This is a genomic window from Streptacidiphilus anmyonensis (assembly GCF_000787855.1).
GTDB lineage: Bacteria > Actinomycetota > Actinomycetes > Streptomycetales > Streptomycetaceae > Streptacidiphilus > Streptacidiphilus anmyonensis.
The window spans coordinates 380,903-438,573 of the sequence record NZ_BBPQ01000002.1 but is presented as its reverse complement, the minus strand read 5'-3'; the positions used below and the strand labels follow the sequence as shown (position 1 = coordinate 438,573).

The window sequence follows — 57,671 nt, the reverse complement described above, 5'->3', positions numbered from 1 at the left end:
GAGGCCGGACGGCGCGGCGAGAACGGGCGGCTTGGCGACACCGGACAGCGTGCCGAGACCGGGCAGCGCGGCGACTCGGGGCAGCCCGGCGCGGCTGGACCGCATGCCGAGGCCGGACCGTGTGCCGAAGCCGGGCGGCGCGGCGCGGCCGGGCGGCGCGGCGGAGTCGGACAACGCGCCGAGCACGGCTCGGGCGGCTCAGGCACTTCGGGCGGCGCGGGCCAGGTGTGGAGCGGCTGGGGGCCGGGGGAGGCGGAAGCGGGGACGGCGCTGCTCAACTGCCTGCTGCGGGAGCTGACCGAGCCGCCGGCCGGCGGTGCGCCGGGGCGTCGGCTCGGCGGGACGGGGCGGACCCTGACCGTGGGTGCGGGCCGGTGGCCCGGGCCGCCGGTGGCCGTCGACGGGGTGGCGATCGGCGGATTCGACGCGCTGGTGGCCCTGGTCGAGGAGGAGCTGCGGGCCCGTACGGGCGTGGACAACGCGACACTCGGGGCGGAGATCCGCGACAGCCGCGACGTCGTCGCCGCGTTGCTCGCCGCGCGCGCGGCCGCCGCGGTGCGGGACGAGAAGCCCGTCGAGGACCTGTACCTGCGCTCCGAACAGGCGCTGCTCGCCGGGCACCGGTACCACCCGGCGCCGAAGACGCGCGGCGGCGGCGTGCCGGAGAGCTGGCTGCCGTACGCGGCGGAGGCCGGGGCCCGCTACCCGCTCACACTGCTCGGCGTGCGCGAGGACCTGCTCGGCGGGGAGGGCGCGACCGGGGCGATCGACGCCCTGTGGGGCGACGCCGCGCCGCCCGGATACCGCGTGCTGCCCGCGCACCCGTGGCAGCTGGCGTTGCTGCGCTCGCACCCGACCCTCGCGCCGGACGCGCTGACCGCGTTCGCCGACGGCCGGTTGCGGATCCTCGGCCGCACCGAGGAGCTCGCGTTCGCGACGTCCTCACTGCGCACCGTCTACCTGCCGGACGCGGACCTCTCGCTCAAGTTCAGCCTGGAGGTGCGGATCACCAATGACATCCGCCGCCTGTGGCTGCGTGATCTGCGCTGGCTTCAGCCGCTCGACGAGGTGCTCGCGGCGCTGCCGACCGCCGCCCACCTGCTGTCCGACCAGGGCTACCGCACGCTGGCCGGACACGGTGGGGAGTGCTGGGAGGCGTACGCGGTGCTGCAGCGCGAGGGCTTCGCGCACCGCGTGCGCCCGGGACTGACGCCGCTGCTGGCGGCGGGTCTGAGCGAGGGCTTCGCGGGCAGCCCGTTGGACGGCCTGACGGATGATCAGGCCTTCGCCTGGTGGCGGCGTTACGTCGAACTCCTGGCGCCGCCCGCGCTGGAGGCGCTGCGGGACCACGGCGTGGTGCTGGAGTGCCACCTGCAGAACGTGCTGGTCGCCGTGGACGGCGACGGCCTGCCGGGCCAGGTCCTCTTCCGCGACCACGAGGGCGTGAAGCTCACCACCGACCGCCACGAGGCCCTGCTCGCACGCTTCGGACCGGACGTCCCCACACCGGGCGTCAGCCCGGCCAAGGGCCGTGACCGGCTGCTGTACTGCCTGGTCGTCAACAACCTGTGGGAGATCGCCGGCGCGATCACCGAACGCCACCCCGCGCTCGCCGCGGAGCTGTGGCCGGCCGCCCGCCGCCTCCTGGCGGACCACGGCGACCTGCTCTCCGTCCCCCACATCCCCGGCAAGACCAACCTGCTGCTGCGCTGGCTCGACGCGGACGGCGGCGACTCGACCTACACCCCACTGCCCAACCCCCTGGCGGGGTAGGTGGCGGCGCTGGTGCGGGAGTTCGGCACCCGCGGCCTGCCGCCGCGGCCTGCTGCCGCGGCTGGAGTCCGCGCCGGACGCCGCGCCCGCCAGCGCATCGACGTTACGGGCGGCCGGGTCCGGGACGGAGGCCGAGCACGAGTACCTGGTCTGCACGCCGCACAGCCTCCTGCCGGTCCCGGGCGACTCGGCTGTGCCTCTCTCGGCCGGTGCGAGCGAGCCCGGAGCCGGGGTTCGGGGGTAGGGGTTTGCCTACCTGAGCTGTAGGTTCCGGTCCATCGCGCCCGGGGGGCGTCCGCCGCAGCATGGTCGGTGTGGGGGCCGCGGCGGGCGGTCCGGGAGTCGAGAGGGGGTGGTGGTGATGCCGCCGGTGCTGGTGGACCGGGAGCCCTGGGTGCTGTTCGTGGTCGTGGCGTTGACCGCGGTCTGCGGCGGGGTGGCCGTCCGGGCGCAGGGGACCAGGGACCGCGGTGAGCGTTCGGCGCGCGCGGAGCGGTTCGGGCGGGCTGTCGGGCGGATCGGGTGGCCCGTGGCGCCCGTGCTGGTCGGGACGGGGGCGTACGCGGCCGTCCAGGCGCTGCTGGTGGACCTGCACAGCGGCGGGGGTTCCGGCACGGTGGTCACCGTGGCGGGCTTGGCCCCGTCCGGCCTGCTCGGGTCGATGCTGCTGCTCACGGGGCTGCTGCTGACGGGACTGCTGCTGACGGGATCGCTGTTCACCGCGCTGCCGCCGCTCACGCCCCCCTGGAGCCGTCACCGTTGGGTCCTGCCGACGATCGCGGTGGTGACCGCCGAACTGCTGATCGGCGTCAATCCGTTCCAGACGCCGCACGGCAGGCCGCTGGGGGACCACCTCGTCGGCGGCGTCGTCGGCCTGGTGCTCGCCCTCGGGGCGTGGGCGGGGCTGCGACGGCTGGCGGAGGCGGAGGCGGTGCGGGCCGTGCCCTGGTCGCTGCTGTTGCCGGGCGTCGTCGCGACGACGGGCGACGTGCTGGGCCTCGATCTGTGGGTGCCCGCGCAGCCCGGGACGGGGGTCCTGCTCTCCGTGGCCGGCCTTGTCGTCGGTGTCGTCGCACTGGTCGGGGCAGGGGTCGTCGTGGTGCGGCGGCCGAGGACCGCGGCCGACGCGGCGGCTCTCGGCCTGGTGGGGATCGGGGCGTACGGCACCGTGCAGGGTGCGTTCGGGCGGACGCTGGTCGTGGTGGGGACGTTCGGGGAGCCGCGCGGGCCGGCGCCGGTGGTGCCGGACGGGTTCGGCCACAACGCGGCGGTGCTGGGCGGGATCCAGGGCGCGCTGCTGCTCGCCCTCGGGCTCTGGCTGCTGCCCCGCACGGTGCTGCCGGACGCGCGGCGGCTCTGGGGTCGGGAACCCGACCCGGCGCTGACCGAGCGGGTGCGGGAGCTGACCACGACCCGGGCGGAGGCCGTCAGCTCGGCGGCGGCGGAGCTGCGTCGGATCGAACGCGACCTGCACGACGGCGCGCAGGGGCGGCTGGTGGCGATCGGGATCAACCTGCGGGCCGCCGAGGACATGGTGGCGAGCAGCCCGCAGGAAGCCACTGCGCTGATCGCGGAGGCACGTCAGGCCTCCGCCGCCGCCCTGGAGGAGTTGCGCGGCCTGGTCCGGGGGATCTGTCCGCCGGTGCTGGCCGACCGCGGTCTGGGCGAGGCGATCCGGGCGCTGGCCATGGACCTGCCGCTGCCCTGCGCGACGGAGATCGACCTGCCGGGCGGACGGCTGGACGCGCCGGTGGAGTCGGCGGTCTACTTCGCGGTCGCCGAGGTGGTGACCAACGCCGTCCGGCACGCGGACGCCCGCGCCGTGCGGATCCGGACGGCCGTCACGGACGGGATGCTGCGCGTCGAGGTGACCGACGACGGTGTGGGCGGCGCGGATCCGGCGGCCGGCAGCGGGCTGGCCGGTGTGGAGCGGCGGCTGGCGGCCTTCGATGGGATTCTGGCGGTCAGCAGCCCGCCCGGGGGACCGACGATCGTGGTGATGGAGGTGCCGTGCCCGTAGGACCTGTCCGGTTGGTCGTCGCGGAGGATCTCTACCTGTTGCGCGAGGGCCTCGTCCGGCTCCTCAAGGCACGCGGGTTCGACGTCGCGGCGGCCACCGACAGTGCGCCGGGCCTGCTCGCCGCGCTGCTGGAGCACCGGCCGGACCTCGCGGTCGTGGACATCCGACTGCCGCCGACCAACACCGACGACGGGCTGCGCGCGGCGCTCGCGGCTCGTGAGCAGCTCCCCGGCCTGCCGATCCTGCTGCTGTCGCAGTACGTCGAGCCGGTGTACGCGCAGGAGTTGCTCGCCGACCAGGCGGGCGGGGTCGGCTATCTGCTCAAGGACCGGGTGTTCAGCGACGATCAGTTCGTCGACGCCATCCGCGCGGTCGCGGCGGGCGGCACGGTGATGGACCCGCAGGTGGTGACGAAGCTGCTGGTGCGGCGCAGCCGCAGCGAACCGCTCGCCCGCCTCTCCGAACGCGAGCGCCAGGTGCTGGAGCTGATGGCCGAGGGGCGGTCCAACAGCGCCATCGCGAGCCGGCTGTTCGTCAGCGAGAAGGCGGTCTCCAAGCACAGCACCAGCATCTTCACCAAGCTGGAGCTCGCGCCCTCCGACGACGACAACCGTCGGGTGCTGGCGGTGCTGGCCTACCTGATGGCGACGCCGAAGCAGGGCTGAGACACGAAGCAGGGCTGAGGGAGGCACGAGGCAGGGCCGAGGGACGCGTGAGGGCGGCCGGGCTTCAAGGCCCGGCCGCCCTCCTCGCTCACCTTCGGGTCACGCCGTGGTGGCGACCGCCGCGATGTCCTTGGCCAGCGGGACGCCGGAGCCGTCGCGGCGCGGGTCGCGGGCCGGGAGCTCGGCGGGGGAGCCGTTGGCGGTGGCGGCGCGGGCGGGGGTGGCGCCGACCCAGGCGAAGACGAGCTTGTCCTCGCCCTTGAGGAAGCGCTGGCAGCGGACGCCGCCGGTGGCGCGGCCCTTGCGCGGGTACTGCTCGAACGGGGTGGCCTTGGCCGTGGCCTGGCCCATGCCGTCGAGCGCGTCCGAGGAGCCCGCGACGGTGACGACGAGGGCGTCCTGCGCCGGGTCCACCGCCGTGAAGGAGATCACCTTCGCGCCGTCGGCGAGCTTGACGCCCGCCATGCCTCCGGCCGGGCGGCCCTGCGGGCGGACCTGGCCGGCCGGGTAGCGCAGCAGTTGGGCGTCGGAGGCGACGAAGACCAGGTCCTCCTCGCCCGTGCGCAGTTCGACCGCGCCGACGATCCGGTCGCCGTCCTTGAGGGCGATGATCTCGAACTCGTCCTTGTTGTCCGGCCAGTCCGGCACGACCCGCTTGACCACGCCCTGCTCGGTGCCGAGTGCCAGGCCGGGGGAGGACTCGTCGAGCGTCGTCAGCGCGAGGACCGACTCGCCCGCCTCCAGCTTCAGGAACTCGGCGACCTTCGCGCCGCCGGCCAGGGCCGGGGTGTGCGCGCTCGGCGGCAGCTGCGGCAGGTCGATGACCGCGAGCCGGAGCACCCGCCCGGCGTCGGTGACGACGCCGATGTGGCCGCGGGCGGTGGCCGGGACCGCCGAGACGATCACGTCGTGCCGGGCGCGCTTGCCGTCGCCCGCGTCGCCGTCACCGTCTCCGTCCGGGACCTGGGTCCCGGCGTCGGCGGTGCGGGCCAGCAGGCCCGTCGAGGAGAGCAGCACGCGGCACGGGTCGTCGGCGACCTCCAGCGGGACCGCGACGGTGGCGACCGAACCGGCCTCCAGCAGCACGGTGCGCCGCTCGGTGCCGAACTTCTTGGCCACGGCCGCGAGTTCGTCGGAGACGACCTTGCGCAGCACGGTGTCCGAATCGAGGATCTCGGTCAGCGCCGCGATCTCGGCGTTGAGCTTCTCCTGCTCCGCCTCCAGCTCGATCCGGTCGAAGCGGGTCAGGCGGCGCAGCGGGGTGTCCAGGATGTACGCGGTCTGCGTCTCGGACAGGCTGAACCGCTCGATCAGGCGCTCCTTGGCCTGCGCCGAGTTGTCGCTCGATCGGATGATCGCGATGACCTCGTCGATGTCGACGAGCGCGACGAGCAGACCCTCGACCAGGTGCAGCCGGTCCTGGCGCTTGCGGCGGCGGAAGTCGCTGCGCCGGCGGACCACCTCGAAGCGGTGGTCGACGTAGACCTCGAGCAGCTCCTTCAGGCCCAGCGTCAGCGGCTGGCCGTCGACCAGGGCGACGTTGTTGATGCCGAAGGTCTCCTCCATCGGCGTCAGCTTGTAGAGCTGCTCCAGCAGCGCCTCGGGCACGAAGCCGTTCTTGACCTCGATGACCAGGCGCAGGCCGTGGGCACGGTCCGTCAGGTCCTTGACGTCGGCGATGCCCTGGATCTTCTTGGCGCCCACCAGATCCTTGATCTTGGCGATCACCTTCTCCGGGCCGACCGTGAACGGCAGTTCGGTGACGACCAGGCCCTTGCGGCGCGGGGTGACGTCCTCGACGGACACCTTGGCGCGGATCTTGAAGGTGCCGCGACCGCTCTCGTAGGCGTCGCGGATGCCGTCCAGGCCGACGACCAGGCCGCCGGTCGGCAGGTCGGGGCCGGGGATGTAGCGCATCAGGGTGTCGAGGTCGGCGCCCGGGTGCTTGATCAGGTGGCGGGCGGCGGCGACGACCTCGGAGAGGTTGTGCGGCGGCATGTTGGTGGCCATGCCGACGGCGATCCCGGAGACGCCGTTGACCAGCAGGTTCGGGAAGGCGGAGGGGAGGACCTCCGGCTCCTGCTCGCTGCCGTCGTAGTTGGGCCGGAAGTCGACGGTCTCCTCGTCGATCGTCTCGACCATGGCCATCGCGGCCTCGGTGAGCCGGGCCTCGGTGTACCGCATGGCGGCCGGCGGGTCGTCGTTGCCGAGCGAGCCAAAGTTGCCGTGGCCGTCGATCAGCGGCAGCCGCATGGAGAACGGCTGGGCCATGCGCACGAGCGTGTCGTAGATGGCGGTGTCGCCGTGCGGGTGCAGGCGGCCCATCACCTCGCCGACGACGCGGGCGCTTTTGACGTGGCCGCGGTCGGGCCGCAGGCCCATCTCGTTGGCCTGGTAGAGGACACGCCGGTGCACGGGCTTGAGGCCGTCCCTGGCGTCGGGGAGCGCCCGGGAGTAGATCACCGAGTAGGCGTACTCCAGGTAGGAGCTCTGCATCTCGTCCACCACGTCGATGTCGAGGATGCGCTCCTCGAAATCCTCGGGCGGAGGGGTCTGCGAACTGCGGCGGGCCATCGCGGCGGCGCTCCCTAGGACGGTATGCACGCCTCCGGTCGGACCGGTCGGTGGGCATGGGTGGGCATGGTCGGGGACCATTCTGGACCAGCGCGCTGACAAACCCGGCCACCGCGTCCCCTGCCGGTGCAGCACAATGGGGTTTTCCGGGGTTCACGTCCCGGCTGATACGAATCTCGATCATGCGGTACACCGGAAGGATCGACGCGGATGGCCCAAGGATTCACCATCAGTGAGCACACTCTGGCCAACGGGCTGCGGGTGGTGCTCTCCGAGGACCACCTCACCCCGGTCGCCGCCGTCTGTCTCTGGTACGACGTCGGCTCCCGGCACGAGGTGGCCGGACGCACCGGTCTCGCCCACCTCTTCGAGCACCTGATGTTCCAGGGCTCCGGGCAGGTCAAGGGCAACGGCCACTTCGAGCTGGTGCAGGGGGCCGGCGGGTCGCTGAACGGCACCACCAGCTTCGAGCGCACCAACTACTTCGAGACCATGCCCGCGCACCAGTTGGAGCTGGCGCTGTGGCTCGAGGCCGACCGGATGGGCAGCCTGCTGGAGGCGCTCGACCAGGAGAGTCTGGACAACCAGCGCGCGGTCGTGAAGAACGAGCGCCGCCAGCGCTACGACAACGTGCCCTACGGCACCGCGTTCGAGCGGCTGACCGCGATGGCCTTCCCGGACGGCCACCCCTACCACCACACGCCCATCGGTTCGATGGAGGACCTGGACGCCGCCACCCTCGGCGACGCGCAGGACTTCTTCCGGACCTACTACGCGCCCAACAACGCGGTGCTGGCCGTGGTCGGCGACATCGACCCGGAGCAGACCCTGGCCTGGGTGCAGAAGTACTTCGGCTCCATCCCGGCGCACGACGGCAAGCGCCCGCCGCGCGACGGCACCACCGTGGTGCGCTCCTCGGACGCGTCGCTGCGCGAGCACGTCGTGGCCGAGGTGCCCTCGCGCGCGGTGATGCAGGCGTACCTGCTGCCGCTGGACGGCACCCGCGAGTCGGACGCGGCCGACCTGGCGCTGACGATCCTCGGCTCGGGCGAGTCCTCCCGCCTCTACAACCGCCTGGTCCGGCACGACCGTCTGGCCGTGACGGCCGGTTTCGGCCTGCTGCGTCTCGCGGGCGCGCCGTCGCTCGGCTGGCTCGACGCGAAGACCTCCGGTGAGGCGACGGTCGAGGCCGTCGAGGCCGCGATCGACCAGGAGCTGGCCCGTTTCGCGGCCGAGGGCCCGACGGCGGAGGAACTCGAGCGCGCGCAGGCGCAGATCGAGCGCGAGTGGCTGGACCGGCTCGACACCGTCAGCGGCCGCGCGGACGAACTGTGCCGCTACGCCGTCCTGTTCGGCGACCCGAAGCTCGCCGACACGGCGCTCTCGCGGGTGCTGGACGTGACGGCCGAGGAGATCCAGGCCGTCGCGCAGAAGTACCTGACGCCGGACAACCGCGCGGTGCTGACCTACGAGCCCACCGCTGCCTCCGCTGCCGACGAAGCCGCCGACGAGACCGCCGACGAGACCGCCGCCCAGGACGAGCAGGACGAGGAGGTGCAGGCATGACCATCGCCTCCACCATGACCTTCCACCCGCGCCCCGAGCCGGGGCAGCCCACTCCGTGGAACTTCCCGGCGCCGACGCGCAGCACGCTGCCGAACGGCCTGACGGTGCTGCGCTGCGACCGTCCGGGCCAGGCGCTGGTCGCGGCCGAGCTGGTGCTGGACGTGCCGCTCGCGGCGGAGCCGCGCGAGCAGGAGGGCGTCTCCACGATCCTGGCGCGTGCCTTCTCCGAGGGCACCGAGTCGCTGACGGCCGAGGAGTTCGCCGCCGAGCTGGAGCGGGCCGGCGCGAACCTGGACGCGCACGCGGACCACACGGTGCTGCGGCTGTCGCTGGAGGTCCCGGCCTCCCGGCTGGAGCGCGGGCTCGCGCTGATGGCGGACGCGGTGCGCGCGCCGGCCTTCCCGGAGCACGAGATCGAGCGGCTGGTCGCCAACCGTCTCGACGAGATCGTCCACGAGCAGGCCAACCCGGCCCGCCGGGCCGCGCTCGCCTTCTACGGCGAGTTGTTCGACCAGTCCGACCGCCTGTCGCGTCCGCGCTCGGGCGGCGCCGAGACGGTCGAGGCCATCGACCGTGACGCGGTGACGGCGTTCTACGCCGCGCACGTGCGCCCGGCGACGGCGACGCTGGTCGTCGTCGGCGACTTCTCCGAGGTCGACTTCGACGCCGTGCTGGCCGCCACGATCGGCCGCTGGACCGGCACCCCGGGCGCGCACGTGCCCGCCGCGCCGGTGCGCGGCGACGACACCGGCCGGGTCGTCATCGTCGACCGACCGGGTTCGGTGCAGACCCAGCTGCTGATCGGCCGGATCGGCCCGGACCGCCACGACGACGCGTGGGCGGCGCAGATCCTCGGCACGTACTGCCTGGGCGGCACCCTCACCTCGCGCCTGGACAAGGTCCTGCGGGAGGAGAAGGGCTACACCTACGGCGTCCGCGCGTTCGCCCAGCCGCTGCGCTCGGGCGCGGACGGCCAGGGCCGGGCGCTGCTGGCCATCTCGGGCTCGGTGGACACCGAGTCGACGGCTCCGGCGCTCGCGGACACCTGGCAGATCCTGCGGACGCTGGCGGCCGAGGGCCTGACCGACGAGGAGCGCGACGTCGCGGTGCAGAACCTGGTCGGCGTGGCCCCGCTGCGCTACGAGACCGCGTCCGCGGTCTGCGCCACCCTGGCCGACCAGGTGGAGCAGGAGCTGCCGGACAACTACCAGGCCGAGGTGTACCGGCAGTTGGCCGAGACCGCCACGGCGGCGGCGACCGACGCGGTGGTGGCGGCGTTCCCGCCGGAGCGGCTGGTGGCGGTGCTGGTCGGCGACGCCTCGGTGATCGCGGCGCCGCTGAAGGACCTGGGGATCGGCGAGGTCACGGTCGTTCCCGCCTGACCCTTCCATCCCTTCTGTAGCGCTCAGGGGCGCGGGGTTTCCCGCGCCCCTGAGTCGTGTCCGGCCCCTGATGAAAAATGTGACGCAGGTCACACTCATGGGAGGGATTTCCGGGGAGTGATTCCCCGTTTAGGTGTTTGAATGGAAAGCGGGGACAGGTTCCCCGCTTCCCGGCCCAGCACATCGGAGAAAGGAGTCGCCGTGGTCCAGGCAGTCGAGACCGAGAAGCCCGCGGGGCTCCGCCGGCGTGCCGACGCGGCCCGGAACCGGGCCCGCATCCTCGACGCCGCGCAGGACGCGTTCATCGAGTACGGCGCGGACGTGCCGCTCGACGAGATCGCCAAGCGCGCCGGGATCGGCAACGCCACCGTCTACCGGCACTTCCCGGACCGTCGCGCGCTGGTGCGCGGCGTCGTCCTGGAGGTCATGGAACGAGCCATCAGCGTGGCCGAGCAGGCCTACGCGGAGGAGAGCGATCCGTTCGAGGCGCTCAGCCGCCTCGTGCACGACGCCGTCAACTGGAAGATCGGCGCCCTGTGCCCGATGCTCTCCGAGTGGACGGACCTGGACGAGGCCGAGGTCTTCTCGACCAAGGAACGCCTGGACGGCGTCGTCCAGACCATCGTCAGCGCTGCCCAGGCGGCCGGGACCCTGCGTGACGACATCGGCAGCAACGACGTCCTGATGGCGGTCGCGCAGCTGGTGCGGCCGTTCCCCGGCGCCACCTACGACAGCCTTCAGCCTTTCGTCCACCGCCACCTGCAGCTGCTGCTCGACGGCCTCCGGGCGCCCGCCCGGACGCCCCTGCCCGGCAGCCCGCAGACGCTGGAGGACGTCCGCCGCGAGTGCATCCTCGCGGCCGCCCGACGCGAGTGCCGGTCGTGACGCCTTCGTGACGCCGCAGCTCCGCTGAGCTCACCGGGCCCGAAGTCCGGTCTCTCAACCCTTACTTCACCAGGTCGACGCCGACCCGCCGATCTCCCGGTCACATTCGTACGTCAACGTTTCACGTCCCGCATACCGAAGTTCGCTCACCGACGACGGCAGCCCTGCCGCGCACCTACGGGGATACCCTCATGTCTGCTTCCGCACCCGCCAAGCCACTTGACCAGGCCCAGCCCGATCCAAGGCGCTGGAAGGCGCTCATCTTCATCGCCATCGCCCAGCTGATGGTCGTCCTCGACGCCACCGTCGTGAACATCGCACTGCCGCACGCCCAGGCGGACCTGCACATCTCCGACGCCAACCGCCAGTGGGTGATCACCGCCTACAGCCTGGCCTTCGGCGGTCTGCTGCTCTTCGGCGGCCGCGTGGCCGACCTGTGGGGGCGCAAGCGGGCCTTCATCGTCGGCCTGATCGGCTTCGCCCTGGCCTCCGCCGTCGGCGGCGCGGCCGTCAACTCGACCATGCTGCTCGGCGCGCGTGCGCTGCAGGGCGTCTTCGGCGCACTGCTGGCCCCGGCGGCCCTGTCGCTGCTGGCCGTCACCTTCACCGAGGCCAAGGAGCGCGCGACCGCGTTCGGCATCTTCGGCGCCATCGCCGGTGCGGGCGGCGCCGTCGGCCTGCTGCTCGGCGGCGCGCTGACCCAGTACGTCAACTGGCGCTGGGCGCTGTACGTCAACATCATCTTCGCGATCATCGCGGTGGCCGGCTCCCTGGTCTTCGTCCACGAGCGCGAGGGCGAGCGCAACCGCAACCGTCTCGACATCCCGGGCGTGCTGCTGGCCACCTCGGGCCTGGTCTCCCTCGTCTACGGCTTCACCAAGGCCGAGGAGTCCGGCTGGGGCGCCGGCATCACCATCGGCCTCTTCGTGGCCTCCGCGGTGCTGCTCGCGCTGTTCGTCCTGGTCGAGTCCCGCACCAAGGCCCCGCTGCTGCCGCTGCGCGTCGTGCTGAACCGCAACCGCGGTGGCGCCTACCTCGGCCTCGGTCTCGCCATCATCGGCATGTTCGGTCTGTTCCTGTTCATGACCTACTACCTGCAGGGCATCAAGCAGTACAGCCCGGTCATGACCGGCGTCGCCTTCCTGCCCATGGTCGTCGGCATGATCACCGGCTCCACGCAGATCGGCGCCCGCCTGATGAACCGCGTCCCGGCGCGCTGGCTGATGGGCCCCGGCCTGCTGCTGGCCTCGATGGGCATGCTGCTGCTCACGCAGATGCACGTGGACAGCAACTACTGGACGCTGATCCTGCCGGCCGAGCTCATGCTGGGCCTGGGCATGGGCACCTCGTTCATGCCGGCCATGAGCCTGTCGACCATCGGCGTCCAGCCGCAGGACGCGGGCGTGGCCTCCGCGATGATCAACACCTCGCAGCAGGTCGGCGGCTCCATCGGCACCGCCCTGCTCAACACCATCGCGGCGAGCGCGACGACCAGCTGGCTGGTCTCGCACCACTCCACCGACCCGCGCAACCCGCTCGCCGCGGTGCACGGCTACGACGTCGCCATCTGGTGGGCCGTGGGCATCATGCTCGTCGCCTCGGCGCTGGTCTTCGTCCTGGTCAACGCCGGCCGCCCGGAGCACCACACCGTCGCCGGCGCCAACGCCGAGTCCGAAGCGGCCGTCCCGGTCGTCATGCACTGACGCTCATCTGACGCATCGTCACCGCCGAAGCCCCCGATCCCTCCAGGGTCGGGGGCTTCGGCGTGTCCTGATCGAAAATCCGTTGCGGCGCCTCCTCGGCGCATGGGTAGATAGGCGCAGCGACCGGACGTGACAGGCCGGTCCCCGAGGTGGTGGAGAGGAGGCAGTCCCATGAGGGTCGAGAAGCAAGGCGTGTGCCACATCAGCACCGCCGCCTCCCCCAGGCGACGCCCCTCCACCGCCTGCGGCCTCCGCCGCTGATCTCCGCGCGACCGCGACGCCCTTCCGCGCCGGTCCGCCCCCACACTTGTAGCCTTGTTCCCAGGAGAACAATCCCATGTCGTACACCGAGATCCCGGGCATCAACGTGCCCATCCGCATGTGGACCGACCCCGCGACGGTCGAGGGCCAGGCCCTCCAGCAGCTGCGCAACATCTCCTCCCTCCCGTGGATCCACGGCCTCGCCGTCATGCCCGACGTCCACCTGGGCAAGGGCGCGACGGTCGGTTCCGTGATCGCCATGAAGGGCGCGGTCTGCCCGGCCGCGGTCGGCGTGGACATCGGCTGCGGGATGAGCGCGGTCAAGACCTCGCTCACCGCCCGCGACCTGCCCGATGACCTCAGCCGACTGCGCTCGAAGATCGAGCAGGCCATCCCCGTCGGTCGGGGCCTGCACGCCCACCCGGTCGCCCCGAGCCGGATCCACGGCTTCGCCACCGGCGGCTGGGACGACTTCTGGTCCCGCTTCGACGACCTCACCCCGGCGGTGAAGGCGCGCCGCGAGCGGGCGCTGCAGCAGATGGGCTCGCTGGGCTCGGGCAACCACTTCATCGAGGTCTGCCTCGACACGTCGGGCGCGGTGTGGCTGATGCTGCACTCGGGCTCGCGCAACATCGGCAAGGAGCTCGCCGAGCACCACATCGGCGTCGCCCGCTCGCTCCCGCACAACCAGAACCTGGTCGACCGCGATCTCGCGGTCTTCATCGCGGCGACCCCGCAGATGCAGGCCTACCGCGCCGACCTGTTCTGGGCGCAGGAGTACGCGAAGCGCAACCGCGCGGTGATGATGGCGCTGTTCCAGGACGCCGTCCGCAAGGAGTTCCGCAAGGCGAACGTCACCTTCGACCAGGTCATCTCCTGCCACCACAACTACGTGGCGGAGGAGACCTACGAGGGGGAGGACCTGCTGGTCACCCGCAAGGGCGCGATCCGCGCCGGCGCGGGCGACTACGGGATCATCCCGGGCTCCATGGGCACCGGCTCGTACATCGTCCGCGGTCTCGGCAACGAGGCGGCGTTCAACTCCGCGTCGCACGGCGCGGGACGCAAGATGTCCCGCTCGGCGGCGAAGCGCAAGTTCGGCGTCCGCGACCTGGTGGAGCAGACGCGGGGCGTGGAGTGCCGCAAGGACTCCGGCGTCGTGGACGAGATCCCGGGCGCGTACAAGCCGATCGAGAAGGTGATGGCCCAGCAGACCGACCTGGTGCAGGTCGTGGCCGAGCTCAAGCAGGTCGTCTGCGTCAAGGGTTGAGGCCGAACGTCACCCCCCGGGTCCTCCGTCACGGGGGACGGAGACCCGGGGCCGCTCGGGGGAGCGATGATGGGCGCTGATGAACAGCAACCGTGACACCGTCGTCGTCCCCATGACCGCCGAGCACGCGTCGGAGGTGCTGGCGATCTATCAGGCCGGGATCGACGAGGGTGATGCCACGTTCGAGACCCGGGCGCCGGCGTGGGAGGAGTTCGACCGGGCCAGGCTTGGCGGGCACCGGTTCGTGGTCGTCGACGGGGGCGGGCGCGTGCTCGGCTGGGTGGCCGTGAGCAGGGTCTCGGACCGGCGTGCCTACGCGGGCGTGGTCGAGCACTCCGTCTACGTCCGTCCGGATGCCCGTGGGCGCGGGGTGGCGCGGGCGTTGCTGGAGGCGTTGATCGCCTCGACCGAGGCGGCGGGGATCTGGACCGTGCAGTCCGGGATCTTCCCGGAGAACGCCGCCAGCCTCGCGCTCCACGAGCGTGCCGGGTTCCGGGTGATCGGGACCCGCGAGCGGGTGGGTCGCCAGCACGGCGTCTGGCGCGATGTCGTGCTGGTCGAGCGTCGCAGCCCCGTCGTCGACTGACGTCGGCTCACGACGACTCACATCGACTCGCGGGGGCGTCAAACGGCCTGTCTGCGTTAAGTGTTGGTGATGTTCGTGTGAAGTCGGCTGGGGCGCGCCCGCGGTGTGCCAGGCTCGCGTCAACTGGGTCTCGTACAAGTGGAAGAGACGCATCCTCATGTCGAGACTGCCGGGCGGACGCTCGGTCGGTTGCCTGTGTGGCCGATGATACGATCACCTCGCTTTGCGGAGCGGGCGGGTCCACCCTGCAGTGGCAGGGACGCGGAGACCGGCTGTCAGACGCCTGAAGAGAGTCTTATGACGGAATACATCGAGAACCCAGCGCTGTGGGCTCTTGTCGTGCTCCTGCTCATCGTGATCGCCGTCGTCGTCCGCCAGCGCAAGGCGGCCATGGCGTTGCGGCAGGAGATAGCGGGGCTCAGGGAGTACTACTCCGATCTGGAGCACCACTACATGCAGTCCGTCGCCTCGGCCCAGGAACAGGCCGAGGAAGCGACGAAGACCGTGCTGAAGTCGGCCATGCGCACCCTTCAGGGTCTGGCCGCCGAGCAGCAGCTGATCCTTTCGCGGCTGCAGACCAAGCACGGTGAGTCGGTCATCCTCCAGGACCTGCTGGAGATCGACCACACCAACTCCCAGTTCGGCCGCCGCGCCCAGTCCATCGCGGTGCTCTGCGACGGCTGGCTCGGCCGCCACCGCGACAACGCCTCGGTCTACGACGTGGTCCGCAGCGCGCAGGGACGCGTGCGGCACTTCCGACGCGTGGAGATCCTCTCCCAGGTGGACTTCGGCATCTCCAGCCGCGCCGTCGAGCCGGTGGCGCTGGCCCTGGCCGAGCTCCTCGACAACGCCACCAGCTACTCCAGCCCGGACACGGTCGTCGAGATCAACATCCGCACCGTGCCCAAGGGCGTGGCGATCGTCGTGGACGACGCCGGTGTCGGCATGAACGACGAGGAACGGGCCCGCGCGGAGCGGCTGCTGAGCAGCGACCGCGTCAAGAGCGTCGCGGGGCTCGGTAATCCGCCGCAGTTCGGTCTCGCCGTCATCGGCGTGCTGAGCGAGCGCTTCGGCTTCGAGGTGTCGGTGGACTCCTCCTCGCCCTACGGCGGCGTGCGGGCGGTGGTCCTGCTGCCGCACGAGTTGCTGACGTCCATGCCCGAGAAGAAGGCACCGGCTGCTCCCATGACGCGCTCCTCCGTGCCACCGCCGCAGCCGAACGGGCCCGAGCCCGTGCCGGCCTCCCCGACGACCACCGACGGACTGCCGCTGAGAAGGCGTAAGCGTCCGATGGCGATCGTGCCGGGCTCCGCGCCCACCCCGATCGCCTCGGCCCGGTCCGGCGCGGAGACCGCGGCGATCATGGGAGCGTTCCAGCGCGGCACCCGGTCGGGCCGGGCCGCCCGTGGGGACGACACGGACCAGTCGATCAGCACACGTGGGTCAAGCAGTGAAGGGCATGAGTTCTCGTGAACGAAGATCTGTCATGGATGCTCGACAGCGCCCTGGAGATTCCCGGGGCCCTGCACGCGGTCCTGATCTCGGCCGACGGGCTCCTCATGGCCCGTACCAAGGACTTCGACAAGGACGACGCGGACCGCGTCGCCGCCGCGATGAGCGGTGTGCAGTCGCTGAGCCGCTCGCTCGGCTTCTTCTGCGAGGACAGCAGCGGGCGCTGGCGCCAGACGCTGGTCGAGTTCGACGGCGGCTGGGTGTTCCTGATCTCCGCCGGTGAGGGCGCCTACCTCGGCGTCTCCGCCGAGGCGGACGTCGACATGCAGGACATCACCTTCCGGATGCAGCAGTTGGTCGGCCAGCTGGGCAAGGTGCTGGTCGCGCCGCCGCGCGAGAACCTCGGAGTGCGCTCATGAACGGGCCCGGCGACTTCGAGCTCGAAGCCACGGAGTTAGTGCGTCCGTACGTCATCACCAAGGGACGCGGGCTGCCCGACGACGACCAGCTCTCGCTGATCACCCTGGTGACGGCCGCGCCCGAGCAGGTGCAGCGGCCGCTGCGGCTGTCGCCGGAGGAACAGCGGCTGCTGGACCTCTGCTCCGCGGGCTACCTCTCGGTGGCCGAGATCGCGGGGCACACGCGGCTGCCGCTGGGCGTGGTGCGGATCATGCTGGCCGGACTCACCGAGGCCGGCTATCTGATCACCCGTCCGCCGGTGGCCCGTGCCCGCCTCGCCGACAAGGAGTTGCTGGAGGAGGTGCTCAGTGGTCTCCGGGCCAAGTTTGGGTGAACGACCGAGCCTGCAGTCGCGGGACTACGTCGCGGGCGGCGCCTCGCAGACGGCCGTCAAGATCCTCGTCGTCGGTCACTTCGCGGTGGGCAAGACCACGTTCATCGGCTCGATCTCCGAGATCGAGCCGTTGTCCACCGAGGAGACGATGACCCGGGCCGCGCAGGACGTGGACGACCTGAAGGGGGTCCGGGGGAAGACCACCACCACCGTGGCCATGGACTTCGGCCGGCTCACCATCAGCGACCGCGTCGTGCTCTACCTGTTCGGCACCCCCGGACAGGTGCGGTTCGTGCAGATGTGGGAGGACATGGCCCGGGGCGCCCTCGGCGCGCTGGTCCTGGTCGACCCGGAGCGGCTGGCCGACTCCTTCGCGGTGATCGACCTGATCGAGCAGTACGGTCTCGACTACGCGATCGCAGTCAACAACTTCGACGGCAACCCGGTGCGCGCCGAGGCCGCGCTGCGGGAGGCCCTCGACCTCCTCGACGACACCCCCGTCGTCACCTGCGACGCGCGCGACGAGCAGTCGTCGGCCGCCGCGCTGACCACGCTCGTCAGCTACCTGCTGGCCCGGGTCGGCTAGAGGTCGGCGACGCTCTCGCGCCCGCGCCGAAGGGGCCGTCCCCGGGAGGGACGGCCCCTTCTGGTTGCCCTGCACGGTGGCAGGCCTGCGCGGTGGCAGGCCGGTGCGGTGGCGGGTCAGTGCGGAGCGCGGGCTTCGGGCCGGTCCAGCAGCCGTGCCCGCCAGTCGCTGAGGCCCTGTGCCAGGTCGCCGTCGGCCGGGGCCAGGCGGGCCAGCCTCGGCAGGCAGCTGTCGATGTAGTACAGGTAGAGCGGCACGAGCTCGGCGTGCAGGAGCCCGGTCAGGTGCTCCGCCGGGTCCGGCTGCCCGTGGCGTGCGCGCGTCGCGGCACGGACGAGTTCCGCGGCCACCGGTGCGGGTTGCGCGAGGTGGTGGCGGATGGCGTCGTCGGTGGAGCCGCAGTCCGCGGCGGCGGCGGTGTAGAGGAACCTGAGGGGGAGCAGCACCGCCTTGGTGAAGCGCCTGGTGTCGGCCGCCAGCCGCGCGGGGTGGTGGAACTCGGCCACCACGGGGTCCGGCGCGAGCATCCGCAGGGCGAAGCGGACGCTGTCGGTCAGCAGCGTGGCCGCGCCCGGCTGCGCCACCTCCGGGCGCACGTCCCCGCCCAGCAGCAGCGCACCGCTGACCTTGAGGTCGAGCCGGTCGACGGCCGGGAACCTGCCGTCCTCCCGGTCCGCGCGCAGGGCCGGCAGGGAGCTCCAGAAGACCGACAGGCGCTGGTATGCGGCGTCCTTCCGGTGGAGCTCGTGGGTGACGCCGCGGACGGTCTCGTCGTCGTCCTGGCGGCGGTCCGTCAGGACGAGGGCGAGGTCGATGTCGCTGACGGCGGGCGCGAACCCCCCGTGGGCGAGGCTGCCGAGGGCGTAGGCCGCGACCAGACGGTCGCCGAGGGTCTGCTGGAACAGCCGGGCGCTGTGCTCGGCGACTCTGGCGGCGGATTCGGCGTCGACGGTCTCCTCGGGGCGTGCGCTCATGCCGGCACCGCGGTGTCGCGGAGCGCCAGTTCGGCGATCCGGTCGGAGACCATGGTGATGATCTGCCAGGCGCGGTCGAGGAGTTCGCTGACCTCGCCGAGCTCCCACTCCTGGCGTTCGGCGAGCAGGCGGTAGCCCATCTCGATGTGCTCCTCGTCCGCCTCGTCGTGCAGGGCGAAGTAGGCGTTGCCGGGGAAGGCCAGGGAGCCGGCGTTGCTGAAGGTGAGGCTGCCGGCCTCCAGCACGAGGTGGGCCAGCACGACCTTGTGCAGGCCGGGCAGGACGCGGAACTGGTCGACGAACCAGGCCGCTCCGGCTTCCACGACGGGGTCCCAGCCGGGTTTCCGGCCGGTGTCGTGGCTGTCCGCCAGGATCCCGTTGTGGCCGAGCTCCTCCTCCTGGTGCTCGACGGCCAGTTCCTTCAGCTGGGGGTCGGTCTCGAACTCCGCCCGGACGCTGATCATCCGCTGGAACGCGTCCGACCACGGCGCGACGTGCGCCATGACGGCGTCCCTGGTGGCCGCCGGCGTCGTGGGGTCCTCCAACAGAGTGATCAGGCTGCTGGCGCGGTATGTGCGGACGTGCTGCTCGTTCCTGTCGGCGACTTCCCGCAGGGGCGCAGGCATGGTGACGGTCATACGGATTCGACCTCCTGGAGGAACACACGGGACTGCCGCGGCACCGGACTCGGCTGGGCGGCGAGCGGGGGGTAGAGCGGAAACCTGAAGTAGACGGACACGTCGCCCTCCGAGCCGCGTGAGCGGTAGCTGACCAGCTCCTGGAGGCCCCGGATCCGGTTCAGGGGCTGTGGGGCCACGGCCTGGAGGAGGGCGTGGTGGCGTCGCGGGTCCAGGTCCTCGTGCGCCATCAGCGCGCCGATCCTGACCGCGGCCTCTGCGTCGGAGGCGGTGAGACTCGACACCCGGAAGTAGGTGGTCGACTCGTCGGCGCGGTTGGCGCCCGACCGGAAGGCCAGGCAGGTCAGCGGGGTGTCTCCGGCGGCGTCGGGCGCAGTGCCGAGCAGGGTCCGGAAGGCGGAGCGGGCTCTGTCCGGTTCGTGGGCGCGGGCGAGCGAGGCCATCTGCTCCAGGACCGCGACGCTGCCGGTGTGGTTGCGGAAGTAGACCTTGGCCCGGGCCTTGGCGCTGGAGTCCAGGTCGAGGGCGAAGAACTCCAGCTCGCGCTCGACTCCGTCCGCCATGGTCGCTCGTGCCACCTCCACGCAGGTGTCGGCCCACGCGGTGCCCATCCCGAGGCGTTCCATCGCCTCGTTGACCGCGGCGTAACGTTTCTGCGGGGCCAGGTCGTAGAGCCCGAAGTAGAGCTTGAAGGCCGGCGGACGCCCGGGGCGCCAAGCCAGTGAGTGCCATACGGGCGTCGGCGCGGTTCCCTGGTCGGCGGCCGGAGCGAACACGTCGGCCACCTTCCGGTACCAGTCCAGGCTGACCAGCGGCTCTGCGGCCAGTCGGTCCGTCAGTTCGGCTGCGGCGGCGAGGTTGGAGGCTGCGGTGACGGGCCGGGAGGCACCCAACGCCTCGAAGAGGATCCGCAGTTCAGGTCTTCCTTGGGACCATTTCACCGACATCTCGGCGGGGAAGCCGTCACCGGCGACGAACGAGGGGAACGGGCAGGTCCGACCGACGGGTATGTCGGCCCATGGTCGCAGCAGATCCACCACCTGCTCCGTCACCGGTCCGGTCATGGAGTGCGGCAGGCCGAGCCCATCGCCCATGTCGGTCCAGCGTTCGCGGAGGAACTCCCCGATGGAACGCCCTTCGGCCGAGAAGATGCTGTCCACTCACCTATCCGATCTCCAAGCGCGCCGTCCCCTCCGCTACCGGCGATTGATCGACCGTCGCATACCGGGCCAGGCCCTCGGTGCCGGGGATGAACAAGACTTCACGGGAAGTCGACGCGATCACCTTCAGTCAACCCCGCTGGCATTCCCAACGGAAAATTGCGCAAACGGATCACGACAGGCGTCCGGAGCGCACCATTGCGCTCACATGCGAACAGTCTTGCGGCACGCCGGAACCACTCCCTCCCCATCGGCCCCATCATTGCCCCACGCCACGAGCGTGCAAACCCGCGGTGCGCGCCCAGCGCTGACGCCGCAAAGCTACTATGTGATGATCTTGGTGGGCTAGTGTCGGCCGATCACCCGTCGGCCGCCGCCCCCGGTCGCACCCTCGGTCGCACCCCCAACGCCCGGCCCTGGAACGGGAAAGGGGGCACCCGCGAACCGGTGATACGATCGCACCGATTTTGCGGAGCAGGTGGGTCCACCCCGCGCGTGCGGGGACGCAGCAGCTGGCCCCTCTGACCAGTCTCGTCAGCTTTCCGCTGGCCCGCCGGCTTAGGAGCCCCAGGCAGACATGGACGTTCGCTCTTCCGCCCCGGTGCCCCCGCCCGGCTGCCCGGCTCACGGCCGTGTGCCGATCTACGGACCGGAGTACGCGGCGGACCCGCAGGCCTACTACTCCTACCTGCGCCACTTCGGGCCGACCGCACCCGTCGAGCTCGCCCCCGGCGTCCCGGCCACGCTGGTCACCGACTACCAGACCGCCCTGCGCCTGCTCCAGGACCCGGCGAACTTCCGTAAGGACTCGCGTCGTTGGCGCGACCTGGCGGAAGGCAACCTGCCCCTCGACAGCCCGGTCGTCCCGACGCTGACGTACCGTCCGAACGCCCTGTTCAGCGACGGCGCCGAGCACCTGCGGCTGCGTCAGGCGATCACGGACACCATGGCCCGCATCGACATGCACCGGCTCGCCCGGAGCACCGAGCAGGTCTCGAACTTCCTCATCTCCCAGTTCGGCCCCCGCGGTTCGGCTGACCTGCTCGGCGACTACGCCAAGCAGGTGTCCCTCATGGTCTTCAACGAGCTCTTCGGCTGCCCCGCGGAGATCGGCGACCGGGTCATGTTCGGCACCCTGGGCATGTTCGAGGGCGTCAACGCCGAGCAGGCGGTCGCCGTGCTGTTCGGCGCCTGCGGCGAACTGGTGGCGCTCAAGCGCAGCCGGCCCGGCGACGACGTCACCTCGTGGCTGCTCCAGCACCACGCCAAACTGACGGACGAGGAGATGGTGTACCAGCTCGCGCTGCTGCTCGCCTCCGGTTCCGAGCCGCTGCGCAACCTCATCGGGAACACCCTGCACCGGGTGCTCACCGACGACGGGTACGCCAACAAGGGCGGGCTGATCGACGAGGCGCTCGACGACACGCTGTGGGAGAACCCGCCCATGGCGAACTTCGCGGCGCACTACTCGGCCAGCGACGTGGAGTTCGCGGGCCAGCACTTCCGGGCGGGCGACCTGTTCCTGGTCGGCATCGCCGCCGCCAACACCAGCCCGGCCCTCGCCACGGCGCGGCAGTCCGGCAGTCGGGCGCACCTGTCGTGGAGCGCCGGCCCGCACGCCTGCCCGTCCAAGGAGCCGGCCCGCCAGATCGCGATCACCGCGATCGAGAACCTCCTGAACCAGCTGCCCGACGTCGTGCTCGCCGTCCCCGAGCAGAGCCTGTCGTGGCGTCCGGGTCCGTTCAGCCGGGGGCTCGCGTCCCTGCCGACCCGCTTCACGCCGGTCGAGATCACCCGCCGTCCCGACGCGACGCGGGTGCCGCGGCCGACCGAGGCGGTCGCCCCCCAGGCCGACAAGGCCGAGCGCGGCGGGCGCTGGAGCCAGTTCCTCACCTGGCTCAAGGGGTAGCCGTCAACGGTGCGCGCGTCGCCGTATGGCCCAACGTGACCGTGTACTGACTTTTAGTAGCATGTCCCGGGTGGAGACCGACGGGGACCTGAGCGGGACCTCGGGCGTGCGGGTGGTCGTCGTCGACGACCACCCGCTGTTCCGGGAGGGGCTGCGCGCCGCCTTGGAGAGCACCGACGACGTGCGGGTGGTCGCCGAGGCCGAGACGGCCGCGGACGCGCTGGAGGCGGTGGCGGCACAGCGGCCCGACGTGGTCGTGATGGACCTGTCACTGCCGGACGCCTCCGGGATCGAGGCCACCAAGCGGTTGGGTCAACTGCACCCCGGCGTCCCGGTGCTGATGCTGACCACCTCCGACGACGACGGCAGCCTGCTCGGCGCGCTCCAGGCGGGGGCGCGCGGCTACCTGGTCAAGGGTGCGGGCCGCGACGAGGTGCTGCACGCGGTCCGGACCGTGGCGCACGGCGGCGCGGTGTTCAGCGCGGACGTCGCCACCCGGATCTCGGCCCTGCTCACCGGCGGCGTCCGCCGCGAGGCCGAGCAGCTCTTCCCGGCCCTGACCTCGCGCGAGGTCGAGGTGCTGGACCTGGTCGCCCGGGGCCTGGACAACCGCCGCATCGCCCGCGAGCTCTACCTCGCGGAGAAGACGGTGCGCAATCACGTCTCGCACATCTTCGACAAACTGCACGTCGCCACCCGGACCGAGGCCGCCGCGCGGGCCCGTGACGCCGGGCTCGGCGAACCCCCGCGCCCGGCCGGCGCGCCGGGCGTGCCGCACGCGCCGCACGCCTCCGGCCCGGCCGGCGCCACGGGGTGACGCATGCGGGACCGCTGCCCCATGCGCCGGGGACGCCCGGCGCACCAGCATGGAACCTTGCCACGGCGGACGGGGGTGGGAGCCGGAAGGGCCGGGGAGTGCGATGGCCGAGCTGACCGCGACCTTGGCGGCACGCGCCGGGAGGCGCGTCGGCCGCCGGATGGGTCCCGCCTACGTCGCCTGCGCCGTCGCGCTCGGCGCGTGCTTCGTCTGGTTGGCGCTGGCCTTCACCGGGCTCGGCGGCTCCCGCCTGGGCGGCCTGGACTTCGGGCCGTTCGGCTCGCGCATCCTCTTCATGCTCGCCTGTGCGCTCGCCGGGACGTTCAGCCTCGCCCACCCGTCCGGGGGAGCGGTCGGCCGACTGCTGCTGGCGGCGAGCACGGCGGAGCTGGTCGGCCACGCCGCGTCCATCGCGGGCGCGGCCCTCGGCGCCGACCACGGCGTCCGCACGGCCGTCGTCCTGGCGGGGCTCGTCGGTGACGTCCTGTATGTCTTCCTCCTGTACGGCCTGCCCTTCTGGCTGCCCGACGGCACGCTGCCCGGACGGTGGTGGGGCCGGGTGCTGGTGAGCGTGATCGCGGTGTGGACCGTCGGCGAGGTCTACCTGGACACCGCGACCCGGGACGAGTGGTACGGCATGCCCAACCCTCTTGCCGTGCAGCGGCCGTGGACGTCGGTCTCGGAGGCGCTGGCGCCGGTGTGGGACACCCCGATGTCGTACGTGCCCGTCACCCTGTCCGCTCTCGGCTTCCTGGTCCTCGCCGTCCGCTCCTGGCAGCAGGCGGGACGGGAGCGCGGACACGCCGCCGAACAGGACGCCGGACAGGACGCGGGAAGGGCCGCGGGACAGGACTCGGGCCCGGGTCCGGGCGTGAGGCACGGGCGGGCACGGCTGCCCGGGGTGCTCCTGGTGCTGCTCGTCCCGTTCCTGCTGCTGACCGCCGGGAGCTACGCGGACTACTTCTTCCCGCTCCACGGCAACGCCCGCCTGGTGCTCTTCTACGGTCCGCTCGCGCTCTGGCCGCTCGGCCTCGCCGTCTTCTTCGCCCGGGACCGGTCCGCGCACCTCGACCGCGCCACGCGCCGGGTGCTGGCCGCCCTGGTCGCCCTCGCCGTGCTGGTGGTCGGTTACTTCGCCCTCGCCGTCGGCCTCTCCGACGTGCTGCCGGGCACCCGCACGCCCGGCGCGCTGGTGCTGGCCGTCGGTTCGCTGGTGATCGGCCTGGCCCTGCGCGCGACGGGCGGCTGGGCGGTGCGCGTCGTCGACCGCTCCTACTACGGCGACCGGGCCCGGCCCTACCACGTCGTGCGCGAGCTGGCCGGCCGGTTGAGCCGGACCGTGACGCCGGGCGAGGCGCCGCGTCTGCTGTGCGAGAGCGTCGTGGAGACGCTGCGCTTCCCGGCGGCGCGGGTGCTGGTCCGCACCAGCGGCGGCAGTCGGCAGACGGCCGCCCTCGGCGAGGCCCACGGCCCCGCCTGGCACGACTTCGAGCTGGTCTTCGAGGGCGAGACCGTCGGCGTGCTGGAGGTCGCCGCCCGCGCCGCCGAGCCGGAGCTCGACCAGCAGGACCACGACGTGCTGCGCTTCCTCGCCGACCAGGCCGCGCCCGCCATCGCCTCGCTCGGCCTCTACGCGGAGCTCCAGTCGAGCCGCGAGCGGATCGTCCTGGCCCGCGAGGAGGCGAGCCGACGGCTCCGCCGCGACCTGCACGACGGCCTCGCCCCGGCCCTGTCCGGCCTGCGCCTGCAGGTCGACACCGCCCGCGCCACCCTGCCCGGCGCTGCCTCCGCAGGCGCCGCCGGGAACCGGCTCGGCGGCGTCTCCGAGGGCATCGCCGACGCCATCGCCGAGCTGCGCCGGATCACCTCCGGGCTGACCCCGGCCGTGCTGGACCGCGACGGCCTCGGGCCGAGCCTGCACGCGCTCGCGACCGGCCTGGCGGGCCGGCTGCTGCTGATCGACGTCGAACTGTGCCCGGAGCCGCTGCCCGGCCTGCCGGCCGCCGTCGAGGTGGCGCTCTACCGGATCGCCTCCGAAGCCCTGCACAACGTGGTCCGGCACTCCGGCGCCCGCCACGCCCGGCTCCGCCTCGATGTCGCGGACGGCGCGGCACGGCTGGAGATCGGGGACGACGGCACCGGTATGGACAGTCCGGTGCGGGGTTCCGTTCGGAGCGGCGGCGGCGTGGGCCTGCGGTCCATGACCGAGCGGGCGCAGGAGCTGGGCGGGTCACTCCAGTTGCTCGGCCGGTCGGAGCAGTCGGGTCTGGTCGTCCGCGCCGAGATCCCGGTGCGGCCCGGTGCGTGAGCGGGCGCGTGGACGGGGTGTCGCGTCGGTGGCCGGACGGGCGGTCCGGTGGGTCGTTGAACATACGACGGACCGGCCTCCGGAGGCCCGGTCGGGACCCCTTCGGGACGCCGGCCCCATGTGCCCGGGACTCCCGGCGGCGGACAGTCGATGTCGGAAGCCGTACCTGCCCCTGAAGCAGGGCACGAACGACAGGAGCAACCGATGAGTACCAATCCTGCTGCCATGGGCCGCGGCGGCGTCGTCCCTGCGACCGAGTGCAAGCACCCGCCGTGCGCGCCGCAGTGCACGCACCCGCCGTGCGCGCCCGACGAGTGCCACCACCACCCCTGCCCGCCGTCGCCGACCCCTCCCCCCGGCCGGTCGGTCGGCAGCTGAGAACCCGCCCACCACCCACGCACGGGAGCACCGCGCCGGCGGATCGAAGGATCCGCCGGCGCGGTGCTCCCCGCTGTGCGTCGCCGCCCGCCGGGCTCACCTGCCGCCCATGGAGCCCCCGCCCATGCCGCCCATGCCGCCCATGCCGCCGACGTCCATGACGGCGCCGGGCATCACCGAGAACTCCCGCATCATCCCGGCGTCCTCGTGCTCCAGGATGTGGCAGTGGTACATGTACCGGCCGGACGCTCCGCGGAACTGGCCCGCCACCGTGACCATCGTGCCCGGCGGCACCCGCATCACGTCCTTCCAGCCCGTCAGGGACGGGTCGATCGGCAGCGACTCCAGATGCGCGACCGGTGCGCCGGGCGCGGTGCCGCCCTGGGCCTGAAGGAACGTGGCGGTGTCGTAGCCGTCGATCGACAGCGGCTGGAACCGGGTCAGGTGGATGTGGATCGGGTGCAGGATCCCGCTCAGGTTGAGGATCTTCCACACCTCCCACCCGTCCTGCCGGGCACGCCAGTTGAGCTGGTCGTCGAAGTGGCGGGCGAGGCGCCGGTAGGTGGTGGTCACCCCGTCCTGGTCGGTGACCTGGATGATGCCGTCCTCGGCCGCGCCGGTCGGCGCCTCGGAGGCCGGGACCTCGCCCAGCTCCCACAGCCCCAGCGTGCCGTCGGCGTCGGCGGCCAGCGCCAGCATCCGGTGCATGTGGTCGGACGGGAGCCGGTCGTGGGTCAGACGGTAGTACGAGAGGGAGAGCGTCTGCGGCAGCCGGAACGTGTCCGTGAGCGGGACGTCGGCGACACGGAACTCCATCACGTCCGGCTCCGGCAGCCGGCTGGCGGGCAGCGGGTCGCCGGGCTTCACCCCAGGCGGCAGCGGGTCGCCGCGGAAGGGCGCCTGCGCGGAGTTGACCAAGCGCAGCGACTGCCCCGGGAACGCGCCGAAGTCCACCAGGACGTCCGCCCGTTCGGCCGGGGCCAGGGTCAGCCCGTCGGCGGGGACGGGCAGCGGCGCGCCGAGCAGCCCGCTGTCCGTGCCGATCAGCCAGGCGGAACCGGTGACGACCGCGCCGCCCGCGTCCAGCAGGTGCAATCGGTACGTGCGCGCGTTGGACGCGTTCAGCACCCGGAAGCGGTACCAGCCGGGCCGCACCTCCAGATAGGGCCAGATGGTGCCGTTGACCAGGGTGTACGGCCCGACGAACGGCAGCGTGCCGGTGGTCTTGTGCAGCAGCCGCCCGGTGAAGCGCCCGGCGGCGTCCGTCTCCAGGTTGCGGTCGCAGACGATCAGCGGGATCTCGCGGTCGCCGCCCGGTAGTCCGAGCGCCTCCTCCTCGTCGTCGCGCAGCAGGTACATCCCGACCAGGCCGGCGAAGACGTTCAGCCGGGTGATGTTCATGGCGTGGTCGTGGTACCAGAGCGTCATGGCGGGCTGGTCGTTGGGGTATTCGGACAGCTGGGCGTCGCCGTGCGGCACGGCGTTCTCCATCCACCCGTCGTTGTTGCCTCCCGTCACCGCGCCGTGCAGGTGGGTCACCTGCCAGGCGGGCAGCGCGGCCACGCCCTTGACGGGCCGGGCGAGCCCGATGCCCGGATCGTTCATCGCCAGGGACGGGTTGCCGGGCGCGTCGGCGAGGAACGCGTCCACCGCCGGGTAGGGCGTCGTCGTGCGGTTCTCCCAGGTCACCCGGGCGCGCTGGCCCCGGTGCAGGTCCAGGACCGGGCCCGGGAAGTGCCCTTCGTACGTCCACAGCGGAGTCGGCGGCAGCTGCGCGTGCAGCCGGAGGCTGACGCCCTCGGTGCGCAGGGTGAACCGGGCCACGGAGTCCGCGCGGTCCGCGCGCAGATGCGGCGGGATCCGCAGCGGGTCGGCGAACTTGGTGAGGACGGTCGTGGTGGTCGGTGCGGCGGTCGCTGTCATGAGGCCTCCTCGGATGCGGCGACGGTGGTCGCCGGTGGCCGTCGCGCGGCGACGGCGACGACGGCCTGGGGGAGCAGGGGCAGCGCGGCGGACGCCGCGCCGAGCAGGCACACGCCGGACCATCCGGCGTGCGTCCAGACGGCGGCGGAGAGCGCGGAGCCCGCCGCACCGCCGGCGAAGTAGCAGGTCATGTAGGCGGTGGTCGCCCTGCTGTGGGTACCGGCGGGCAGCAGGGCGTAGATCTGCTGCTGGTTGGCGGTCTGCACCCCGCGCAGCCCCAGATCCAGCAGGACGGCTCCGACACCCAGCAGCACCAGGTTGCCCCGGCCGAGGGCGAGCGGCAGGAACGCCACGACCATCAGGGCGTTGAAACCGAAGCGCGCGGGGCGCACATGACCGTGGTCGCACCACCGCCCCGCCGGCTGCGCCAGCAGCACCCCGGCGATGCCGGTCAGCCCGAACAGTCCGATGCCGGCCTCGCCGAGCCGGCAGGGCGGACCGGCGAGCAGGTACGCCGTGGGCGTCCAGAACGCCGAGAACGACGCGAAGACGGCGAAGCCGCTCAAACAGCAGGCGGTCAGCAGCGGCTCCCGTAGCAGCAGTTGCCCGATCCGCGGCCCTGCCGCACGGGCGCGACCGGCGGGGGGTCTCGTGTCTGCGGGTGGTTGCGCCGTCCGGGGGCGCGGGGCCGTGTCGATCTGCGGCTCGGCCGCGCGGCCAGGACGGGTCTGTGGGTTCGCTCCCGCAGGGGCGCGCACGGCCCCGAGGCGCGGGGAACTGCTCGACCAGCCACCCGCCCACCTGGTGCGCCGAACGTGCGGGGCTGTCCGCGGCGGGTGGTTGCTCGCGCCGTTCCCCGCGCCCCCGGGTAGTGCGGTCCGTACCAGCACCGCGGCAGCCGCCAGCAGCACGGCCGCCGCCCCGTACACCGCGCGCCAGCCCCAGAGCGCGGCCAGTTGGCCGGAGACCACGCGGGCGAGCAGGATGCCGGCCGTCAGGCCGCCCATCACCGTGCCCACGGCGCGGCCGCGTCGTTCCGGGCCGACCGCGGAGGCCGTGCGGGCGACGAGGACCTGGGCCGCGCTGCCGGTGAGGCCCAGCAGCACGACGGCGACCGCCAGGACCGGCAGGGCGGGCGCCGTCGCGGCCAGCAGCGCCGCCGGGACGGCCGACGCCAGCAGAGCCGTGGCCAGCCGCCCCCGCGACACCCGGTCGCCCAGCGGGACGATGAGCAGCAGCCCTGCCGCGTAACCGAGCTGACCCGCCGACACCACCACCGCCGCGCTCGCGCGGTGAGCGTGGAAGCTCGCGGCGAGCGCGGGCAGCAGTGGCTGGGCGTAGTAGATCCCGGCCACGCCGACGCCGCAGGCGAACGCCGTCACCGCCAGCTCCCCGCGCCGCAGGACGGCGGTCATCGCGGTTCCACGTCCGAGGGGCGGCGTGCGCCCAGCCACTGGCCGTCCGCCGCGCCGAACTCGGCTTCGTCGCGGCCAGGGCCGTCGCCGTCCGGCAGCCGGTAGACGGTCGCGCCGCGTCGGACGGTGTGCCGCACGCGGCCGGTCATCGTCCAGCCCTCGTACGCCGACCAGCCGCACTTGGAGCGGATCGCGCCGGGTTCGAGCATCCACCGCTCGTCCGCGTCGAAGAGCACGAAATCCGCGTCGAGTCCGGGCCGCAGCCGGCCCTTGCGCTCGTCGAGTCCGAACAGTTCGGCCGGGCGTTCGGCGAGCATCCGGACCAGGCAGGAGAGTTGGGCGTCCGGCGAGTCCTGCGGGGCGCGGCGGCGCAGGCCCGTGTGCACGGCCGGGAGCATCTCCTGCACGCCCGGCAGTCCGGGCGGGGCCTCCGCCGGGGAGCGGAGCTTCTCCGCGCGTGTGTGCGGGGCGTGATCGCTGCCCAGCGTCGCGGCGTGGCCGCCGAGGACCGCCTGCCACAGCCGCTGCTGGTCCGGCGCGTCCCGCAGCGCGGGGCTGAGCCGCGCCCGCGCGCCGACCCGCGACGTCTCCTCGGCGGTGAACGACAGGTGATGCGGCGTCACCTCGAAGGTGACCGGAAGGCCCGCGTGGGCGGCGGCCGTCAGCAGGTCGGCCTCCTCCGCGGTCGAGGCGTGCAGCACGTGCACGGACGTGCCGTGGCGGCGGACCAGCTCCACCACCCGCGCCACCGCGACGATCGCGCCGCTGCGCGGCCGGTGCCGCTCGTACTCGGCGTAGCCGGACGGCTCGCCGCGCCACTCGTCCAGCAGCCCGAACACGCCCTCGTCCTCGGCGTGCAGCAGCAGTCGCAGGCCCGACTCGGCGGCGGTGCGGAAGATCTTCTCCAGCTGCACCGGGTCCCGCACGACGTGCGGGGCCGTGTGGTGCCCGGCGAGGAAGACCTTGACGCTGGTCGCCTCGCGCGGCCCGACCGCCCGCAGCGGGGAGGGGTCCTCGCCCGCCACGCCGAGATGGAAGCGGTAGTCCACCAGGGAGGTGCCGTCGATGAGTTCGGCCTTGCGGTGCGCCTCCTCGCCGGTGCGCAGCGGCGGGAGGGTGTTGGGCATGTCGATCACCGTGGTGATCCCTCCCGCGACAGCGGCCCGGCCGGCGTGCGCCCAGTCCTCCTTGTGTGTCAACCCCGGCGTGCGGAAGTGCACATGGGAGTCGATCAGGCCGGGGAGCAGGTGGCGTCCGCCGCCGTCGAGCGTCCGCCGCGCGGGCGGACGCTCGTTCGGCCCGAGCAGGCAGGCGATCCGGCCGCCCGACACGGCCAGCCCGCCCGTCACCACCCCGTCCCCGCTCACCAGCCGCACGCCGGTGACGACCAGGTCGTACGGCTGCTCACGGAGGTCGGTCCCCGGTTCACTCATCGCCGACACCCACCGCGACCGCGCCGAGCGCCTGCGTCTCCTTGCCGCCGACGCTCACCCACAGCAGCTCGTCGTCCTGCGTGTCGCCGGTCGCGGCGTAGGAGGCGACGACCTGCCGGGCGGGCGTGTCGATGACGAGCCGTCCGGGGGCGGCCGAGCTCGCGTCGGCGTCCCCTGCGGCCAGCAGGCGGTTGGGGATCGTGCCGCGCAGGGCCGAGGCCGCCGCGAGGCAGACCGCGCCCGTCAGCGCCAGCTCGGGATGCCAGCCGCCGACCGTCAGCGCCCGTACGGCCAGGTGCCCGGGAGCGACCGGGACCACGGCCGCGACCTTCGGGAACGCGCCGTTCAGCGGCCAGCCCAGCCGGGCGGCCTGGCGTCGGCGCATCCGCTCCAACGTCGCGTACAACTCGGGCTGGTCCCCCCGGAACAGCGCCTCACGGTCGCGTACGCCCAGCCGAGCGCCGTCGACGAACAGGTAGGGGTTGGCCATCCGCACGACCCGGCCGCCGTCGCGCAGCAGGCTGCCCAGCCTGGTGCCGGGCGGCGCGATGAAGTGGGCGGTGAAGACGGTGTGCCGGGACGAGGCGTGGTCGACCTGGCACACCACCTGGTCCCCGTTGTTGAGCACCCGCGCGCGGATCCGGTCTCCCGCGCGCAGCGCGGGCAGCCGTCCGGCCTGCGCGGCCGCCGTGACGGCGGCCAGCAGCGAGTGGCCGCAGTTGCCGGTCAGGTCGAAGTGGTCGGGCGCGTCCGGCATCGCCTGGACGAAGCGGTAGTCCACGTCGAACAGCGGGTGGGCGGAGGGCGCGATCAGCGCCCACTTGAGCACCTCGCCCCGGCCGCCGGCGGCCGCCGCGTCGCCGTCCGCCGCGTTGCTGCCCGCCGCGTTGCCGTCCGCCAGACGGCGGCGGATGCGGGTCAGGGCGGGCACGAGGCCCTCGCTGTCGCGGGGGAGGGCGTCGGCGTCCAGGACCAGGGTCGGTCCCGGAGCGCCGATCGCGCGGGCGAGGGCGGCGAAACCCACGTCGCCGGAGGGAGCGGTCAGGGTGGCGGGCGCCGTCAGGGTCGTGGCCGCGGTCGGGGTCGTACGTGCGGTCCGGGTGGTCAGTGCGGTCAGGGTCGTGGCGGTCATGACGCCACCTCCAGGAGTTCTCGTGCCTCGGCCGGGCGGGAGGCGGCGCGGCGCACCGCGAACTCCTCGCGCCACAGCTCGAACATCAGCAGCGACCAGGTCGCCAGGGCCAGGCAGTCGGCCGGCCGGGTCTGCTGTGCGCGCAGCAGCCGCTCGACGGCCGTGGGGTCCAGCTGTCCTCCGGTGCGCAGCCGGGCGGGGGAGAGCACCTCGCGCGTGTACGCCCACAGCGGTGTCCCCGGCGCGAGCATCGCCGTGATCGGCAGGGTGAAGGGCTGCTTGGGCCGCTCCAGCACGCTGCGCGGCAGCAGTCCGTGCGCGGCCGCGTACAGGGCGACCTTGCCGCGTCCGCCCTCCGGCGACAGCCGGTGGTGCTGCGGCAGTGCGCGGGCGAGCTCGCGCACCGACCGTTGGCAGAACGGCAGTCGGACCTCGACGGCGTGAGCCATGCTCAGGTGGTCCACTCGGCGCAGGTGGTAGGCGGGCAGGCGGACCTGGGTCTCGAAGTCGGTCAGGACGTCGAGCCGGGAGCGGTGCGCGGCCTCCTGCCGCAGCCGTTCCGTGATCGCGTCCGAGGCGCTACCCCGGTCGGCGACGAACGCCCGGTAGTCGACGCTGTAGAGGCGGGGCCGGGCCTCGGCCGGGATCGCCGCGAGCGCGTCCACGTACTCGGGCAGCCAGGTGCCGTGCGTGGTGACGGCGGCGTGGATCCGGCCGTACCCGGCGAACACCTCGTCCGCCGCGTCGCCGGTCAGCGCCACCTTGAACCCGGCCTGGTGCACGGCCTCGAACAGACCGTAGGTGCTGAGCGTGATCGGGTCGGCGTTGGGCTGGCCCAGGTGCCAGGCCACGGCCGGCAGCAGCTCGGGGAAGCGGGCCACGTCCAGCTCGACCTGGTGGTGTACGGTCCCAGCGCGCTGCGCCACCTCGCGGGCGAAGTGCCGTTCGTCGTGCGGCCATTCACCGCGGTAGGCGATGTTGAACGAGTGCACGCCAGGTGACGGCGCGCCGTCCGCCATCAGCGCGGTGACCAGGCTGGAGTCCAGGCCGCCGCTGGTGATCGCGCACACCCTCGCGTCCGCGACCGTCAGCCGCCGCACCTCCTCGGCCAGGACCTCCCGCACCTGCTCGCCCGGCTCCCCTCCGGTGACGGCCGGGCGCTCCGGCGCGGGTCGGCGGTACAGCCGCAGCCCGCGCGAACGCGAGCAGACGGCGGTGGTGCCGGGCGGCAGCACCTGCACGCCCTCGACCAGGGTGTGCTCGCCGAACGGCGTCTTGGTCGCCAGATAGCTGTCCAGCCCCGGCTCCCACAGCGTCGGCCGTTCCCGTCCCATGGCCAGCAGCGCGGGCAGCTCGGAGGCGAAGTGCAGCCTGCGGCCGTCCCAGCGGTAGTAGATCGGCTTCATCCCGGCGTCGTCCGTGGCCAGGACGAGCGTCGGCTCGGAGCGCAGGTCGATCAGCGCGACGGCGAACATCCCGTCGAGCCGTTCGGCGAACGCCCGGCCGTGCTCCTGGTAGAGCGCGGGCAGCACCGCGCCGTCGCAGCGGTCCGCGAAGCGGTGGCCGCGCGCCCGGAGCTGCGCGCGCAGCTCGACGTGGTTGTAGATCTCGCCGTTGAAGACGGCTTTGACGCGTCCGTCGTCGCCCTCGTAGGGCTGCCGCCCGCCGGCCGGGTCGGTGATCGCGAGCCGGTTGCTGCCCAGCGCCCACCCGGCGCCGTGGGCGAGCCGGGCCTCGTCGGGCCCGCCGTGCCGCTGGAGCGCCCCGGCCGCGCGCATGTCGTGCGGTGAGAGATCGGCGTCGAAGTGGCCGTGGATTCTGCACATGATCGCTCGTGCCTTCTGCTCGGGGTCTCGATGCCTCCACGTTCGGCGGCCCGCTGTCCCGCCCGCCTGAGCCCGCTGTCCCGTCCCGGGCCCGCCGCAGTCCCGGGGCCGAGCCGCGCTCCCCCGCGGACCTGAGTGCGGACCGGAGTGCGGGCGGGTGGTGCGCAGGGGGCCGGGCTGTGTCACCATGTGCCGCGTGGTCGAGGTTGACAATTTGTTGAAGCCGCCGCGCCTGGGGAGGCGGCTGGGCGCGGAGTTCGTCGGGACGCTCGCGCTCGTGGCGGTGGTGGTCGGGTCCGGCGTCCAGGCGCAGCGGCTCACGTCGGACGTGGGCGTGCAGTTGCTGGCGAACGCGTCGGTGAGCGCGCTCGGGCTGGGGGTGCTGATCGCGCTGCTCGGGCCGGTGTCGGGCGCGCACCTGAACCCCGTCGTCACGTTGGCGGCGTGGTGGACGGGCCGTCGTGACGGCGGCGGGATCCGGCCCGGTGAGCTGGCCGCGTACGCGGTCGCGCAGGTCACGGGGGCGATCAGCGGCGCGCTGCTCGCGGACGCGATGTTCGGCGGGCCGGTGCTGCGGATCTCCCGGCAGGGCCACGGCGGCGTGCACGTCTGGCTCGGCGAGGTCGTGGCCACCGCCGGGTTGGTGCTGCTGGTCGTCGGGTTGGGCCGGATCGGGCGGGAGGCGTTCGCGCCCCTGCTCGTCGCCGCCTACATCGGCGCGGCGATCTGGTTCACCTCCTCGGGCAGCTTCGCCAACCCCGCCGCGACGGTCGGGCGTTCCTTCACCGACAGTTTCACCGGGATCGCGCCGCGCGACGTGCCGCCCTTCCTCCTTGCCCAACTCCTCGGCGCGGCGGCCGGACTGGCGCTCGCGTCCGGGCTGTTCGGCGGCGCCGTCGGGGCCCCGGAGAGACGAAGCCGCGCCGGCATCGATGCCGATCCGTGCTGTCCCGCGCCGCGCCCGACTCCGGACAATCGGGCGGTGTGAACCGCGACCGTTACCTGGACTTCCTGCGCGCGCTCGCCATCTGCTGCGTGGTGACGGGCCATTGGCTCATCACAGCACTGACACACCGTGACGGCGCCTTGGCCGCACCCGAGTTGTTGGCCACCCTCCCGTGGACGCAGTGGCTCACGCTGCTCTTCCAGATCATGCCGCTGTTCTTCCTGGCGGGCGGCTGCGCGGCGGCGGGGTCCTGGACGCGGGCGCAGGGACGCGCGCTGCCGTGGATCCGGCAGCGGACGGTCAGGCTGCTGCTGCCGACGGGCGTCTACGCAGGCCTCGCGCTCGTCGCCGTGGCGGTCTGTTCGGCGGTCGGCGTGGACCCCGGCCTCCTGGCCATGGTCGGCTGGGCGCTGGCCATGCAGTTCTGGTTCCTGCCGGTCTACTTGCTGGTCACCGCGCTCACCCCGGTCCTGCACGCGGCGCACCGCCGGTTCGGCCTCGCCGCTCCGGCCGTGCTCGGGCTGGCGGCGGTGACGGTCGACGTGGTGGTGCTGCGGGCGCACCCGCCCGTGCTGGGTTCGCTCAACTACGTGCTCGTCTGGGCGGTCGCCTACCAGCTGGGCTTCTGCTGGGCCGACGGCCTGCTGACCCGGCGTCCGCTGCTGCCCTGGGCCCTGGCGGCCGCCGGGGGTCTCGGCTTCGGCCTGCTGGTGGCCTTCGGCCCGTTCCCGGTCAGCCTCATCCTCGTGTCGACGGAGACGGTCTCCAACACGAATCCGCCGTCGGCGGCGATGCTGGCCTGGGTCGTCGCCCAGTGCGGTCTCTGCGTCGCCCTCGCGCCCGCGGCGCGGCGGCTGCTGCGCGGCGAGCGGCTGTGGCGGGTGGTCCGGCCGGTGGGCCGGGCGTCGATGTCCGTCTACCTCTGGCACATGGTGCCGGTCCTGGCGGCGGCCGGGCTGTTCTACCTCACCCGGCTGGCGCCGGAACCGGCCGTGGGCTCGGGGGTCTGGTGGGCGCTGCGCCTGCCCTGGCTGGCGATCCTGACCGGACTGCTCCTTGCCCTGCTCGCGGCGTTGGCCCCGCTCGAACGTGCCCTGCGCACGCTGGCGGACCGGCTGCGGCCGGAGGGGGAGGTACGGTGGCCGGGGCTCTTCGCCCTGGGGTTCGCGGCAGCCGTCTACGCGCTCTCCGTCTTCGCGAGCCACGGGTTCGCCTTCGGCGGCCGCTTCCCGGTCCCGGCCGCCGGGTTCCTGGCTGTCGGCCTGCTGTTCACGCTCGGGGCCGCCGGGGAACGTCCCGCCCGGGAACGGCCGCTCCCGGACCGGGCCGGGACGGACGCGGCAGACCCGGCAGGCCCGGCAGACCTGGCGGTGCCGGCAGGCCCGTCGGAACCGGCACCCCCGCCACTCCCCGCAGACGCGGCGGATGCGGCCGGGCCGGCGGACCCGGCGCGGTCGGCGGACGCGGCGAGGACCGGGGCGGCGGCGCGCGTCACCAGCGATGGGCGGTGAAGTCCACCGGCTGCGGCCGCAGCCGACGGGCGTGCGCGGTCAGCTTCCGTAGCTGCTCGGCCATCTCCTGCGGGGCCAGTCGCTTGCGGTCGCCGTGGCCCGGCAGCACCCAGGCGAAGTGCAGCAGTGGCGCGGTCCGGGCCAGGGAGGCGGCCAGGGCCTCGATCGAGTACCAGGTGACGTGTTCGGCGACGGCCAGGGCGTCCTCGGCCCGGGACCAGTAGAGGCTGTCGCCGCTGAAGCAGTACCGCCGGTCGGCGACGTACAGGACGCTGCCGAGGGTGTGGCCCGGCAGCGGGTAGGCGGTCACGCCCTCGGCGATCGCGGTGGGCCCGGTGCCGCGCAGCACGTGGTCGGCGTCGGGCGCGGCGGACAGGTCGCCCTCGTGGATCCACAGCCGGGCGCCGAACCGGTCCGCGTACCGCCGCCCGTGCGCGGCGTGGTCCCGGTGGGTCAGCAGGACGTCGGTGATGGGCCCGAGGGCCTCGTACCGGTCCGCCAGCCCCGCCGACCAGCGCGGCGTGTCGACCATCATCAGCGTGCCGGACGGGCGTCGCAGCAGGTAGGCGTTGGCCGCGGCGGTCTGCCGGGAGTTGTGGCCGCAGAGCAGCACGTTCTCGTCCAGGGCCAGCGGGAACGGGTCCGCGGCCGCGTCGAGCGGGCCGGAGCGTCGGCGGATCGAGCGGGTGTGGCAGGCGAACGCGGCGGCGTTCAGGGTGGCGAGCTCGGCCGCGTCACGCGGCTCGCGCACCACCTCGGAGCGTCCGCCGACCTCCTCGATCAGCTCCGGCGCGAGCTGCCGGGCCACGTCGCAGTTGGTGCACCGGTCGTCCACGTACCAGTCGTCGTCCACGGCCGCCCTGCCCTTGGGATTCATGGGTGGTTGGAGTACGGACCTGGCGGGGTCCGTACTCCAGGAGTAACCCCGGCGCAGGGCAAAGGGGAAGGGGGATCGGATCTTGCGGTTCGGCGCGGGGGCTGCTCTCGGCCGGCGGCGAGGGGAGGCGGCCGCGTCGACCTGCTACGGCAGGCCGACCCGGTCGGCCATGCGTTGCAGGGCCTCGCCGAGCGCCGCGCGCTGATCCTCGGTCAGTTCCGCGGTCAGCTCGGCGTCCAGCTCGCGGCTCGCGGCCTCGCAGCGGTCGAGGAGGCGCCGCCCGTCGTCCGTCAGCGTCAGCACCTGGCGCCGGCGGTCCTGCGGATCGCGGACCCGCTGGACGGCGTGGAGCTGCTCCAGGTGGTCGGCGAGGGAGACGACCAGGCTGGGGGCGACGCCCATGCGCGCGGCCAGCTCCTGCTGGGACGCCGCCGCGCCCGCGCCGAGGGCGACGAGCAGTCCGACGTGCTTGGGCTTGAGGCCGAGGTCGAAGGTCTCCAGTGCGCGGGTGAACCGGTCGGTGGCCACGGTTCCGAGGGTGCCGAGCTTGAAGACCACGGTCGTGCTGAGGCCGGGGAGCCCCGGGGGCGTCGTGCCGATGCCATCGCTCATGCGGAGAACGATACCCCGCCGGTATCGTTCAAGATTCAAACGAAGCGGTGCTCGCGAATGAGAGCACTGCTCTTGACTGTGACTGCCGCTCTCGCACACACTGTTCTCAAGCGAGAGCGGTGCTCTCGAAAGGGTTCCCGCATCGAGGAGCGCGTCATGATCCCCAAGCCGCTGCACCACGCCAACGAGCTGCTCGCGTTCCTTCTCGAACTCGTCGCCCTGGGCGGCCTCGCCTGGTGGGGTTTCCGCACCGGCCAGAACGCCGCCGTCCACGTCCTCCTGGGCGTCGGCGCGCCGCTGGCCATGGCCGTCCTCTGGGGCATGTTCGCCGCGCCCCGGGCCAGGCACCCGCTGCCGGTCCCGGCGCTGCTCGTCTTCAAACTGGTGGTTTTCGGCCTGGCCGCCGCCGCGCTGTACGCGGTCGGCGCCCACGCCTTCGGCATCGTCTTCGCCGTCGTCGCGGTGGCCAACACCGTGCTGGCCACCGCCGACCGCGAGTCTCTCGCCCGTCGCACCCACTGAGTCGCACCCACTGAGGCCCGTCCGTGAGGTCCGTTCGTGAGGGCCGTCTCCTGAGGCCGTCCGGGTTCGGCCGTCCCGGTTGAGTCGTCCGGCCCCGGCCCTCTCAGCCGCGCGGGAAGTCCTCCTCCCAGAACTCCAGCTTCCCGCGCACCGGGGTCTCCTCCCCGCCGGTCAGTCCGCTGCCGCCGTGCAGCTCCTGCTCCCGGCCGCGCAGTTCGACTCGCCGGATCTTGCCGGAGACGGTCTTCGGCAGCTCCGCGAACTCCAGCCGCCGCACCCGCTTGTACGGTGCCAGTCGGCCCCGTGCGAACTCCAGGATCGACTGCGCCGTCTCCGCGTCCGGCGCGGCTCCGGGGACCAGCACCACGTACGCCTTCGGCACCGAGAGCCGGACCGGGTCCGGCGACGGCACCACGGCCGCCTCCGCCACCTGCGGGTGCTCGATCAGGACGCTCTCCAGCTCGAACGGCGAGATCCGGTAGTCCGAGGACTTGAAGACGTCGTCGGTCCGCCCGACGTAGGTCAGGTAGCCGTCGGCGTCGCGGAACGCGACATCACCGGTGTGGTAGAAACCGCCGGCCGTCGCCTCCGCCTGACGCTCCGGGTCCTGCTGGTAGCCCGTCATCAGGCCCAGTGGGGCGCTGTCCAGCGGCAGGCAGAGCTCCCCTTCCGCGCCGGGCTCGGTGACCACCTCGCCGCTCACGGCGTCGACCAGCGCCACCTCGTAGCCCGGCAGCGGCACGCCCATCGAGCCGGGTTTGACCACCAGGCCGGGCGGGTTGCCGACCTGCGCCGTGGTCTCGGTCTGCCCGAAGCCGTCGCGCAGCGTCACGCCCCAGGCGGCCTGCACCCGCTGGATGATCTCCGGGTTCAACGGCTCGCCCGCGCCGACCAGTTCGCGCAGCGGGGGACGCCACTGGGTCAGGTCCTCCAGCACCAGCATCCGCCACACCGTCGGCGGGGCGCAGAACGAGGTGACCCCGTGGCGCACCATGGCGTCCAGCAGCGGGCGTGCGGCGAACCGCGGCTGGTTGACGATCAGGATCTCCGCCCCGGCGTTCCAGGGCGCGAAGAAGTTGCTCCACGCGTGCTTGGCCCACCCGGGCGAGGAGACGTTCAGGTGCACGTCGCCCGGCCGCAGGCCGATCCAGTACATCGTCGACAGGTGGCCCACGGGGTAGGTGCGGTGGGTGTGCTGCACGAGCTTGGGGCGGCTGGTGGTGCCGGAGGTGAAGTAGAGCAGCATCGGGTCGTCGGCGCGGGTCGGCCCGTCGGGGACGAAGCCCTCGGGCGCGGCGGCGGAGTCCGCGTAGGCGAGCCATCCCGGTACGGGCTCGCCGACGGCGATTCTGGTCCAGCCCCCGCCGATCCCCGCGAAGCCGCCGGTCAGTCCGGATTCGGCGATCACGTGGCGCACCTCGCCGCGCGTCACCCGGTCGGCGAGGTCCTCGGGCGAGAGCAGCGTGCTGGCGGGGATGACGACCGCGCCGAGCTTGATCGCGGCCAGCATCACCTCCCACAGCGGGACCTGGTTGCCGAGGAGCAGCAGCACCCGGTCGCCGCGCGCCACGCCGAGGCTGCGCAGCCAGTTCGCGACCTGGGCGGAGCGGGCGCTCAGGGCGGCGAAGCTCAACGCGGTCTCGGCGCGGACCTGGCCGTCCGCGGTGAGGTCCACGACGCGGAGCGCGATGTCGTCGTTGCCGTGCGCCTCGGGGTCGAACCAGTCCAGGGCCCAGTTGAAGTGGGTGGCCTGCGGGCGCGGGAGCCGCCGGGCGCCCTCGATGTCGCCCCGGTGTCGCAGCAGATGGTCGCGCGCGGCGCGGAATTCGGCTGTCGCCTCCATCGGGGGCGTGCTGTCCGGTGCCATCGCGATCTCCTCCCGCGCGGGGCGCACAGCGGCGTGCGCCGAACGGATCACACCGTTTCAGCAGCGTCGGGAAGGGTCAAGGAGGCGTCCCGTCGCGTGCCCGGAGGCTGCGACGGGACGCCTGCGAAAGGCTCAGGCGGCGGGCAGCTCGTCCAGGCCCTCGCCGACGAGCTTGGCCAGGCGGTCGAGTGCGGCGTCCGCGCCGTCCGCGTCGGAGGCGAGGACGACCTCCTCGCCGCCCTGGGCGCCGAGGCCCAGCAGCGCGAGCATGGACGCGGCGTTGACGGGGGCGCCGCCGTCCTTGGAGATGGTCACCGGTACGCCCACCGCGCCGGCGGCGCGGACGAAGACGGAGGCGGGACGGGCGTGCAGGCCCTCGGGCCAGCCGATGGTGACACGGCGCTCAGCCATGGTGCGTGCCTTTCGCGTGGTGCGTGGTGCGTGGTGCATGGTGCGGACAACTGGGACAACTCAGGATATTCGTAGCATTCGAATCCAGTGACGGATCCCCAGTCCCCTATGGTTGTCTAGACCATTCTGACACGCTTCCGCACGGGACGGGCGAGGCCCCGGGTGAGGCCGCTGCGCGACCGCTTCTGCGTCGCACGGTACCCACGCCGATTCCGCGGTTAACCTGAGCGAGTGAGCGAGAGCTACCCGGCCTACTGGGAGGCCGACATCGTGCTGCGCGACGGCGGCACGGCCCGGATCCGCCCGATCGTCCCCGACGACGCGGACCGTCTCGTCGCCTTCTACCAGCGCGTCTCCGACCAGTCGAAGTACTACCGCTTCTTCGCTCCGTACCCGCGGCTGTCCGCCAAGGACGTCCGGCACTTCACCCATCACGACTTCGTCGACCGGGTGGGCCTGGCCGCACTGGTCAACGACCAGTTCATCGCGACCGTCCGCTACGACCGCATCGACGCCTCCGGCCGCCCCTCCGGCTCCGGCACCGAGGCCGAGGTGGCCTTCCTCGTGCAGGACGCGCACCAGGGCCGGGGCCTCGCCTCCGCGCTGCTGGAGCACATCGCCGCGACCGCCCGCGAGCGCGGCATCCGCCGCTTCGTGGCCGAGGTGCTGCCTGAGAACCGCAAGATGGCCAAGGTCTTCACCGAGGCCGGCTACACCCAGCAGCGCAGCTTCACCGACGGCGTGCTGCACTTCGAGTTCGACCTCGCGCCCACTGAGGAGTCCCTCGCGGTCATGCGCGCCCGCGAGCACCGGGCCGAGGCGCGCTCCATGCAGCGGCTGCTCGCGCCGCGCTCCGTCGCCGTGATCGGCGCGGGACGCAACCCCGTCGGAGTCGGCCGCACGCTGCTGCGCAACCTGCTGGCCGGCGGATTCACCGGACCCCTCTACGCGATCAACCCGGCCGCCGCCGATCCCGCGACGGGCCTTCGCGAGCTCGACGGCGTGCCCGTCCACGCCTCCATCGCCGACGTGGCGGACCCGGTCGACCTGGCCGTGGTCGCCGTCCCCGCCGAGCAGGTCCCCGACGTGGTGGCCGACTGCGGCGCGGCCGGGGTGCGCGGGCTCGTCGTGATCACCGCCGGGTACGCCGAGACCGGTCTCGACGGCCGGGCCCGCCAGCGCGAACTGGTCCGGCAGGCGCGGGCGGCGGGCATGCGCGTGCTCGGGCCCAACGCCTTCGGGGTGATCAACACCGATCCGGAGGTCCGGCTCGACGCCTCCCTCTCCCCGCAGCTGCCCCGGCGCGGGCCGCTCGGGATCTTCACGCAGTCCGGCGCGATCGGCGCGGCCCTGCTGGAGGCCGCGCACCGGCGCGGCCTCGGCATCTCCGCGTTCGCCTCCGTGGGCAACCGCGCGGACGTCTCAGGGAACGACCTGCTCCAGTTCTTCGAGGAGGACGAAGCCACCGGCGTCGCCCTGCTCTACCTGGAGTCCTTCGGCAACCCGCGCAAGTTCAGCCGCCTGGCGCGGCGGGTGGCCGCGCGCAAGCCGCTGGTGGTGGTGAAGGGCGGCCGCGACACCCGCAGCATCCCCGCCGGACACGCGGCGGCGATCACCCGCATCGCCGACTCGACGGTCGACACGCTCTTCGAGCAGGCCGGGGTGATCCGCGTCGACACCATCACCGAGCTGTACGACGCCGCCGACCTGCTCGCCCACCAGCCGCTTCCCGCGGGGCCGCGCATCGCGATCGTCGGCAACTCCGACTCCCTCGGCCTGCTCACCCACGACGTGGCGCTGGGCATCGGCCTTCGGCCGCTGCTGCCGCACGACCTCACCACGAGCGCCACCCCCGACGACTTCCGCCGCGGCCTGCGCGCCGCGATCGATCGCCCGGACAGCGACGCCGTCGTCGCCGTCGTCATCCCCCCGATCGGCGCGGGGGGCTTCCCCAGCTTCCCGGGCTCCGGGCTGATCAGCCGCACCAACCCGTCCCCGCTGGCCGTTACCCCGCCCCTCGACCTCGGCCCCCTCGCCGCCGCCCTCCGCGACAGCGCCGACCGCGCCCGCAGGGCGGCCAAGCCGCTGATCATCGTCCACCTCGCCCTCCCCGCCCTCGTCGACCAGGTCAACACCCCCTCCGGCGACAGCCCGAGCGACCCCGCCGCCGGGGGCGCGGGTAACAGGGTTGGTGTGCCGGGCGTCGGAGCGGCAGCCGCTCCCAGCCCTGGCGGCTCCGCCGGCGACAGCCCGAGCGATGCCAGCGTTGGGGGAACGGCGGGCGTGGGCGTGCCGTCGGGTGCCACCTCCCCGGCACCGACGCCCGGCGGCTCGGCCGCCGCAGGTGAGGGTGTTGCTGACGGCCGTGCGCCGGGCGCGGGATCGGCAGCCGCTTCTGACTCCGGCGGCTCCGCCGCAGCGCCGAGCGACGCCGGCGGTGCGAGGGCGGCCGGCGCGGGGATGCCCCAGGGCTCCGCCGGCGACAGCCCGAGCGAGGCCGGCGTTGGGGGAACGGCGGATGGCGGTGCGGGGGACGTCCCCGGAGTCGTCTTCGGCGGGACCGCCGAAGGGCGGGTGCCCGGGTATCCGAGGCCGGAGCGGGCGGTGCGGGCGTTGGCGCACGCGACGCGGTACGCCCAGTGGCGGGCGCGGAGCGCCGAGCCGCGGACGATCCCCGAGTTCGAGGACGTCGCCGCGCAGCAGGCGCGGGTGATCGTCGCCGAGGCGCTCGGCCGGGGCAGGGACGCCGTGCTCGACGCGGCCACCGTCGCCCGGCTGCTCGCCTGCTACGGGGTGCACGTCGAGGCCGGGGCGCAGGACGATGCCGACGCCCGGCAGCCGCACGACGGCGTCTTCGTGGACACGACCGTGTCCGCCTCCGTCGATCCGGCCGTCGGCGCGATCCTCTCCTTCGGGCTCGCGGGCGTCGCCTCCGAGCTGCTCGGGGACGTCGCGCACCGGTTGATTCCGGCCACGGAGCCCGAGGCCGCCTCGCTGATCCGGGAGATCAAGGCCGCGCCGCTCCTCTTCGGCTGGCGCGGGTCGGAGCCGGTCGACACCGCTGCCCTGGAGCAGCTCCTGCTGCGCGTCTCACAGCTCGTGGACGACCTGCCGGAGGTGGCCTCGCTCACGATGGAACCGGTGCGAGTGGGGCGCAAGGGCCTCGCGGTGCTGGCTGCGGACGTCCGTCTGGCCCGGCTGCCCGCGCGGACCGATCTCGGACCGCGCGCGCTGGCGTGAGCCGGGCCCGGGTCATGCCAGGATGGTAGGTATGGCGAAGACCGGTACGACGACCACCACCCAGGGGCTGCGCTCCGCGATCGAGCGCAGCGGCTACTACCCGACCCTCGTTTCCGAGGCCGTCGAGCAGGCCGTGGGCAGCGAGAGCGTCGAGGCCTTCCTGGTGCACCAGGAGACCACCTTCGACGCCAACGAGGTCCGCCGCCACGTGACCGTGCTGGTGCTGACCGACACCCGCTTCATCGTCAGCCACACCGACGAGCAGGGGGCCGACGACTCCTCCCCGGTGCCGTACGCGACGACCTCCACCGAGAGCGTCAAGATCGGCCGGATCTCGTCGGTCGTCGTCAGCCGTGTCGTCGCCAACCCGGAGACCTACGTGCGCGGCTCGCTGCCGCGCGAGGTGGTGCTCACCATCGGCTGGGGCGCGGTCTCCCGGATCGACCTGGAGCCGGCCGCCTGCGGCGACCCGAACTGCGACGCCGACCACGGCTACACCGGCTCGACCACCGCCGACGACCTCTCGCTGCGGGTCAGCGAGGCGGGCGACGGCCCGGAGACGGTCGCCCAGGCGCTCGCCTTCGCCCGGGCCCTGTCCGAGGCCACGGCGAGCACCGCGGACTGACGACCCCGACCGCCGCCCTGCCGCCGTCCGTCCGCGCCCGCCCGCGACTGTCCGCGCCTGTCCGCGTCCCGTAGAAACGACTTGATGACTCTCCCTCACACCGCCGCGCCGGTCCCCGCCTACGGCTCGGCCGCCCTCGCGGACGTCCTGCCCGCGGTCGCGGCCGGTCTCGGGCTGACCGAGGCCGACGGCGTGCCCACGACCGGCCTGCGGCTGCCCGCCGCCGACCGCGTCTGCGTCTTCCTGATCGACGGCCTGGGCTGGGAGCTGCTGCGCAGCCACCCGGACGAGGCGCCGTTCCTCACCTCGCTGCTGCCGAGCTCGCTCGCGGGCAGCGGGCGTCCGCTGACCGCGGGGTTCCCGGCGACCACCGCGACCAGCCTGGCGTCCTTCGGCACCGGCCGTCCGCCCGGCGAGCACGGCCTGGCCGGCTACCTGGTCCGCATTCCGGGCGAGCGGCGGCTGATGAACCAGCTGCGCTGGCAGCCGCACGTGACCCCGCGCACCTGGCAGCCGTACCCGACGGTCTTCCAGCGGACCCACGCGCACGGCGTGGCGACCAGCCAGGTCTCCTCGCCGACCTTCGAGTTCACCCCGCTCACCGAGGTCGCGCTCTCGGGCGGCGAGTTCGTCGGCCGGCTCACCGGCGAGGAGCGGATGGACCTGGCCGCCGAGCGCCTGGCCGCCGCCGACCGGGCGCTCGTCTACACCTACTACAGCGAGCTCGACGGCATGGGGCACCGCCACGGCGCCGCCTCCGACGCCTGGCGCGGCCAGCTGATGGCCGTCGACCGGCTCGCCCAGCGCCTCGCCGAGCAACTGCCGCCGCGCTCCGCGCTCTACATCACCGCCGACCACGGCATGGTCGACGTGCCGACGGACCCGGCCGCCGGAGCGCGCATCGACATGGACGCGCCGGAGCAGGAGGACCTGCGCGCGGGCATGCTGCTGCTCGGCGGCGAGGGCCGCGCCCGGCACCTCTACGCCCAGCCCGGCGCCGAGGCCGACCTGCTCGCCGCCTGGCGCGAGCGGCTCGGGGACCGCTTCTGGATCGCCTCCCGCGAGGAGGCGATCGAAGCCGGCTGGTTCGGCCCCGTCGTCGAGGACCGGGTTCGCGGACGCATCGGCGACGTCGTCGCCGTCGCCGCGTCCGACGCCGCCGTCACCGCGACCCGCCGCGAGCCGGGGGAGTCGTCGATGGTCGGCATGCACGGCTCGCTGCTCGACTCCGAACTGCTGGTGCCGCTGCTGGAGGTGCGCCGTGCCTGAGTTGGTCTTCTTCTCCGGGACCATGGACTGCGGCAAGTCCACGCTGGCGCTGCAGATGGACCACAACCACCGCGCCCGCGGGCGCCGGGGCGTCATCTTCACCCGCAACGACCGCGCCGGCTCGGCCACCCTGTCCAGCAGGCTCGGCCTCAGCACCCAGGCCGTCGAGGTCCGCGACGGACTCGACTTCCACCACTACGTGGTCAAGCTGCTCTCGGCCGGCGAGCGGATCGACTACCTGATCTGCGACGAGGCCCAGTTCTTCGAGTCGCACCAGGTCGACCAGCTGGCCCGCGTCGTGGACGACCTCGCGATCGACGTCTACACCTTCGGCATCACCACGGACTTCCGCACCCGGCTCTTCCCCGGCTCGGCGCGGCTGATCGAACTCGCCGACCGGGTCGAGGTGCTCCAGGTCGAGGCCCTGTGCTGGTGCGGCGCGCGGGCGACGCACAACGCGCGCACGGTGGGCGGCGTGATGGTGGTCGAGGGCGCGCAGGTCGTCGTCGGCGACGTGGTCGTCAACGAGGACCAGATCGGCTACGAGGTGCTGTGCCGTAGACACCACCGCAAGCGCATGACCTCCGCGACGGCCCGCGCCGGCGCCCTCTCCCCGGACGTGCTGCCCTTCGACGGCGTGTCACCGATCCCGGGGCAGCAGCACAGCTGAGGCTGCCGCCCCTGGGAGACGCCGGAAACGCTGCACAAACGCGGCTCGGATCGGAGGCTCCGCCGCGCGGTCGCGTCCTGCCTCGAGCCCTCGCCCCGCCCCACGCCTTGCCGGTCGGCCGCGGCGCTCGTCTCAGCCCGCGGCTACGGGGCGTTCCCATGGAGCCCGCCCCGCACCCTGACCGGCGGTCAGATCAGCTCGACGAGCTCCTCCTTGGTGGCCCGCGCGGCCGACGCCGCGAACGGCAGGCCGTCCAGGGTCCAGTGGCGGTCCGGGGTGAGGCCGAGGGAGGCGAAGACCTGCGGGACGACGTCGACGTGGCGCAGCGGGGCGGTGATCGCGCCGGGGGTGAACTCCGGTCCGCTGCAGGCGATCCAGGCCGTGCGCTCGAGCACGCTGTCGCCGCCGTGGCCGCCCTCGTCGACGTGCCCGTGGTCGGTGACGACGATGACGGTCCAGTCCTCCTCGGCGTAGGCGGGCCGGGAGCGGACCGCGTCGAGGAGACGTCCGAGGCGCTCGTCCGCGCGCAGGACCGCGTCGCGGTAGTCCGCGCCGCAGCCGCGCAGGTGCGCGGTCTCGTCGACGGCGCCCAGATAGACGAAGGACGCCTCCGGGTCCTCCTCGCGCAGGACGGTCACCGCGTCGCGGACCATCCGCTCGTCGACGGCCTCCCAGTCCTCGCACGTCTCCGCGGCCGGGGCGACGAAGCTCAGGCGGCCGGGCCCGTTGAACAGCGGGCCGCCGCTGCGCGCCAGCACCAGCGGCTCCCAGGCGGCCGCGACGTACGTGCGGCGGCCGAAGCCGTGGCTGAGACGGGTGAGGAAGTCGGGGAAGACGGCCAGGCGGTGGCCGGTGAAGTCGTTGTTCCACACCGCGTGCTTGGTGACGTGGACGCCGGTGGCGATCGTGGCCCAGCAGGGGCCGGACATGGTCGGGGTACCGGCGTCGATCACGACCGGCGCCAGGAAGCCGGCGTCGGCGACCTCGTCCAGGCGGGGCGTGTCCAGTTCGGCCAGGACGTCGAGGCGGACGCCGTCGATGCCGACGACGAGGACCCGGCGGGCGCGCTCGTGGCGGTCGGACTGGTGCGGAAGTGGCATGCGGTGCCCCTGAGCTGGGTCGTGCGAACGGTTCCCGTCACCCTAACGGGGGACGTGGTCGCGTGTGGGCGCGTACCACACCTCAGCGCCGATGAACTTGTCGGGACAAGTCGGTGAACACCCAGGGCCGCCGCGCCCGTTCAGACCTCCGAGAGCCGCACGAGCGCGAACGGACCGCCCTGCGGGTCGCGCAGGAACGCGACCTCGCCGTAGCGCGCCGGCGGAAACGACCGCTCCAGGCTGCCGCCGAGTTCCAGCGCCGACTTGACCGCCATGCCGAGGTCGGCGACGGCGAAGTAGACGCGCCAGCGCGGACGCGGGTCCTCCGGGTCGGCCGCGCGGATGCCCGCGACGCGGTGGCCGCCGTAGCGCAGCAGTATGGCGTCCTCGTCGCGGCCGATCTGGGCGCGGCCCTCCTCGACGGCCGCCAGCCCGAAGACCTTGGCGTAGAAGTCGGCCGCGTCCAGGACCGAGGGCGTGCGCAGCTCGCTCCAGACCACCGCGCCCGGCACGCGCCGCACCTGCCAACCGTCGTGCCCGCGGGGCTCCCACGCGCCGAAGACGGCGCCGCCGGGATCCGCGGCGACCACGAGGCGTCCGGCGTCGGCCGAGTCCAGCGGGCCGAGCGCGACCGTGCCGCCGCAGTCACGGATCCGGTTCGCCACCTCGTCCGCGCTGTCCACGGAGAAGTAGGTGATCCAGTCGACCGGGAAGCCGGCTGTCTCCTCGAACTGCCCGATCCCGGCGACGAGGAGCCCGTCCAGCGTCGCCCGCACGTAGGGGCCGAGCCGGTCGGGGCCGCCCTGGTACTCCCAGCCGAGCAGGGCCGAGTAGTACGCGCAGGCCGCGTGGAGGTCATGTGCCATCAGGCTCACCCAGCAGGGGGTCCCCTGCGGCTGCCGCAAGCTCTCACTCACGCCCCCGATGCTCCCACCCTTGGCCCGTCCGCGCTGGCGTTGGCACGACAATGTCCCTATGAATGAGCCTGCCACCACTCTGGTCTCCCCGGCCGGTCTCGCGGACCTGCTCGCCGGGGAGCAGCCGCCGACGCTGCTCGACGTCCGCTGGAGCCTCGGCGGTCCGCCGGGGGACGAGGAGTACGCCAAGGGGCATCTGCCGGGTGCGCACTACGTCGACCTCGACCGCGAACTGGCCGCCGCGCCGGGCGTGGCGGGCCGTCATCCGCTGCCCTCGCCCGAGGTGCTCCAGACCGCGCTGCGTCGCGCCGGCGTCCGCGCGGACCGGGAGGTCGTCGTGTACGACGCGGCCACCTCGATGTCGGCGGCCCGCGCCTGGTGGCTGCTGCGCTGGGCCGGGCACCCGCGCGTGCGCGTGCTGGACGGCGGCCTCCAGGCGTGGACCGAGGCCGGCCTCGCGCTGTCGACGGCGGAGCCGTCGCACGGGGAGGGCGACTTCACCGTCGTGCCGGGCGGGCTCCCGACGATCGACGCCGACGGCGCGGCGGGCTGGCCCGAGAGCGACGCCGCGCGCGTCCTGCTCGACGCGCGCGCGGGCGAGCGCTACCGCGGCGAGACCGAACCCGTCGACCCCCGGGCCGGCCACATCCCCGGTGCGCTGTCCGCCCCGACGTCGGACAACGTGGACGCCTCCGGCCGCTTCCTGCCCACGGCGGACCTCGCCGCGCGCTTCCGCACGCTGGGCGCGACGCCGGACACGGACATCGCGGTCTACTGCGGCTCGGGCGTGACGGCGGCTCACACCGTCCTCGCCCTCGCACTCGCGGGCCTGCCCGCCACGCTCTACCCGGGCAGCTGGAGCGAATGGTCCAACGACCCCGCCCGCCCGGCCGCTGTCGGCCCGGACCCGCGCTGACGCGCCTTCAGGAGCTGTCCAGGGGGTGCGAGGCTTCGCCGAGCTGTGGCTCTTCCCCGGCCTCCGGCCGGGAGGCGCCCCCGGTGTGGGCGCGAGCAGCCAACCGATGAGCGGGACCCCGTACGGCGTGGACCACCTGCTCGTCAGTGGTGGCTCACGCGCATGCGGCGGAGCCTCGCGCCCCTGGACCGTGCAACGACCCGAAGGGACGGACGGCCGCCGCCTGTGAAGCCGGTCAGTCCTGCTTCTTGCGGCGGGTGCCGAAGACGATCTCGTCCCAGCTCGGCACGGCCGCCCTGCGGCCGGGGCGGACGCCGTCCGCCTCGGCCTGGCGGTCGGTGGAGCCGATGAGGCGGTCGCGGTGGGGCGTGGCCATGCGGGGCATGAGGACGTCGGCGTAGGCCGCGCCCGCGCCCGCGGCGGCCGCAGCGGGCGGCACCTCCGTCTCCTCGGCCAGCGAGGACTCGTCCGGCAGCGCGGACGGCAGCGCGGACGGCAGCGCCGTCGGCACGGCGTCGAGGTCGAGGAAGTCCACGGAGTCCAGCTGGTCCGCGACGCTCGACGCGGAGGCGGACGCCGAGGCAGCCGCCGGCGCGCTCGGCTCGGGGGCGCGCTCGACGCGCTCCACCCGCTCGACGCGCTCCACCCGCTCCACGCGGTCGAGCGACGGGCGCTCCAGCGAGAGCCGCTCCAGCGGCGGACGCTCCGGGGCGAGCGGGCGCATGCCCATGCCCCGGTCGGCTCCGGGGAGGCGGGCGATGCGGGGGACGAACGGGTGCGTCGGCTCGGCCGCCAGCGCGGGCGACTCGCCGATCAGCGCGCGCGCCTCGTCGTCGCAGGGCTGCACCAGGCGGCGCGGCGGGTCGTAGGTCCACCGGGCCTGCCGGTTGGCCGAGTCCGCGCGGAAGCTGAGGATGATCTCCCAGGTGCCGTCGTCGCGACGGTACGAGTCCCAGACCGTGCTGTCCTTGTCCGCGCCGCGCAGCAGCAGACGCTCGGCGACGGCGTCGCCGAGCTGCGGGCCGGTGGACTCGCCGGCGCGGCGCACCGGGGTCTTCCGGGCGCGCTCGGCCATGAACGCGCGCTCGGCGAGGACGGGACCCTCGAAGCGGCGGACGCGCTCGACGGAGATGCCGGCCTGCTGCGCGACCTCCTCGGCCGTCGCACCGGCGCGGATGCGCGCCTGGATGTCGCGGGGGCGGAGGTGGCTCTCGACGTCGATCTGACCGAGGCGCGGCCGGTCGCCGCGGACGGCGGCGCGCAGCCGCTCGTCGATCGGAAGGAAGTATTCCGTCGAATCGGCAGCCTTGAGCACCAGCCGTGAGCCGTCATTGCTGACGGCTACGACGCGCAGTTCGGGCACGGTTACCTCCCGGGTGGTGCCTGCCGACGTCACCTGCGTCGCTGCTCCCGTAACGAGTGTGGCGTGCCGACGTCCCGGCGGACCACAACATTGCAGAGTTACCCGGCGGGTCAGCCTCGGTCCGCGACTCACCGTTATGGCACAGTTACTTCTTTTGACTGCCTGTCACTGTTCCATTGTTCCGACTCCCGGATCCGCGCCTTTCGCGGCGAGCACCCCGGGACGAGCCTCGCCGACTGCGCGCAGCCGGGCTTCACGCCACACTACTCCAAACGTGGCCCCCGGATGGTGCGGCTCGCGGCTCAAGTCTGCCCCGAATCGCTGGATTCTCAAGGGTCGCCACTCCGATGGCGGTCGTCCGCGCGGCTTACGGTGATCATCTTCACACATTTCGGCCATCCGGAACTGTGGGGTCCTTCGAACGGTCGTACCTGGTGCACTATGGACAAAGGCTGCATCGAGGGGCATTGATGGAGGATCTGGAAAATCAGGGCGGAAAGCCCGAGCGCAGGACCCTCGATCTGAGTCTCGCCCAGGTGGCCGCGAGCGCGCTCGCGGCGGTGGTCGGCGCGGTCCTCGCGTCCCAGTTGGGCGTCTACGGGACGATCCTGGGCGCGGCCGTGGTCAGCGTCGGCGCGACCACCGGGACGGCCGTGTTCCAGCACCTGTTCCGGCGCACCGGCGAGCAGTTGCGGGAGATGGCGACGACGCCGACGCCGATCGAACACGCGCTTCCGGCGGCGGGACCCGCCGGGGCGGAGGAGACGCAGGTCTTCGACCCGTTCGACCCGGGCGGCGAACACACGCGGATGATGGCGCGAATCAGCCCCCCTGACCAGGCCGAGGCCGTCGCCGTCTACCGTGGGCGCGCCAATCTCAAACCCAAGAGCTGGAGGGTCTACGCCGTCACGGCCGCGATCGTCTTCGCGCTCGCGATGGGCACCGTCGGCGTGATCGAACTGGCTTCCGGCAAGCCCGCGGCGAACCTCTTCGGGGGGACCGACGCGGGCGACGCCAAGCCGAAGGGCGGCACCTCGGCTCCTGTCGACCCGTCACCCGGCGCGTCCACCGGCCGCAGCGGCGGCGGACTCGGCGGCGGTGACGCGGAGAAGAGCGACAGCCGCACCGCGCCCGGCCCGGGCGTCTCGACGAGCCCGGACCCGAGCACCAGCAGCAGCACCGGCCCGCAGCCGGACCCGGCGACCCCGACGCCCACCCCGCACGACTCGACCGGCACGGGGGCCGGAGACTCGGGAGCCTCCGGCGGCTCCGGCGCGAGCCCGCAGCCCACGTCGTCGTCCTGAGCCGTCGGCTCTCTCCGCCCGCGTGCGGGGCTCAGTCGCCCAGGACGCGCCGCAGGTAGTCGTTGGCGAAGCGCCGGTCCGGGTCGACGCGGTCGCGCAGCGCGGTGAAGTCGCCGAAGCGCGGGTAGACGCCCGCGAGGTACTCCGCGTCGCGGGTGTGCAGCTTGCCCCAGTGCGGACGGCCCTGGTGGGCCGTCATGATCCGTTCCACCTCCGCGAAGTAACCCGGCTGCTCCGTGCCCCGGTACAGGTGCACGGCGATGTACGCCGTGTCGCGGCCGCTCGCGGTCGAGAGCCAGAGGTCGTCGGCGGGGGCGACGCGGACCTCGACGGGGAAGGAGATCTTCCAGTCCGAGCGCTCGATCCTGCCCTTGAGCTCGCGCAGCACCGTCGTGGCGGCCTCGCGCGGGACGGCGTACTCCATCTCGACGAAGCGGACCCGGCGCGGGCTGGTGAAGACCTTGTAGGAGGCGTCGGTGTAGGTCCGCTCCGACCAGGCCCGGCTGGAGATCTTCGCTATCGCGGGGATGGTCCTCGGGAAGGCCCGGCCGACCCGGCAGGCGCCCTCCCAGACGGTGTTGGAGACGAAGTCGTCGTCCAGCCAGCGCCGGAACTCCGGCAGCGGCGCGGCCGGGCCCGTGCTGCGGTTGTTGCGCTTGGTGGTGCAGCCCTCGGTGTGCGGGAACCAGTAGAACTCGAAGTGCTCGTTGTCGTCCGCCAGTTCGTCGAAGCGGCCGAGCACCTCGTCGAAGCGCATCGGCGCCTCCTGCGCCGTCAGCAGGAAGGCCGGTTCGACGCCGAAGGTGATCGCGCTGACGACGCCCAGCGCGCCGAGCCCCAGCCGCGCGCCCTGGAACAGCTCCGGGTTCTCCTCGGGGGAGCACCGCGCGACCGTGCCGTCGGCGAGGACGATCTCCAGTGCCCGGATCTGGGCGGCGATCGATCCGGAGGCGCGTCCGGTGCCGTGCGTGCCGGTGCCGGTCGCCCCGGCGACCGTCTGCACCATGATGTCGCCCATGTTGGTCAGGGCCAGGCCGGCCCGGTGCAGCAGCAGGTTCAGCCGCTCCAGCGGCAGGCCGGACTCGACGGTGACGGTGCCGTCCTCGCGGTCGATCCCGCGGACGGCGGTCAGGCCCTCCGGCCGGACCAGGACGCCGTCGGTCACGGCGATCGGGGTGAACGAGTGGCCGCTGCCGACGGCCTTGACCGGGAGCCCGTCGGCCGCGGCGGCGGTGACCGCCTCGGCCAGTTCCGCGACGGAGCCGGGTGTCACCACCCGGCTCGGGCGCGCGCTCTGGTTACCGGCCCAGTTGCTCCACAGGCTCGGCTGGGTCGTCCGACTCGACACGTGCACCCTCCCGCTGCTCCGGCGCCGACCGCAGTCGGCGGGACCCGAGGAACGCCGTGGCGACCGAGAGCCCCGCCGCGGCCACGGTCACCCAGTAGCCGCTGGAGGCGCCCGCGGCGTCCACCGTCCAGCCCGCGGCCGAGGAGCCAAAGGCCACCCCCACGGCCAGCCCGGTGGTGGTCCAGGTCATGCCCTCGGTCAGCTTGGCCGTCGGCACGATCCGTTCCACCAGCCCCATGGTGGTGACCATGGTGGGGGAGATGGACAGCCCGGCGACGAACAGCGCCACCGCCAGGGCCACGAGGTTCTTCACGAATAGGAGCGGCAGCATACTCACCGCCAGCGTGACGATCCCCACCAGGAACCGGCGCGAAAGCGGCCCCTTCAGCTTGAGGGCGCCGAAGACGATGCCGGCGACGCAGGAGCCGAGCGCGTAGATCGCCAGCACGACGGAGGAGAGCGCCTTGTGGTGCAGGTGGTCGGCGAAGGCCACGGTGACCACCTCGACGCTGCCGAAGACGGCGCCGACCCCGACGAAGGTGAGCACCAGCACCAGCAGTCCGCGCGTCCGCAGCGCGGACGTGCCGGCCGTCGCGTGGGCGTGCGGGTGGACGGGCGGCTCGGTGCGGCCCTGGGTGCAGAACAGCAGGGTGCCGACGGCCAGCAGGATCATCGCCGCCAGCGGCCCGGCCTCGGGGAACCAGGAGGTGGACAGGCCCACCGCCAGGATCGGCCCGACGATGAAGACGATCTCGTCGACGACCGACTCGAAGGAGTACGCGGTGTGCAGCAGCGGCGAGCCCTGGTAGAGGTTGGCCCAGCGGGCGCGCACCAGGGAGCCCATCGCGGGCATGCAGCCGACCACGGCGGCGCAGACGAAGAGCGTCCAGTCCGGTGCGCCGAGGCCGGCGCAGAGCAGCAGCGCGCCCATCGCGGCGACGGTGACGCCGGTGGCGCGCAGCGCGATCCGGCTCTGCCCGTAGCGGTCGACCAGCCGCGCCACCTGCGGTCCGAGCAGGGCCGCCGCGAGCGCGATGGTCGCCGAGACCGCGCCGCCGAGGGCGTAGTCGCCGCGCAGCGAGGACAGCATGGTCACCATGCCGATGCCCATCATCGACATGGGCATCCGCGCGATGAACCCGGCGGCGGAGAACGCGAGGCTGCCGGGAGCCTCGACGAAGATCCGCCGGTAGGCGGAGAGCGCGGACAACGCGGCGGGCACAGGATCTCCGTAAGGGATATGGGTGGTTTAGACAGCTTACGTGGCTCCCGGCGGGCCACGTAAGCGGATATCTCAGGGGTTGGGCAGGTTCTCGGCCGTGTAAAGATCGGGGCATGTCCGACGCGCATGCTCCGTACGACGCACTGCTCCTGCTCTCCTTCGGCGGCCCGGAGGGCCCCGAGGACGTCGTGCCCTTCCTGGAGAACGTGACCCGGGGACGCGGCATCCCCAAGGAGCGCCTGGCCGAGGTCGGGCAGCACTACTTCCTGTTCGGCGGCGTCAGCCCGATCAACGCCCAGAACCGCGAGCTGCTGGCGGCGCTGCGCGCCGACTTCGCCGACCACGGCCTGGACCTGCCGGTCTACTGGGGCAACCGGAACTGGGCCCCCTACCTGGTCGACACCCTGCGCGAGATGGCCGCCGACGGCCACCGCCGCGTCCTGGTCCTGGCCACCAGCGCCTACGCCAACTACTCCGGCTGCCGCCAGTACCGGGAGAACCTCGCCGCGGCGCTCACCGCGCTGCGCGAGGAGGGCGCGCCCGGCGCGGCCGAGCTGCGGGTGGACAAGCTGCGGCTCTTCTACAACCACCGGGGCTTCGTCGAGCCGATGACCGAGTCCACGCTGGCCGCGCTCGACTCCCTCCCCGAGGCGGTCCGCGCCGGCGCGCGCCTGGCCTTCACCACCCACTCCATCCCCGACGCGCTGGCCGACTCCTCGGGCGCCCCCGGCGACCCGGCGCGCGGCGCCCACGGCGGCGCCTACGTCGCCCAGCACCTCGAGGTCGCCCGCCTGATCGCCGAGGCCGTCGCCGGGGCGACCGGCGTGGCCGACCGCCCCTGGGAGCTCGTCTACCAGAGCCGCAGCGGCGCCCCGCACATCCCGTGGCTGGAACCCGACATCTGCGACCACCTGGAGGCCCAGCACGCGGACGGCGCGGCGGCGGTCGTCATGGTCCCGATCGGCTTCGTCTCCGACCACATGGAGGTCAAGTACGACCTCGACACCCAGGCCCGCGAGAAGGCCGAGGAGCTCGGCCTGCCCGTCGTCCGCGCCGCCACCGTCGGCGCGGACCCGCGCTTCGCCGCGGCGGTCCGCGACCTCGTCCTGGAGCGCGCCGCACGGACCCGCGGCGAGGCCGTGACGCCCTGCGCCCTCGGCGCCCTGGGCGCGTCCCACGACGTCTGCCCGGTCGGCTGCTGCCCGGCGGTCCGCGGCGCGTCCCCGGCCGCGGCGGGCGAGGACTGGACCGACTGACCCGGCGTCCGCTCCAGTCCGCTCCACCTCCCGTGTTTCTCGAAGGGGAACGCACCATGAGCACCATGACGGACCATCAACATCTGTACGCCGAACTCCTCGACGTCGCGGTCGAGGCCGCGTCCCGGGCCGGCGCGCTGCTGCGCGACGGCCGCCCGGCCGACCTCGGCGTCGCCGCGACGAAGAGCAGCGCGGTCGACGTGGTGACCGAGATGGACCTCGCCGCGGAGAAGCTGATCACCGAGCTGCTCGCCGAACGCCGCCCGGACGACGGGCTGTTGGGGGAGGAGGGCGCGTCCAGGGAGGGGACCAGTGGGGTCCGCTGGGTCATCGACCCGCTGGACGGGACGGTCAACTACCTCTACGGACTGCCCGCGTGGGCGGTCAGTATCGCCGCCGAGCTGGACGGCGAGGTGGTCGTCGGCGTCGTCGAGGTCCCGCCGCGCGGCGAGCGCGTGCACGCGGTGCGCGGCCAGGGCGCGCACCTGAACGGGCGCGCCCTCAGGGTCCGTACCGCGCCCCCGATGGACCGTGCGCTCATCGGCACGGGCTTCGGCTACCTCCAGCAGCGCCGCGCCCGCCAGGCGGAGGTGCTGGCCACCCTGCTGCCCCGGGTCCGCGACATCCGCCGCGGCGGGTCCGCGGCGGTGGACCTCTGCGACGTCGCCGCGGGACGCCTCGACGGCTACTACGAGCGCGGCCTCAACCCCTGGGACTACAGCGCGGGCGCGCTCATCGCCGCGGAGGCCGGCGCGCTGGTCTCCGGCCGACCGGGCCAGCCCGCCAGCCCCGAACTCACCGTCTCGGCCCCCACCGGCCTCTTCGAGCCCCTCCAAGCCGCCCTGGAGGCTCTCGGCGCCTGGCACGACTGAGCGGGCGCTCTGACGCGAGCCCGAAGCTCCAGCGCAGCCCCGGACCGAACCGCAGCCCAATCCGCACGACCCCGTGCCACCCCCCCGCCCCACCGACTCCGGCCCGAGGCGGGGCGACCGCCCCTTGGGCCCCCTGGGGCGCGCTTCCCGCGCCCGCGCGGCGGCTTGCGGCGGCTTGGGGCGGTGGTCGGGGCTCGCTCGGGGTTTCCGGGGCCGTGCGGGTCAGCGGTTCCGGGCTTCGGGCTGGGCGGCGGGACCTTGGGTCCCACGGGGCGTGCTTCCCGTGCCCGCGCAGCGGCCTGCGGCGATGGTCGGGTTCCCTCGGGGTTTCCGGGGTTGCGCCCGCGCAGTGCAGCGACTTGCGGCGACTTCCTGGCCGCGCAGCGCACTGCGCTCCCAGGGGGCGTGCTTCCCGTGCCGCGCAGCGGCTTGCGGCGGTGGTCGGGCTCGCTCGGGGCCAAGGCCATGCCCGCGCGGCGGAGCGGCTTGGGGCGGTGGTCGGGGCTCGCTTGGGGTTTCCGGGGCCGTGCGGGGCAGTGGTTTCGGGCTCCGGGCTGGGCGGCCGACCGTTGGGTCTCAGGAGGCGTGCTTCCCGTGCCCGCGCTGCGGCCTGCGTCGGCGGTCGGGCTCGCTCGGGGCCAGGGCCGCGCCCGCGCAGCGGCTCGCGGCGGCTTCCCTGGCCGCGCAGCGCACTGCGGCTCCGGGGCCCCTTGGGCGGGGCGGCCAGCCCTCGGCTTTCGCCGGGCGGGGGCCGCAAGCCCAAGGCCTCGAAGCCCCCTCGGCCCGCACACGAAGGCGCCCCGGACAGGGTCCGGGGCGGCGGCGGGGCGAGGGGTTGAGGTGGGCGAGGGCGGGTGGGTGGGTGGGCCGGGAAGGGTCAGGCCGCGGTGCGCGGAGCGGTCGGCATCAGTTCGATGCCGTGCTCCGCCGCGAGACGACGCAGGTCGTCAAGCTCGGACTGCTCGACCTCGGCCAGGAAGTCGTCCCCCGACTCCAGGGCCCGGTGCAGGTCCTGCTCGGCGTTGCGGATGCGCTGGAGGATGCCGGCGGTGAAGGCGTCCATAGGTTGACCCCCTTGATGGTGTCGTGGCGGCCCCGGGTTGCGGGGGGACCCGGCGCGGATGGCCGCACGGCGGGCGGGTGCGAAACACATGACACGCATGTGCCTGCAGCGCACATTGCGCTGGTGCATCGCGGGTGTAATCAGCGTCCTGCCCATGCGCCTGAGCGGGGAAACCTCGCCCGGGAAGCGATTTGCGTCACATCGGGGGCCAGACCGGTCACGCCCCGCTTACCAGTGCTTTACGGCGGGTCGAGGCAGGATGGAAGCCTGCCGGACACGGCGGGATGACTCCGTGCGCGCGCCCCATTCGGCGTGCGCCCCCCCCGAAAGG

46 protein-coding genes (1 of these 46 cut by a window edge) are annotated in these 57,671 nt (G+C 73.4%); 27 read left to right on the top strand and 19 right to left on the bottom strand.

Features of this window, described 5'->3' with window-relative positions; genetic code table 11:
- The 3 genes from TR50_RS04520 to TR50_RS04510 all read left to right on the top strand — a co-directional run.
- Positions 1–1,773, top strand: the 3' portion of a protein-coding gene (locus TR50_RS04520; RefSeq protein WP_162837949.1) for an IucA/IucC family protein. It extends 75 nt beyond the left edge of the window; only the last 1,773 of its 1,848 coding nucleotides appear in the window; its start codon lies beyond the left edge, outside the window; the stop codon is at positions 1,771–1,773.
- 361 nt (positions 1,774–2,134) lie between these two features.
- Positions 2,135–3,793: a sensor histidine kinase gene (locus TR50_RS04515; RefSeq protein ID WP_236654277.1), complete on the top strand. Its 1,659-nt coding sequence runs from the start codon at positions 2,135–2,137 to the stop codon at positions 3,791–3,793.
- Positions 3,784–4,458 carry a response regulator transcription factor gene (locus TR50_RS04510; RefSeq protein WP_042414234.1) on the top strand — a complete coding sequence of 225 codons (675 nt, stop codon included), beginning with the start codon at positions 3,784–3,786 and terminating at the stop codon, positions 4,456–4,458. Before TR50_RS04515 ends, TR50_RS04510 begins: the two co-directional genes overlap by 10 nt.
- Positions 4,459–4,557: 99 nt before the next feature.
- On the opposite strand, the gene TR50_RS04505 is transcribed toward TR50_RS04510, so the two are convergent.
- A complete protein-coding gene (locus TR50_RS04505; RefSeq protein ID WP_042414231.1) occupies positions 4,558–7,032 on the bottom strand; it encodes a DNA gyrase/topoisomerase IV subunit A in 2,475 nt (824 codons plus the stop codon).
- Positions 7,033–7,242: 210 nt separating this feature from the next.
- On the opposite strand from TR50_RS04505, the gene TR50_RS04500 reads away from it, so the two are divergent.
- The 10 genes from TR50_RS04500 (at position 7,243) to TR50_RS04455 (ending at position 17,516) form a co-directional block, all read left to right on the top strand.
- A complete protein-coding gene (locus TR50_RS04500) occupies positions 7,243–8,598 on the top strand; it encodes a M16 family metallopeptidase (RefSeq protein WP_042414230.1) in 1,356 nt (451 codons plus the stop codon).
- Positions 8,595–9,980: a M16 family metallopeptidase gene (locus TR50_RS04495; protein ID WP_042414227.1), complete on the top strand. Its 1,386-nt coding sequence runs from the start codon at positions 8,595–8,597 to the stop codon at positions 9,978–9,980. Before TR50_RS04500 ends, TR50_RS04495 begins: the two co-directional genes overlap by 4 nt.
- Before the next feature lie 201 nt (positions 9,981–10,181).
- On the top strand, positions 10,182–10,865 hold the full coding sequence (locus TR50_RS04490; RefSeq protein WP_042414224.1) for a TetR/AcrR family transcriptional regulator: 684 nt from the start codon (positions 10,182–10,184) through the stop codon (positions 10,863–10,865).
- A gap of 191 nt (positions 10,866–11,056) precedes the next feature.
- Positions 11,057–12,568, top strand: a complete 1,512-nt coding sequence (locus tag TR50_RS04485; RefSeq protein WP_042414221.1) for an MFS transporter — start codon at positions 11,057–11,059, stop codon at positions 12,566–12,568.
- A gap of 337 nt (positions 12,569–12,905) precedes the next feature.
- Complete coding sequence (locus tag TR50_RS04480; RefSeq protein WP_042414218.1) at positions 12,906–14,099, top strand: RtcB family protein; 1,194 nt, start codon at positions 12,906–12,908, stop codon at positions 14,097–14,099.
- Between the two features lie 79 nt (positions 14,100–14,178).
- Entirely contained in the window at positions 14,179–14,685 is a 507-nt protein-coding gene (locus TR50_RS04475) for a GNAT family N-acetyltransferase (RefSeq protein ID WP_042414216.1), read from the top strand.
- Positions 14,686–14,982: 297 nt separating this feature from the next.
- Positions 14,983–16,158, top strand: coding sequence for a sensor histidine kinase (locus tag TR50_RS04470; protein ID WP_042414213.1), 1,176 nt, complete (start codon positions 14,983–14,985; stop codon positions 16,156–16,158).
- The gene (locus TR50_RS04465) at positions 16,155–16,556 is read left to right on the top strand and encodes a roadblock/LC7 domain-containing protein (RefSeq protein WP_042414210.1); all 402 of its coding nucleotides are present in this window, start codon (positions 16,155–16,157) and stop codon (positions 16,554–16,556) included. The genes TR50_RS04470 and TR50_RS04465 overlap by 4 nt, the downstream gene beginning before the upstream one ends.
- Positions 16,553–16,930, top strand: a complete 378-nt coding sequence (locus TR50_RS04460; RefSeq protein WP_042414208.1) for a DUF742 domain-containing protein — start codon at positions 16,553–16,555, stop codon at positions 16,928–16,930. The genes TR50_RS04465 and TR50_RS04460 overlap by 4 nt, the downstream gene beginning before the upstream one ends.
- On the top strand, positions 16,923–17,516 hold the full coding sequence (locus TR50_RS04455; protein ID WP_042414206.1) for a GTP-binding protein: 594 nt from the start codon (positions 16,923–16,925) through the stop codon (positions 17,514–17,516). The genes TR50_RS04460 and TR50_RS04455 overlap by 8 nt, the downstream gene beginning before the upstream one ends.
- Before the next feature lie 116 nt (positions 17,517–17,632).
- Here the strand turns inward: TR50_RS04455 and TR50_RS04450 are convergent, their stop codons facing one another.
- Genes TR50_RS04450 through TR50_RS04440 form a run of 3 tightly spaced genes read right to left on the bottom strand, consistent with a single transcriptional unit; the run spans position 17,633 to position 20,288 of the window.
- Positions 17,633–18,490, bottom strand: a complete 858-nt coding sequence (locus tag TR50_RS04450; RefSeq protein ID WP_042414202.1) for a hypothetical protein — start codon at positions 18,488–18,490, stop codon at positions 17,633–17,635.
- Positions 18,487–19,128 (bottom strand): hypothetical protein, encoded by a 642-nt coding sequence (locus TR50_RS04445; RefSeq protein ID WP_201776782.1) that lies wholly within the window; start codon positions 19,126–19,128, stop codon positions 18,487–18,489. Before TR50_RS04445 ends, TR50_RS04450 begins: the two co-directional genes overlap by 4 nt.
- Entirely contained in the window at positions 19,125–20,288 is a 1,164-nt protein-coding gene (locus tag TR50_RS04440; protein ID WP_052440693.1) for a tryptophan dimethylallyltransferase family protein, read from the bottom strand. Before TR50_RS04440 ends, TR50_RS04445 begins: the two co-directional genes overlap by 4 nt.
- Before the next feature lie 577 nt (positions 20,289–20,865).
- Between TR50_RS04440 and TR50_RS04435 the strand changes: the two genes are divergently transcribed.
- The 3 genes from TR50_RS04435 (at position 20,866) to TR50_RS04425 (ending at position 25,322) form a co-directional block, all read left to right on the top strand.
- Positions 20,866–22,197, top strand: a complete 1,332-nt coding sequence (locus tag TR50_RS04435) for a cytochrome P450 (RefSeq protein ID WP_042414199.1) — start codon at positions 20,866–20,868, stop codon at positions 22,195–22,197.
- A gap of 70 nt (positions 22,198–22,267) precedes the next feature.
- Positions 22,268–23,014, top strand: coding sequence for a response regulator transcription factor (locus tag TR50_RS04430; RefSeq protein WP_236654259.1), 747 nt, complete (start codon positions 22,268–22,270; stop codon positions 23,012–23,014).
- 103 nt (positions 23,015–23,117) lie between these two features.
- Positions 23,118–25,322, top strand: coding sequence for a sensor histidine kinase (locus tag TR50_RS04425; protein ID WP_052440689.1), 2,205 nt, complete (start codon positions 23,118–23,120; stop codon positions 25,320–25,322).
- Positions 25,323–25,796: 474 nt separating this feature from the next.
- Here TR50_RS04425 and TR50_RS04420 read toward each other — a convergent pair whose 3' ends face one another.
- The 5 genes from TR50_RS04420 to asnB are packed head-to-tail and all read right to left on the bottom strand — an operon-like array spanning position 25,797 to position 33,429.
- Positions 25,797–27,623, bottom strand: coding sequence for a multicopper oxidase family protein (locus TR50_RS04420; RefSeq protein ID WP_042414196.1), 1,827 nt, complete (start codon positions 27,621–27,623; stop codon positions 25,797–25,799).
- Entirely contained in the window at positions 27,620–29,038 is a 1,419-nt protein-coding gene (locus TR50_RS04415; RefSeq protein WP_042414193.1) for an MFS transporter, read from the bottom strand. Before TR50_RS04415 ends, TR50_RS04420 begins: the two co-directional genes overlap by 4 nt.
- Positions 29,035–30,471, bottom strand: coding sequence for a dihydroorotase (locus TR50_RS04410; RefSeq protein ID WP_042414643.1), 1,437 nt, complete (start codon positions 30,469–30,471; stop codon positions 29,035–29,037). Before TR50_RS04410 ends, TR50_RS04415 begins: the two co-directional genes overlap by 4 nt.
- Positions 30,464–31,603, bottom strand: a complete 1,140-nt coding sequence (locus TR50_RS04405; protein ID WP_052440687.1) for a PrpF domain-containing protein — start codon at positions 31,601–31,603, stop codon at positions 30,464–30,466. Before TR50_RS04405 ends, TR50_RS04410 begins: the two co-directional genes overlap by 8 nt.
- Complete coding sequence (gene asnB, locus TR50_RS04400) at positions 31,600–33,429, bottom strand: asparagine synthase (glutamine-hydrolyzing) (protein ID WP_042414190.1); 1,830 nt, start codon at positions 33,427–33,429, stop codon at positions 31,600–31,602. Before asnB ends, TR50_RS04405 begins: the two co-directional genes overlap by 4 nt.
- Positions 33,430–33,625: 196 nt before the next feature.
- On the opposite strand from asnB, the gene TR50_RS04395 reads away from it, so the two are divergent.
- On the top strand, positions 33,626–34,417 hold the full coding sequence (locus tag TR50_RS04395; protein ID WP_236654258.1) for an aquaporin: 792 nt from the start codon (positions 33,626–33,628) through the stop codon (positions 34,415–34,417).
- Positions 34,414–35,886, top strand: coding sequence for an acyltransferase family protein (locus TR50_RS04390; protein WP_084699748.1), 1,473 nt, complete (start codon positions 34,414–34,416; stop codon positions 35,884–35,886). Before TR50_RS04395 ends, TR50_RS04390 begins: the two co-directional genes overlap by 4 nt.
- Here the strand turns inward: TR50_RS04390 and TR50_RS04385 are convergent.
- Positions 35,867–36,763 (bottom strand): MBL fold metallo-hydrolase, encoded by an 897-nt coding sequence (locus TR50_RS04385; RefSeq protein WP_042414186.1) that lies wholly within the window; start codon positions 36,761–36,763, stop codon positions 35,867–35,869. The genes TR50_RS04390 and TR50_RS04385 overlap by 20 nt on opposite strands.
- Positions 36,764–36,907: 144 nt before the next feature.
- Entirely contained in the window at positions 36,908–37,375 is a 468-nt protein-coding gene (locus TR50_RS04380) for a MarR family winged helix-turn-helix transcriptional regulator (RefSeq protein WP_042414183.1), read from the bottom strand.
- A 156-nt stretch (positions 37,376–37,531) separates the two neighbouring features.
- On the opposite strand from TR50_RS04380, the gene TR50_RS04375 reads away from it, so the two are divergent.
- Positions 37,532–37,897: a YrdB family protein gene (locus tag TR50_RS04375; RefSeq protein WP_042414179.1), complete on the top strand. Its 366-nt coding sequence runs from the start codon at positions 37,532–37,534 to the stop codon at positions 37,895–37,897.
- 103 nt (positions 37,898–38,000) lie between these two features.
- Here the strand turns inward: TR50_RS04375 and TR50_RS04370 are convergent, their stop codons facing one another.
- Entirely contained in the window at positions 38,001–39,740 is a 1,740-nt protein-coding gene (locus TR50_RS04370) for an AMP-binding protein (protein ID WP_152648253.1), read from the bottom strand.
- A 156-nt stretch (positions 39,741–39,896) separates the two neighbouring features.
- Positions 39,897–40,175 carry an HPr family phosphocarrier protein gene (locus TR50_RS04365; protein WP_042414173.1) on the bottom strand — a complete coding sequence of 93 codons (279 nt, stop codon included), beginning with the start codon at positions 40,173–40,175 and terminating at the stop codon, positions 39,897–39,899.
- 231 nt (positions 40,176–40,406) lie between these two features.
- Here TR50_RS04365 and TR50_RS04360 point away from each other — a divergent pair, with 231 nt between their 5' ends.
- The 4 genes from TR50_RS04360 (at position 40,407) to TR50_RS04345 (ending at position 45,979) form a co-directional block, all read left to right on the top strand.
- On the top strand, positions 40,407–43,415 hold the full coding sequence (locus TR50_RS04360) for a GNAT family N-acetyltransferase (RefSeq protein ID WP_042414167.1): 3,009 nt from the start codon (positions 40,407–40,409) through the stop codon (positions 43,413–43,415).
- 31 nt (positions 43,416–43,446) lie between these two features.
- Entirely contained in the window at positions 43,447–44,040 is a 594-nt protein-coding gene (locus TR50_RS04355; RefSeq protein ID WP_042414164.1) for a DUF5998 family protein, read from the top strand.
- Positions 44,041–44,124: 84 nt separating this feature from the next.
- Positions 44,125–45,309, top strand: a complete 1,185-nt coding sequence (locus tag TR50_RS04350) for an alkaline phosphatase family protein (protein WP_042414161.1) — start codon at positions 44,125–44,127, stop codon at positions 45,307–45,309.
- On the top strand, positions 45,302–45,979 hold the full coding sequence (locus TR50_RS04345) for a thymidine kinase (RefSeq protein WP_042414158.1): 678 nt from the start codon (positions 45,302–45,304) through the stop codon (positions 45,977–45,979). Before TR50_RS04350 ends, TR50_RS04345 begins: the two co-directional genes overlap by 8 nt.
- A 188-nt stretch (positions 45,980–46,167) precedes the next feature.
- Here TR50_RS04345 and TR50_RS04340 read toward each other — a convergent pair whose 3' ends face one another.
- Both TR50_RS04340 and TR50_RS04335 read right to left on the bottom strand, forming a co-directional pair.
- Positions 46,168–47,079, bottom strand: a complete 912-nt coding sequence (locus tag TR50_RS04340) for an alkaline phosphatase family protein (protein ID WP_042414156.1) — start codon at positions 47,077–47,079, stop codon at positions 46,168–46,170.
- A gap of 140 nt (positions 47,080–47,219) precedes the next feature.
- On the bottom strand, positions 47,220–47,945 hold the full coding sequence (locus TR50_RS04335) for a VOC family protein (RefSeq protein WP_052440684.1): 726 nt from the start codon (positions 47,943–47,945) through the stop codon (positions 47,220–47,222).
- A gap of 109 nt (positions 47,946–48,054) precedes the next feature.
- On the opposite strand from TR50_RS04335, the gene TR50_RS04330 reads away from it, so the two are divergent.
- Positions 48,055–48,912, top strand: coding sequence for a sulfurtransferase (locus tag TR50_RS04330; RefSeq protein ID WP_042414150.1), 858 nt, complete (start codon positions 48,055–48,057; stop codon positions 48,910–48,912).
- A 235-nt stretch (positions 48,913–49,147) separates the two neighbouring features.
- Here TR50_RS04330 and sepH read toward each other — a convergent pair whose 3' ends face one another.
- Positions 49,148–50,308 carry a septation protein SepH gene (sepH, locus tag TR50_RS04325; protein ID WP_084699721.1) on the bottom strand — a complete coding sequence of 387 codons (1,161 nt, stop codon included), beginning with the start codon at positions 50,306–50,308 and terminating at the stop codon, positions 49,148–49,150.
- A 437-nt stretch (positions 50,309–50,745) separates the two neighbouring features.
- On the opposite strand from sepH, the gene TR50_RS04320 reads away from it, so the two are divergent.
- A complete protein-coding gene (locus TR50_RS04320) occupies positions 50,746–51,579 on the top strand; it encodes a hypothetical protein (protein WP_042414144.1) in 834 nt (277 codons plus the stop codon).
- A gap of 31 nt (positions 51,580–51,610) precedes the next feature.
- Here the strand turns inward: TR50_RS04320 and TR50_RS04315 are convergent, their stop codons facing one another.
- Positions 51,611–52,933: a D-arabinono-1,4-lactone oxidase gene (locus TR50_RS04315; protein ID WP_439654195.1), complete on the bottom strand. Its 1,323-nt coding sequence runs from the start codon at positions 52,931–52,933 to the stop codon at positions 51,611–51,613.
- Positions 52,878–54,149, bottom strand: coding sequence for an MFS transporter (locus TR50_RS04310; protein WP_236654257.1), 1,272 nt, complete (start codon positions 54,147–54,149; stop codon positions 52,878–52,880). The genes TR50_RS04315 and TR50_RS04310 overlap by 56 nt, the downstream gene beginning before the upstream one ends.
- A gap of 113 nt (positions 54,150–54,262) precedes the next feature.
- On the opposite strand from TR50_RS04310, the gene TR50_RS04305 reads away from it, so the two are divergent.
- Complete coding sequence (locus TR50_RS04305; protein WP_042414137.1) at positions 54,263–55,405, top strand: ferrochelatase; 1,143 nt, start codon at positions 54,263–54,265, stop codon at positions 55,403–55,405.
- Positions 55,406–55,470: 65 nt separating this feature from the next.
- Positions 55,471–56,277: an inositol monophosphatase family protein gene (locus tag TR50_RS04300; RefSeq protein ID WP_439654198.1), complete on the top strand. Its 807-nt coding sequence runs from the start codon at positions 55,471–55,473 to the stop codon at positions 56,275–56,277.
- An 877-nt stretch (positions 56,278–57,154) separates the two neighbouring features.
- Here TR50_RS04300 and TR50_RS04295 read toward each other — a convergent pair.
- Entirely contained in the window at positions 57,155–57,340 is a 186-nt protein-coding gene (locus tag TR50_RS04295) for a hypothetical protein (protein ID WP_042363731.1), read from the bottom strand.
- Positions 57,341–57,671: the final 331 nt, after the last annotated feature.

What these genes read in the sequence shown, in the direction of transcription:
- TR50_RS04335 (WP_052440684.1), bottom strand. Translation starts at nt 47,945, where the DNA reads ATGGCACATGACCTCCACGCGGCCTGCGCGTACTACTCGGCCCTGCTC.
- TR50_RS04355 (WP_042414164.1), top strand. Translation starts at nt 43,447, where the DNA reads ATGGCGAAGACCGGTACGACGACCACCACCCAGGGGCTGCGCTCCGCG.
- TR50_RS04425 (WP_052440689.1), top strand. Translation starts at nt 23,118, where the DNA reads ATGGCCGAGCTGACCGCGACCTTGGCGGCACGCGCCGGGAGGCGCGTC.
- TR50_RS04375 (WP_042414179.1), top strand. Translation starts at nt 37,532, where the DNA reads ATGATCCCCAAGCCGCTGCACCACGCCAACGAGCTGCTCGCGTTCCTT.
- TR50_RS04495 (WP_042414227.1), top strand. Translation starts at nt 8,595, where the DNA reads ATGACCATCGCCTCCACCATGACCTTCCACCCGCGCCCCGAGCCGGGG.
- TR50_RS04295 (WP_042363731.1), bottom strand. Translation starts at nt 57,340, where the DNA reads ATGGACGCCTTCACCGCCGGCATCCTCCAGCGCATCCGCAACGCCGAG.
- TR50_RS04470 (WP_042414213.1), top strand. Translation starts at nt 14,983, where the DNA reads ATGACGGAATACATCGAGAACCCAGCGCTGTGGGCTCTTGTCGTGCTC.
- TR50_RS04300 (WP_439654198.1), top strand. Translation starts at nt 55,471, where the DNA reads ATGACGGACCATCAACATCTGTACGCCGAACTCCTCGACGTCGCGGTC.
- TR50_RS04405 (WP_052440687.1), bottom strand. Translation starts at nt 31,603, where the DNA reads ATGACCGCCACGACCCTGACCGCACTGACCACCCGGACCGCACGTACG.
- TR50_RS04340 (WP_042414156.1), bottom strand. Translation starts at nt 47,079, where the DNA reads ATGCCACTTCCGCACCAGTCCGACCGCCACGAGCGCGCCCGCCGGGTC.
- TR50_RS04460 (WP_042414208.1), top strand. Translation starts at nt 16,553, where the DNA reads ATGAACGGGCCCGGCGACTTCGAGCTCGAAGCCACGGAGTTAGTGCGT.
- TR50_RS04450 (WP_042414202.1), bottom strand. Translation starts at nt 18,490, where the DNA reads ATGAGCGCACGCCCCGAGGAGACCGTCGACGCCGAATCCGCCGCCAGA.
- TR50_RS04410 (WP_042414643.1), bottom strand. Translation starts at nt 30,471, where the DNA reads ATGAGTGAACCGGGGACCGACCTCCGTGAGCAGCCGTACGACCTGGTC.
- TR50_RS04415 (WP_042414193.1), bottom strand. Translation starts at nt 29,038, where the DNA reads ATGACCGCCGTCCTGCGGCGCGGGGAGCTGGCGGTGACGGCGTTCGCC.
- TR50_RS04505 (WP_042414231.1), bottom strand. Translation starts at nt 7,032, where the DNA reads ATGGCCCGCCGCAGTTCGCAGACCCCTCCGCCCGAGGATTTCGAGGAG.
- TR50_RS04350 (WP_042414161.1), top strand. Translation starts at nt 44,125, where the DNA reads ATGACTCTCCCTCACACCGCCGCGCCGGTCCCCGCCTACGGCTCGGCC.
- TR50_RS04370 (WP_152648253.1), bottom strand. Translation starts at nt 39,740, where the DNA reads ATGGAGGCGACAGCCGAATTCCGCGCCGCGCGCGACCATCTGCTGCGA.
- TR50_RS04485 (WP_042414221.1), top strand. Translation starts at nt 11,057, where the DNA reads ATGTCTGCTTCCGCACCCGCCAAGCCACTTGACCAGGCCCAGCCCGAT.
- TR50_RS04385 (WP_042414186.1), bottom strand. Translation starts at nt 36,763, where the DNA reads ATGAATCCCAAGGGCAGGGCGGCCGTGGACGACGACTGGTACGTGGAC.
- asnB (WP_042414190.1), bottom strand. Translation starts at nt 33,429, where the DNA reads ATGTGCAGAATCCACGGCCACTTCGACGCCGATCTCTCACCGCACGAC.
- TR50_RS04515 (WP_236654277.1), top strand. Translation starts at nt 2,135, where the DNA reads ATGCCGCCGGTGCTGGTGGACCGGGAGCCCTGGGTGCTGTTCGTGGTC.
- TR50_RS04420 (WP_042414196.1), bottom strand. Translation starts at nt 27,623, where the DNA reads ATGACAGCGACCGCCGCACCGACCACCACGACCGTCCTCACCAAGTTC.
- TR50_RS04380 (WP_042414183.1), bottom strand. Translation starts at nt 37,375, where the DNA reads ATGAGCGATGGCATCGGCACGACGCCCCCGGGGCTCCCCGGCCTCAGC.
- TR50_RS04445 (WP_201776782.1), bottom strand. Translation starts at nt 19,128, where the DNA reads ATGACCGTCACCATGCCTGCGCCCCTGCGGGAAGTCGCCGACAGGAAC.
- TR50_RS04435 (WP_042414199.1), top strand. Translation starts at nt 20,866, where the DNA reads ATGGACGTTCGCTCTTCCGCCCCGGTGCCCCCGCCCGGCTGCCCGGCT.
- TR50_RS04330 (WP_042414150.1), top strand. Translation starts at nt 48,055, where the DNA reads ATGAATGAGCCTGCCACCACTCTGGTCTCCCCGGCCGGTCTCGCGGAC.
- TR50_RS04475 (WP_042414216.1), top strand. Translation starts at nt 14,179, where the DNA reads ATGAACAGCAACCGTGACACCGTCGTCGTCCCCATGACCGCCGAGCAC.
- TR50_RS04480 (WP_042414218.1), top strand. Translation starts at nt 12,906, where the DNA reads ATGTCGTACACCGAGATCCCGGGCATCAACGTGCCCATCCGCATGTGG.
- TR50_RS04365 (WP_042414173.1), bottom strand. Translation starts at nt 40,175, where the DNA reads ATGGCTGAGCGCCGTGTCACCATCGGCTGGCCCGAGGGCCTGCACGCC.
- TR50_RS04305 (WP_042414137.1), top strand. Translation starts at nt 54,263, where the DNA reads ATGTCCGACGCGCATGCTCCGTACGACGCACTGCTCCTGCTCTCCTTC.
- TR50_RS04320 (WP_042414144.1), top strand. Translation starts at nt 50,746, where the DNA reads ATGGAGGATCTGGAAAATCAGGGCGGAAAGCCCGAGCGCAGGACCCTC.
- TR50_RS04500 (WP_042414230.1), top strand. Translation starts at nt 7,243, where the DNA reads ATGGCCCAAGGATTCACCATCAGTGAGCACACTCTGGCCAACGGGCTG.